General features: G+C 71.5%; 70 protein-coding genes and 1 pseudogene (1 of these 71 only partly in view). 53 read left to right on the top strand and 18 right to left on the bottom strand.

Annotated features, from left to right (window positions below; genetic code table 11):
• From ACFVZH_RS22555 to ACFVZH_RS22535, 5 genes are all read left to right on the top strand, one after another.
• Positions 1-291 carry the 3' portion of a hypothetical protein gene (locus ACFVZH_RS22555; RefSeq protein WP_384899574.1) on the top strand. Its footprint begins 273 nt before the window's first position, so only the last 291 of its 564 coding nucleotides appear in the window; its start codon lies off the left edge, out of view; it ends in the stop codon at positions 289-291.
• Between the two features lie 2 nt (positions 292-293).
• A complete protein-coding gene (locus tag ACFVZH_RS22550) occupies positions 294-773 on the top strand; it encodes a hypothetical protein (protein WP_384899572.1) in 480 nt (159 codons plus the stop codon).
• A 102-nt stretch (positions 774-875) separates the two neighbouring features.
• On the top strand, positions 876-1,781 hold the full coding sequence (locus ACFVZH_RS22545; protein ID WP_384899570.1) for a hypothetical protein: 906 nt from the start codon (positions 876-878) through the stop codon (positions 1,779-1,781).
• Between the two features lie 54 nt (positions 1,782-1,835).
• A complete protein-coding gene (locus ACFVZH_RS22540) occupies positions 1,836-2,708 on the top strand; it encodes a trypsin-like peptidase domain-containing protein (RefSeq protein ID WP_384899568.1) in 873 nt (290 codons plus the stop codon).
• Between the two features lie 337 nt (positions 2,709-3,045).
• Positions 3,046-3,357 carry a hypothetical protein gene (locus tag ACFVZH_RS22535; protein ID WP_384899567.1) on the top strand — a complete coding sequence of 104 codons (312 nt, stop codon included), beginning with the start codon at positions 3,046-3,048 and terminating at the stop codon, positions 3,355-3,357.
• A gap of 68 nt (positions 3,358-3,425) precedes the next feature.
• Here ACFVZH_RS22535 and ACFVZH_RS22530 read toward each other — a convergent pair whose 3' ends face one another.
• Positions 3,426-3,725, bottom strand: coding sequence for a hypothetical protein (locus tag ACFVZH_RS22530; protein ID WP_384899565.1), 300 nt, complete (start codon positions 3,723-3,725; stop codon positions 3,426-3,428).
• Between the two features lie 189 nt (positions 3,726-3,914).
• Between ACFVZH_RS22530 and ACFVZH_RS22525 the strand changes: the two genes are divergently transcribed.
• From ACFVZH_RS22525 to ACFVZH_RS22485, 9 genes are read left to right on the top strand one after another with little or no spacing between them, the layout of a single operon-like run.
• A complete protein-coding gene (locus tag ACFVZH_RS22525) occupies positions 3,915-4,301 on the top strand; it encodes a hypothetical protein (protein ID WP_384899564.1) in 387 nt (128 codons plus the stop codon).
• Positions 4,294-4,575, top strand: a complete 282-nt coding sequence (locus ACFVZH_RS22520; protein WP_384899562.1) for a hypothetical protein — start codon at positions 4,294-4,296, stop codon at positions 4,573-4,575. The genes ACFVZH_RS22525 and ACFVZH_RS22520 overlap by 8 nt, the downstream gene beginning before the upstream one ends.
• On the top strand, positions 4,575-4,742 hold the full coding sequence (locus ACFVZH_RS22515; RefSeq protein WP_384899560.1) for a hypothetical protein: 168 nt from the start codon (positions 4,575-4,577) through the stop codon (positions 4,740-4,742). The genes ACFVZH_RS22520 and ACFVZH_RS22515 overlap by 1 nt, the downstream gene beginning before the upstream one ends.
• On the top strand, positions 4,739-5,002 hold the full coding sequence (locus ACFVZH_RS22510; RefSeq protein WP_384899558.1) for a hypothetical protein: 264 nt from the start codon (positions 4,739-4,741) through the stop codon (positions 5,000-5,002). The genes ACFVZH_RS22515 and ACFVZH_RS22510 overlap by 4 nt, the downstream gene beginning before the upstream one ends.
• Positions 5,002-5,850 (top strand): protein transporter Sec31, encoded by an 849-nt coding sequence (locus tag ACFVZH_RS22505; RefSeq protein ID WP_384899556.1) that lies wholly within the window; start codon positions 5,002-5,004, stop codon positions 5,848-5,850. The genes ACFVZH_RS22510 and ACFVZH_RS22505 overlap by 1 nt, the downstream gene beginning before the upstream one ends.
• Entirely contained in the window at positions 5,847-6,335 is a 489-nt protein-coding gene (locus ACFVZH_RS22500) for a hypothetical protein (protein WP_384899554.1), read from the top strand. The genes ACFVZH_RS22505 and ACFVZH_RS22500 overlap by 4 nt, the downstream gene beginning before the upstream one ends.
• On the top strand, positions 6,332-6,775 hold the full coding sequence (locus ACFVZH_RS22495) for a hypothetical protein (protein WP_384899552.1): 444 nt from the start codon (positions 6,332-6,334) through the stop codon (positions 6,773-6,775). The genes ACFVZH_RS22500 and ACFVZH_RS22495 overlap by 4 nt, the downstream gene beginning before the upstream one ends.
• A gap of 1 nt (position 6,776) precedes the next feature.
• Positions 6,777-7,385, top strand: coding sequence for a hypothetical protein (locus tag ACFVZH_RS22490; protein ID WP_384899550.1), 609 nt, complete (start codon positions 6,777-6,779; stop codon positions 7,383-7,385).
• 10 nt (positions 7,386-7,395) lie between these two features.
• Entirely contained in the window at positions 7,396-7,587 is a 192-nt protein-coding gene (locus ACFVZH_RS22485) for a hypothetical protein (RefSeq protein ID WP_384899548.1), read from the top strand.
• Between the two features lie 427 nt (positions 7,588-8,014).
• Here ACFVZH_RS22485 and ACFVZH_RS22480 read toward each other — a convergent pair whose 3' ends face one another.
• Together ACFVZH_RS22480 and ACFVZH_RS22475 are read right to left on the bottom strand one after the other, a co-directional pair.
• Positions 8,015-8,320, bottom strand: coding sequence for a hypothetical protein (locus ACFVZH_RS22480; RefSeq protein WP_384899546.1), 306 nt, complete (start codon positions 8,318-8,320; stop codon positions 8,015-8,017).
• A gap of 27 nt (positions 8,321-8,347) precedes the next feature.
• A complete protein-coding gene (locus ACFVZH_RS22475; RefSeq protein WP_384899544.1) occupies positions 8,348-8,554 on the bottom strand; it encodes a hypothetical protein in 207 nt (68 codons plus the stop codon).
• 253 nt (positions 8,555-8,807) lie between these two features.
• On the opposite strand from ACFVZH_RS22475, the gene ACFVZH_RS22470 reads away from it, so the two are divergent.
• Positions 8,808-9,341 carry a DUF4352 domain-containing protein gene (locus ACFVZH_RS22470; protein WP_384899542.1) on the top strand — a complete coding sequence of 178 codons (534 nt, stop codon included), beginning with the start codon at positions 8,808-8,810 and terminating at the stop codon, positions 9,339-9,341.
• A gap of 176 nt (positions 9,342-9,517) precedes the next feature.
• On the opposite strand, the gene ACFVZH_RS22465 is transcribed toward ACFVZH_RS22470, so the two are convergent.
• On the bottom strand, positions 9,518-10,057 hold the full coding sequence (locus ACFVZH_RS22465) for a PH domain-containing protein (RefSeq protein ID WP_384899540.1): 540 nt from the start codon (positions 10,055-10,057) through the stop codon (positions 9,518-9,520).
• A 62-nt stretch (positions 10,058-10,119) separates the two neighbouring features.
• Here ACFVZH_RS22465 and ACFVZH_RS22460 point away from each other — a divergent pair, with 62 nt between their 5' ends.
• From ACFVZH_RS22460 to ACFVZH_RS22340, 25 genes are all read left to right on the top strand, one after another.
• A complete protein-coding gene (locus ACFVZH_RS22460) occupies positions 10,120-10,662 on the top strand; it encodes a hypothetical protein (RefSeq protein ID WP_384899539.1) in 543 nt (180 codons plus the stop codon).
• Positions 10,652-11,935 carry a PBSX family phage terminase large subunit gene (locus ACFVZH_RS22455; RefSeq protein ID WP_384899537.1) on the top strand — a complete coding sequence of 428 codons (1,284 nt, stop codon included), beginning with the start codon at positions 10,652-10,654 and terminating at the stop codon, positions 11,933-11,935. Before ACFVZH_RS22460 ends, ACFVZH_RS22455 begins: the two co-directional genes overlap by 11 nt.
• The gene (locus ACFVZH_RS22450) at positions 11,932-12,204 is read left to right on the top strand and encodes a hypothetical protein (protein WP_384899535.1); all 273 of its coding nucleotides are present in this window, start codon (positions 11,932-11,934) and stop codon (positions 12,202-12,204) included. Before ACFVZH_RS22455 ends, ACFVZH_RS22450 begins: the two co-directional genes overlap by 4 nt.
• Positions 12,191-13,708, top strand: a complete 1,518-nt coding sequence (locus ACFVZH_RS22445; RefSeq protein ID WP_384899533.1) for a capsid protein — start codon at positions 12,191-12,193, stop codon at positions 13,706-13,708. Before ACFVZH_RS22450 ends, ACFVZH_RS22445 begins: the two co-directional genes overlap by 14 nt.
• Before the next feature lie 31 nt (positions 13,709-13,739).
• Positions 13,740-14,870, top strand: coding sequence for a phage minor capsid protein (locus tag ACFVZH_RS22440; protein WP_384899531.1), 1,131 nt, complete (start codon positions 13,740-13,742; stop codon positions 14,868-14,870).
• Positions 14,871-15,261: 391 nt separating this feature from the next.
• Positions 15,262-16,056 (top strand): hypothetical protein, encoded by a 795-nt coding sequence (locus ACFVZH_RS22435; RefSeq protein ID WP_384899529.1) that lies wholly within the window; start codon positions 15,262-15,264, stop codon positions 16,054-16,056.
• A 15-nt stretch (positions 16,057-16,071) separates the two neighbouring features.
• Positions 16,072-17,136, top strand: coding sequence for a major capsid protein (locus ACFVZH_RS22430; RefSeq protein WP_384899527.1), 1,065 nt, complete (start codon positions 16,072-16,074; stop codon positions 17,134-17,136).
• A gap of 5 nt (positions 17,137-17,141) precedes the next feature.
• Positions 17,142-17,525 (top strand): hypothetical protein, encoded by a 384-nt coding sequence (locus ACFVZH_RS22425; protein WP_384899526.1) that lies wholly within the window; start codon positions 17,142-17,144, stop codon positions 17,523-17,525.
• Positions 17,522-18,085 carry a hypothetical protein gene (locus ACFVZH_RS22420; protein ID WP_384899525.1) on the top strand — a complete coding sequence of 188 codons (564 nt, stop codon included), beginning with the start codon at positions 17,522-17,524 and terminating at the stop codon, positions 18,083-18,085. The genes ACFVZH_RS22425 and ACFVZH_RS22420 overlap by 4 nt, the downstream gene beginning before the upstream one ends.
• Before the next feature lie 13 nt (positions 18,086-18,098).
• A complete protein-coding gene (locus ACFVZH_RS22415; protein WP_384899523.1) occupies positions 18,099-18,608 on the top strand; it encodes a hypothetical protein in 510 nt (169 codons plus the stop codon).
• 14 nt (positions 18,609-18,622) lie between these two features.
• On the top strand, positions 18,623-19,042 hold the full coding sequence (locus ACFVZH_RS22410; protein ID WP_384899521.1) for a hypothetical protein: 420 nt from the start codon (positions 18,623-18,625) through the stop codon (positions 19,040-19,042).
• Positions 19,039-19,353: a hypothetical protein gene (locus ACFVZH_RS22405; protein ID WP_384899519.1), complete on the top strand. Its 315-nt coding sequence runs from the start codon at positions 19,039-19,041 to the stop codon at positions 19,351-19,353. The genes ACFVZH_RS22410 and ACFVZH_RS22405 overlap by 4 nt, the downstream gene beginning before the upstream one ends.
• Before the next feature lie 16 nt (positions 19,354-19,369).
• A complete protein-coding gene (locus ACFVZH_RS22400; protein ID WP_384899518.1) occupies positions 19,370-19,720 on the top strand; it encodes a minor capsid protein in 351 nt (116 codons plus the stop codon).
• Positions 19,721-19,776: 56 nt separating this feature from the next.
• Entirely contained in the window at positions 19,777-20,214 is a 438-nt protein-coding gene (locus tag ACFVZH_RS22395) for a minor capsid protein (RefSeq protein ID WP_384899517.1), read from the top strand.
• Between the two features lie 11 nt (positions 20,215-20,225).
• The gene (locus ACFVZH_RS22390) at positions 20,226-20,696 is read left to right on the top strand and encodes a phage tail tube protein (RefSeq protein ID WP_384899515.1); all 471 of its coding nucleotides are present in this window, start codon (positions 20,226-20,228) and stop codon (positions 20,694-20,696) included.
• Positions 20,696-21,202 (top strand): hypothetical protein, encoded by a 507-nt coding sequence (locus ACFVZH_RS22385; RefSeq protein ID WP_384899513.1) that lies wholly within the window; start codon positions 20,696-20,698, stop codon positions 21,200-21,202. The genes ACFVZH_RS22390 and ACFVZH_RS22385 overlap by 1 nt, the downstream gene beginning before the upstream one ends.
• 209 nt (positions 21,203-21,411) lie before the next feature.
• Positions 21,412-24,537, top strand: coding sequence for a hypothetical protein (locus tag ACFVZH_RS22380; protein ID WP_384899511.1), 3,126 nt, complete (start codon positions 21,412-21,414; stop codon positions 24,535-24,537).
• A gap of 6 nt (positions 24,538-24,543) precedes the next feature.
• Positions 24,544-27,240 (top strand): hypothetical protein, encoded by a 2,697-nt coding sequence (locus ACFVZH_RS22375; RefSeq protein WP_384899509.1) that lies wholly within the window; start codon positions 24,544-24,546, stop codon positions 27,238-27,240.
• 9 nt (positions 27,241-27,249) lie between these two features.
• Positions 27,250-27,732 (top strand): hypothetical protein, encoded by a 483-nt coding sequence (locus ACFVZH_RS22370; protein ID WP_384899507.1) that lies wholly within the window; start codon positions 27,250-27,252, stop codon positions 27,730-27,732.
• Positions 27,733-27,744: 12 nt separating this feature from the next.
• Positions 27,745-27,984: a hypothetical protein gene (locus ACFVZH_RS22365; protein WP_384899506.1), complete on the top strand. Its 240-nt coding sequence runs from the start codon at positions 27,745-27,747 to the stop codon at positions 27,982-27,984.
• 65 nt (positions 27,985-28,049) lie between these two features.
• Positions 28,050-28,907: an N-acetylmuramoyl-L-alanine amidase gene (locus tag ACFVZH_RS22360; protein ID WP_384899504.1), complete on the top strand. Its 858-nt coding sequence runs from the start codon at positions 28,050-28,052 to the stop codon at positions 28,905-28,907.
• 2 nt (positions 28,908-28,909) lie between these two features.
• Positions 28,910-29,176, top strand: a complete 267-nt coding sequence (locus ACFVZH_RS22355; RefSeq protein WP_384899502.1) for a hypothetical protein — start codon at positions 28,910-28,912, stop codon at positions 29,174-29,176.
• Between the two features lie 462 nt (positions 29,177-29,638).
• Entirely contained in the window at positions 29,639-29,992 is a 354-nt protein-coding gene (locus ACFVZH_RS22350) for a hypothetical protein (protein WP_384899500.1), read from the top strand.
• A 121-nt stretch (positions 29,993-30,113) separates the two neighbouring features.
• Positions 30,114-30,341 (top strand): hypothetical protein, encoded by a 228-nt coding sequence (locus tag ACFVZH_RS22345; protein ID WP_384899498.1) that lies wholly within the window; start codon positions 30,114-30,116, stop codon positions 30,339-30,341.
• A 116-nt stretch (positions 30,342-30,457) separates the two neighbouring features.
• The gene (locus tag ACFVZH_RS22340) at positions 30,458-30,616 is read left to right on the top strand and encodes a hypothetical protein (RefSeq protein ID WP_384899497.1); all 159 of its coding nucleotides are present in this window, start codon (positions 30,458-30,460) and stop codon (positions 30,614-30,616) included.
• A gap of 54 nt (positions 30,617-30,670) precedes the next feature.
• On the opposite strand, the gene ACFVZH_RS22335 is transcribed toward ACFVZH_RS22340, so the two are convergent.
• Positions 30,671-31,522 (bottom strand): helix-turn-helix domain-containing protein, encoded by an 852-nt coding sequence (locus tag ACFVZH_RS22335; protein WP_384899495.1) that lies wholly within the window; start codon positions 31,520-31,522, stop codon positions 30,671-30,673.
• 11 nt (positions 31,523-31,533) lie between these two features.
• A complete protein-coding gene (locus ACFVZH_RS22330) occupies positions 31,534-32,283 on the bottom strand; it encodes a DUF6879 family protein (protein ID WP_384899493.1) in 750 nt (249 codons plus the stop codon).
• A gap of 368 nt (positions 32,284-32,651) precedes the next feature.
• On the opposite strand from ACFVZH_RS22330, the gene ACFVZH_RS22325 reads away from it, so the two are divergent.
• Positions 32,652-32,885, top strand: coding sequence for a hypothetical protein (locus tag ACFVZH_RS22325; protein WP_384899491.1), 234 nt, complete (start codon positions 32,652-32,654; stop codon positions 32,883-32,885).
• A 732-nt stretch (positions 32,886-33,617) separates the two neighbouring features.
• Here ACFVZH_RS22325 and ACFVZH_RS22320 read toward each other — a convergent pair.
• Positions 33,618-33,848 (bottom strand): helix-turn-helix domain-containing protein, encoded by a 231-nt coding sequence (locus ACFVZH_RS22320; RefSeq protein WP_384899489.1) that lies wholly within the window; start codon positions 33,846-33,848, stop codon positions 33,618-33,620.
• A gap of 108 nt (positions 33,849-33,956) precedes the next feature.
• On the opposite strand from ACFVZH_RS22320, the gene ACFVZH_RS22315 reads away from it, so the two are divergent.
• Positions 33,957-34,166, top strand: coding sequence for a hypothetical protein (locus ACFVZH_RS22315; protein WP_384899487.1), 210 nt, complete (start codon positions 33,957-33,959; stop codon positions 34,164-34,166).
• A 60-nt stretch (positions 34,167-34,226) separates the two neighbouring features.
• On the opposite strand, the gene ACFVZH_RS22310 is transcribed toward ACFVZH_RS22315, so the two are convergent.
• Complete coding sequence (locus tag ACFVZH_RS22310) at positions 34,227-34,598, bottom strand: DUF6114 domain-containing protein (RefSeq protein ID WP_384899485.1); 372 nt, start codon at positions 34,596-34,598, stop codon at positions 34,227-34,229.
• Between the two features lie 101 nt (positions 34,599-34,699).
• Positions 34,700-35,380: a DUF6230 family protein gene (locus tag ACFVZH_RS22305; RefSeq protein WP_384899484.1), complete on the bottom strand. Its 681-nt coding sequence runs from the start codon at positions 35,378-35,380 to the stop codon at positions 34,700-34,702.
• Positions 35,381-35,566: 186 nt separating this feature from the next.
• Between ACFVZH_RS22305 and ACFVZH_RS22300 the strand changes: the two genes are divergently transcribed.
• Positions 35,567-36,166, top strand: a complete 600-nt coding sequence (locus tag ACFVZH_RS22300) for a TetR family transcriptional regulator (protein WP_384899483.1) — start codon at positions 35,567-35,569, stop codon at positions 36,164-36,166.
• 59 nt (positions 36,167-36,225) lie between these two features.
• Here the strand turns inward: ACFVZH_RS22300 and lepB are convergent, their stop codons facing one another.
• Both lepB and ACFVZH_RS22290 read right to left on the bottom strand, forming a co-directional pair.
• Positions 36,226-36,834 (bottom strand): signal peptidase I, encoded by a 609-nt coding sequence (lepB, locus tag ACFVZH_RS22295; protein ID WP_384899481.1) that lies wholly within the window; start codon positions 36,832-36,834, stop codon positions 36,226-36,228.
• A gap of 103 nt (positions 36,835-36,937) precedes the next feature.
• Complete coding sequence (locus tag ACFVZH_RS22290; RefSeq protein WP_384899479.1) at positions 36,938-38,080, bottom strand: AraC family transcriptional regulator; 1,143 nt, start codon at positions 38,078-38,080, stop codon at positions 36,938-36,940.
• 197 nt (positions 38,081-38,277) lie between these two features.
• On the opposite strand from ACFVZH_RS22290, the gene ACFVZH_RS22285 reads away from it, so the two are divergent.
• Positions 38,278-38,682: a Rieske (2Fe-2S) protein gene (locus tag ACFVZH_RS22285; protein WP_384899477.1), complete on the top strand. Its 405-nt coding sequence runs from the start codon at positions 38,278-38,280 to the stop codon at positions 38,680-38,682.
• Here the strand turns inward: ACFVZH_RS22285 and ACFVZH_RS22280 are convergent.
• Complete coding sequence (locus ACFVZH_RS22280) at positions 38,669-39,349, bottom strand: cysteine hydrolase (protein ID WP_384899475.1); 681 nt, start codon at positions 39,347-39,349, stop codon at positions 38,669-38,671. The genes ACFVZH_RS22285 and ACFVZH_RS22280 overlap by 14 nt on opposite strands.
• Positions 39,350-39,425: 76 nt before the next feature.
• On the opposite strand from ACFVZH_RS22280, the gene ACFVZH_RS22275 reads away from it, so the two are divergent.
• A complete protein-coding gene (locus tag ACFVZH_RS22275) occupies positions 39,426-39,884 on the top strand; it encodes a pyridoxamine 5'-phosphate oxidase family protein (RefSeq protein ID WP_384899473.1) in 459 nt (152 codons plus the stop codon).
• Between the two features lie 127 nt (positions 39,885-40,011).
• Here ACFVZH_RS22275 and ACFVZH_RS22270 read toward each other — a convergent pair whose 3' ends face one another.
• Positions 40,012-40,914, bottom strand: coding sequence for a LysR family transcriptional regulator (locus ACFVZH_RS22270; RefSeq protein ID WP_384899471.1), 903 nt, complete (start codon positions 40,912-40,914; stop codon positions 40,012-40,014).
• A 73-nt stretch (positions 40,915-40,987) separates the two neighbouring features.
• Between ACFVZH_RS22270 and ACFVZH_RS22265 the strand changes: the two genes are divergently transcribed.
• A complete protein-coding gene (locus tag ACFVZH_RS22265) occupies positions 40,988-42,073 on the top strand; it encodes a DMT family transporter (RefSeq protein WP_384899469.1) in 1,086 nt (361 codons plus the stop codon).
• 695 nt (positions 42,074-42,768) lie between these two features.
• Here ACFVZH_RS22265 and ACFVZH_RS22260 read toward each other — a convergent pair.
• Positions 42,769-44,103 (bottom strand): aminotransferase class I/II-fold pyridoxal phosphate-dependent enzyme, encoded by a 1,335-nt coding sequence (locus tag ACFVZH_RS22260; RefSeq protein WP_384899468.1) that lies wholly within the window; start codon positions 44,101-44,103, stop codon positions 42,769-42,771.
• 35 nt (positions 44,104-44,138) lie between these two features.
• Here ACFVZH_RS22260 and ACFVZH_RS22255 point away from each other — a divergent pair, with 35 nt between their 5' ends.
• Together ACFVZH_RS22255 and ACFVZH_RS22250 are read left to right on the top strand one after the other, a co-directional pair.
• Positions 44,139-44,810, top strand: a complete 672-nt coding sequence (locus ACFVZH_RS22255; RefSeq protein WP_384899466.1) for a pyridoxamine 5'-phosphate oxidase family protein — start codon at positions 44,139-44,141, stop codon at positions 44,808-44,810.
• Positions 44,811-44,827: 17 nt separating this feature from the next.
• Positions 44,828-45,472, top strand: coding sequence for an FMN-binding negative transcriptional regulator (locus tag ACFVZH_RS22250; protein WP_384899464.1), 645 nt, complete (start codon positions 44,828-44,830; stop codon positions 45,470-45,472).
• A 161-nt stretch (positions 45,473-45,633) separates the two neighbouring features.
• On the opposite strand, the gene ACFVZH_RS22245 is transcribed toward ACFVZH_RS22250, so the two are convergent.
• The 3 genes and pseudogenes from ACFVZH_RS22245 to ACFVZH_RS22235 form a co-directional block, all read right to left on the bottom strand.
• Positions 45,634-46,602, bottom strand: a complete 969-nt coding sequence (locus tag ACFVZH_RS22245) for a DMT family transporter (RefSeq protein ID WP_384899462.1) — start codon at positions 46,600-46,602, stop codon at positions 45,634-45,636.
• 178 nt (positions 46,603-46,780) lie between these two features.
• On the bottom strand, positions 46,781-47,884 hold the full coding sequence (locus tag ACFVZH_RS22240; protein WP_384899460.1) for a DMT family transporter: 1,104 nt from the start codon (positions 47,882-47,884) through the stop codon (positions 46,781-46,783).
• Positions 47,885-48,288: 404 nt separating this feature from the next.
• A pseudogene (locus ACFVZH_RS22235) lies at positions 48,289-48,828 on the bottom strand (Clp protease N-terminal domain-containing protein); the annotation flags it as partial.
• Between the two features lie 219 nt (positions 48,829-49,047).
• On the opposite strand from ACFVZH_RS22235, the gene ACFVZH_RS22230 reads away from it, so the two are divergent.
• Together ACFVZH_RS22230 and ACFVZH_RS22225 are read left to right on the top strand one after the other, a co-directional pair.
• A complete protein-coding gene (locus tag ACFVZH_RS22230; RefSeq protein WP_017241517.1) occupies positions 49,048-49,272 on the top strand; it encodes a hypothetical protein in 225 nt (74 codons plus the stop codon).
• A 69-nt stretch (positions 49,273-49,341) separates the two neighbouring features.
• Positions 49,342-49,770 (top strand): SRPBCC family protein, encoded by a 429-nt coding sequence (locus tag ACFVZH_RS22225; RefSeq protein WP_384899458.1) that lies wholly within the window; start codon positions 49,342-49,344, stop codon positions 49,768-49,770.
• 125 nt (positions 49,771-49,895) lie between these two features.
• Here ACFVZH_RS22225 and ACFVZH_RS22220 read toward each other — a convergent pair whose 3' ends face one another.
• Entirely contained in the window at positions 49,896-50,516 is a 621-nt protein-coding gene (locus tag ACFVZH_RS22220) for a PadR family transcriptional regulator (RefSeq protein ID WP_384899456.1), read from the bottom strand.
• A 402-nt stretch (positions 50,517-50,918) separates the two neighbouring features.
• Between ACFVZH_RS22220 and ACFVZH_RS22215 the strand changes: the two genes are divergently transcribed.
• The 3 genes from ACFVZH_RS22215 to ACFVZH_RS22205 all read left to right on the top strand — a co-directional run.
• A complete protein-coding gene (locus ACFVZH_RS22215; protein WP_384899454.1) occupies positions 50,919-51,434 on the top strand; it encodes a hypothetical protein in 516 nt (171 codons plus the stop codon).
• Between the two features lie 86 nt (positions 51,435-51,520).
• On the top strand, positions 51,521-52,366 hold the full coding sequence (locus ACFVZH_RS22210) for a DUF4097 domain-containing protein (RefSeq protein WP_384899452.1): 846 nt from the start codon (positions 51,521-51,523) through the stop codon (positions 52,364-52,366).
• 81 nt (positions 52,367-52,447) lie between these two features.
• Positions 52,448-52,782: ATP-binding cassette domain-containing protein (locus tag ACFVZH_RS22205; protein ID WP_384899450.1), on the top strand; the 335-nt coding region annotated here is incomplete at its 3' end.

Below are 52,782 nucleotides of genomic sequence, written 5' to 3'. Positions count from 1 at the left end.
GAAGCTGCCTGCATCGTCATCCTCGCGCGCGTCGTGCGGGACCACTGGCGCAGCGCAACAGTCGGCAGCCTGCGCCCGAGTGAGCGGGCCGCTCAGATCCTTGCCGATCTGGACGCCTTCCTCGGCAGCTCACGCCCGACCTACGCCGACGGCACCCCCTACCGCTACGCGGACATCGTCCTAGAGGGCTGGTCCCACTGCGACGGCTGCCGGCAGTGGGGGCGCTGGACGCCCGAGCAGCCCCATGAATGCCCGATGCCGACCAACTGCGCCACCACAAAGGAGCACTGATCATGGGCCAGTCCACCAACGCCATGCTCATGTACGGCTACCACCTCGGTAGTGGAGACGGCGGCTGGGACCTCCACGGCCTCAGCGAATTCGACGGCTTGCCCGCCCTCGACTGGTACGACCCGGAGGACGAGGACAGCGAAGGTTTCCAGGAAGCAGCCGAGACGAAGCTCTTGGCCGAGCTCGGCGGCTTCACCGAGGAGTGGACGAGCGGCGTCGAGGGCTACTGGGACCGCAAGCGCGCCGCCCAGACCCGCGTCGGCGTCGAGTTCGACACCCATTGCTCCGGCGACTACCCGATGTACGTGATCGCCGCCAAGGTCATCACCGTCCACCGCGGCGACGTCGAGGAGATCGACCCCGCCCAGGACCTCGCCGTGCAGCTGGACTGGGACACCCGGCTCCGCGCCGCCTTGGACGTCCTCGGCCTCAGCCCCACACAGGAGTCCGCCCGCTGGCTCCTCTGCTCTTACTGGGGCTGACCCGTTCAGCGCGAAGGGCGTGCCCACAGACCTCCCCAGGCCAGGCACGCCCCACACAGTGCGACCACCGTACCGCCCCCACCCGCACCACGGAGCGCACTCATGAACCGCACCGCCACGCAGGACCTCCAGCACGTCATCAACAACTGGGACCACCTCCGCGAACTCCTCGACACCCACGGCCCCGCCACCTGGCCCCCCGCCCGCCCCGGCATCGAGTACCTCCGCGCCCTCGACGAGCAGGACGCCGCCGCCACCGCCGGCTACCGCACCCTCGCCGAAGCGATCGCCCACACGCTGCACCACCCGCAGGAGCTCCGGACCACCCGCCACCCCTCCGGCCAGCTGTACTACGCCTGCGCCCACTGCGAGCACGTCGGCGAAGGCCACACCCACCCCATCCGCGAGGACCGCGACCCCGCCCAGCTCGGCGACCGCCCCGTCCCCGTCCGCCTCCACGTCGCCGACGCCTGCCGCGCCATCGAGATCGCGCTCGTCACACTCGCCACCAACCTCGCCAACCTCGACGCCGTCGACCCCTCCGACTGGTACGGCCAGGACCCCACCCGCAAGACCGTCCCGACCGCGGCCCGCTGGCTCCTCGGCCGGCTCACCCCCGACACCCCGGCGACGGAGACGGCCCGGATCGCCAGCTACGCCCGCGAGGCCGCGGCGCGCCTCGACCGGGTCCTCGGGACCGGGCGGGCGTCGGCGCCGCTGCCGGGAAAGCCGTGCCCGTGGTGCGGGGGCGTGCTGATGGTGCACACGGAGGCCGCAACGCTGGTGAGCATCACGTGCTCGACCGGCCTCGTCGACTGTGACGCGCCGGTCCCGTTCGTGGTCGACGAGCGGGCGCGGGTGTGGTCGACGCCGGTACAGCTGGCCGCCCTTCAGCGGGCGCTCGACGTGGCGGCGAAGGCGCGGGCGGAGGCGGAGTGGCGGGCGTACCGGGCAGCGGCGCGCCGGGCGCAGCGGGCGGCGGCGCGGGGGCGCGCGTCAGCGGCCTGATCTCGTTTGCCGAATGCGTCTGTTCGCGTTGTTTCGCGGTGGCATGCTGCGACCGTGAACATCGACACCATCGCGAAGATGCTGTTCTTCGCCACCGTCCGAATAGATCACTATGGCGCGCAGGGTAACGGCTTCGGCACCGGCTTCATCATGACCGCCACCCTGGAGGATGGCTCCCAGTGCCCCATGCTGGTGACCAACAAGCACGTGGTGGACGGAGCCCAGCGGCTCGTCGGGCACTTCATCCCCAGGAAGCCTGGTGAGGAGGTACCCAACCTCGGCCATGGCGTGGCTGTAGACCTACCCGCAGGTCCGGGTGCCTACGTCGGGCACCCGGACCCCGCCGTCGATATCGCGGTCATGCCTCTCGCAACCACGTTCATGCCGATCGCGGACCAACTGTTCATCCAGGCGATTCCGTTGTCGCTCCTCGCCACCGAAACGCCGTCGCTGTTCGTCGACGCAATCGAAGAAGTCACGTTCGTCGGCTATCCGAACGGCTACCGTGACGACCGTCATTTCACGCCCATCGCGCGTCGCGGGATCACTGCGACACCCATTGAGCTCGACTACAGCGGCCGGCCGGTCTTCTTGATCGACGGTTCAGTCTTCGGAGGCAGTAGCGGCAGCCCTGTCTTCTTGTTCAACCAGGGGACCTACCAGTCCGGCCCGAATGCACTCAACATCGGCAGCAGGATCGTGCTGGTCGGAATCGTCGCCGAGACCATGATGCGCTTCGCGGAGCTACCCGTCACTGAGACGGCCGCCGCAACGCACGTCAAGGTCGCCCAGGAACTCAACCTCGGCGTCGCCTTCAACGCTCAAGCCATCAAGGAAGCCATCGAGCACCTGGTCGCTACTGCCGGCCGAAGTCTTGCCGCGGCAACCCCGGCGCCCCCGGCTCCAGACGCCTCGACTGTGGGCTAGCCCTTAGCCCTCTGCGGAAGCCCAAACCTCAGGCCCTCCGCCGCGCCACTCGATCGGCGGCCACGACTCCGGGCCCGGCGGGTTGACGACTACGTGCGGCTGCTCCTCTTCCATGGACCAACCCTGGATCCGGACGGTCCGGACCGCATCCGGACGGGTCCGGGCAGCGGAATGACCGTCGAGCGTCCGCCTCTCCATCCCCCGACAGGCGGGCGCTCACCTGCGTCCGGACAGGCGACAGCACGGATCCGGACGGGGGACGGCACGTCAGACAAAGGGCATCCTGTGTCGTACGCTCGATGCAAGGCGCGGGGCCGTATATCTCCTTGGAGGAGTAGTGCCCCATCGCGCCCCTTCGGCAGCGCCATTCATCAGCCGCAAACTCGAAGAGCCGTACGAGACGCTCCTCGGCGGCGAGACAGCTCACCACTGTCTCGCCAGCAGCTACGCCGACGCCTTGCACCCGCTGGAGACCCGGCTCTCCCGGGATGACCTGTACAGGGCGCTCGACATGCTGCCGCTAACACTCAAAGCCGAGAACATCCTGATGTTGATCGAGCACGTCACGGGGCCGGCACCGTGTACGGCCGAGGCCGAGCAACTGGCCAAGCGGATTACCAACCTGGCAGGACAGTTCGGCCTGCGCTGATCGAGCCCGCTGCCCCAAGACGAAGGCCCCCGCCGGACGGATCCGGGCGGGGGCCATGGGGGCGTCCGCTACTCCTCCGCCTCAGCCTTCGTCGGCCGCTTCGTACCGCGCTTCCCCGCCGCGATCTGCTGCGCCCGCGTCGCGTGCACGCCGCCGAGCGCCTGATCGGCGATCTGCTGCCACGTCAACCCGTTCTCCTTCAGGGCCTGGACGCGCCGCTGCCGCAGCTCCCGGATCTTCGCGTGGTAGTCCGGCCACGCCTCCAGCACCGCCGTCGCGGCACGCGCCGCCTCGGCGTCGTCCTCGATGGCCTCCAGTGCCTGGATCGCTTCCACGAACCGCTGCACCTCCTCCGGTTGGTCCGCCACCCGCCGTCCCTTCCTCTGTGGGAGTGCGGCTGCGCACCACGATAGACCCTAGGGTCTTGCATGAGCTAGACCCTAGGGTCTAGCTTGGTGGTGCGAGGCCGCTCCCGGTCTCGTACGCAGAACGGCCCCGGTCGGTGTGTGAGAGCCCGGCCGGGGCCAGCCCACCCCTGCTAACGACAGGAGAAGGCCGTGCCCGAGCGTATCCGCGCCGCCAGCGTGCCCACCAGCCACCCGACCGCCCGCATCCTCCTCACCACCCGCGTCCGCCGCGCCCTCGGCCTCCGCGGCACCCTCACCCTCCAGCACGACGAGACCCCCACCCGCGTCACCATCTGGGACATCCACACCCTCCAGGACGTCTACGCCCGCGTCGGCGGCACCCTCACCCTCGCCCAGGCAACCCGCACCGTCTCCGACGGCACCACCTACACCGTCATCGAGACCACCCTCACCACCCAGCTCCCCGGCCTCGCCACCGCCCAGATCACCACCGACTGGGACCCCGCCACCGAGGTCGACGGCTTCGCCCTCCCGGTGATCGCCGACTACACCACCCGGGGAGCGCGCCGTGGCTGACCACACCCCCGCGCCCTCCATGCGCGAGCTGCGTACCCGCGCCGGCCTCACCTGGATCGCCGACCGCCTCACCACCGAGCAGCCCGACGAGCCCATGACGGGCGAGGCCGCCAAGATGGCCGCGCGTCTGTACGCCCTGGAGCACGCCGACAGCGCCGTCGCCAACGGGGTGATGTGGGACCTGCGCCGCGCCCTCCCCGAGGTCCGCCGCACCGACACCCGCGACACCTACGCCGCCCGGCTGCGCCTCCTCGTCGAGGGGGTCACGGCCTGATGGACACGCCCACGTACGAGCCCGAGCCCGAGCCGGACCGGCAGGCCCGACACACGACGATCGTCGACGCCCCCATCACCGCAGACGAGTGCCTTGCCCAGTACGCCACGCGCAAGGCCAGCAGCATTCGGTTCACCGCCGACAAGCAGCAGAGGAGGGGTCGATGAACATGCGACTGCCCTGGCCTCGCCGCCGCGCGGCCGCGGTCTTTCCGCCCCCCGCGCCCGTCCCGCTCCACACCCCGGGCACTGAAGTCCCGCCGGGCGCCATCCCGCTGGAGGTCGCTCTCCACATCGCCCGCCGCGCCCTCACCCGGCACCAGGACGCGAACATCCACAGCCGGACCGCCATGTTCCACGCCGCCGTCGACCTGGAACACGCGCTCCGCACCCTCGTCACCGCCCTCGACCACCCGCAGGACACCTGATGCGCACCCGCACCGACCGCCGCCACCGCCTCGTCCCCCACACCATCGACGGCAAGACCGTCCTCGTGAAGGACCCGTACGACATTCACGTCCCCCTGCCTCCCCGGGACTGGGACCAGATCGTGCGCAGCGGCGTTACCGCCGTCGCCGGAGGCATCGCCGCCGCCTCGATCGTCTGGACGACGTCCAGCATCGGCGCCCTCTTCGACCGGGCCACCAACTCGGCCGCCGCCTACGCCGCTGCCGCGGTCTTCGACCTCGCCTGGATCGCCTGCATGGCCCTGGAGTGGCTCGCCCGCTTCGACCCCGACCGTGCCACCCTGCCTCGCCGAGCGGGGTGGGGCGCGCTCCTGATCGCCATGGTCGCTGTCGTCGTCGAGGGCGACGCCACCGGCCAGCTCATGGCCGGCCTTGTCGGCGCCACGGTGTCCGGGCTGGCGAAGCTGCTGTGGACGCTGGTCCTGCGGCACTACGCCACTCCGCTCGACTCCCGTACCCAGCAGTGGGTGGACGCGCAGCGCGCCGAGGCTGGCGTCCGGCGCGCCATGGTGCCGATCCGCCGCGAGCTGGCCCGCGCGGAAGGCGCCGTCGCCGCCGAAGAGGCCGCGCTCCGGACCACTCCGGAGCCGACTCCGGAACCTCCGGAGAGCCAGGAGGAACCCCCGGAGACCACTCCGGCACTCCCCCCCTCTGGGCCTATGACCATGACGGCAGCCATCCGGACCGCCCTCTCCTGCGGGATCGACAATCCGGAGGCCGTCATCCGCTACGTCCGCAAGGTCGCTGACGCCAACGCCAAGGAGGAGTCCATCCGGAGGACCCTCCGCGAGCTCCGGAGGACGGCGTGACCGGCCGAGACTGGTGGGACGACCTGTACGGCCCCGACGAGCAGCACCCCGCCGACGACCAGCCGGCGGGGGAGCAGCGGCGGTGGCTGACCGTCCGCCGCACCCCCGCCCCCGAGCCTGAGGTCGAGCAGCACCCGGGCGTCCACGTCACCATCCGCCCCACCACCCCGGCCCAGCAGCCCAGCCCCCGCAAAGCCCGCATCCGCTGGTGGGTCCTCCGCCGCGGCACCGCCGGCCTCGCCGGCTACTACCTCACCGGCCTCGGACCCCTCACCCAATCCCTCCTCACCGACGCCGGCCCCGGAGCGATCGGCTGCGGCCTGTTCCTCTGGGCCGGAGCCTGGCGCATCGGCACACTCGCCCTCCGGCTCGTCCCCCGAGACGCCAGCCCCGAAGTCCACGACGGCGCCGACTGGGCCGCCCACATTCCCTCCGCCACCATCCTCATCGCGCTCGCCTTCCACACCCCCGGAGCCATCCAGTGACCACCCTCGCCGCCAGCGGAGCCCTCGGCCACCTCGGCACCGGCGGCATCGCGCTTGCCGTCGTCGTTGCTCTCGTCCTCGGTGTCCGCGGCAACGGTCGCGTGAAGTTGGCCGGTAGCCCGGCCGCGTACACCGCGTTCGTCGCCGCCACCGCGGCCTCCGCCGCCGGCAGCACCTGGGCCCGGCCCGAGCAGGTCGTGGGCCAGGGCCTGACCGGCCTCGGTGTCGGCCAGGGCACGGGCGGGCCGTTCGGGGATGTCGGCCTCGGCGCCGTCGCCCTGCTGCTCCTCGTCATCTTCCTGTTCGCGTCCGTGACCCCCGTGTTCGGTGCCGCCCTCGGCGCGATCGCCGGGTTCGTGTTCCCGGCCACAGGGTCCGGCACGATCTGGTCCCTGCCCAGCGATGTCCTCGCCTCCTTCCTCGCCTCGTGGGCAGGCTGAGATGCGCGTGTGGATCGCCGTATGGACCGGCTCCAGCGCCCTGGCCGGCCGCGTGGGGGAGTGGCTGCGCCGCGGCATCGCCCTTCGGTTGCTCGGCGTGCTGCTCGCGGCTGGCTTCGTGAAGGGCCTGCCCTGGACGACGCAGATCGCCGGTCTCGCAGCGGGCGGGTGGCTCGTCGCCGCGATCGTCCTCGGCCTGCGGCTGCCGATGCCCGGCGCAGCCCCGGCCGAGGAGCCGGCGGAGCCCTCTGGCGAGCCGCTCCCCGACGCCGCCGCCCTGGCCGCCGCGCTTCACGAGGTGGGCGCCCCTCACGCTCATCTCGCCGTCCTCGCCGACCACATGGGCCGCTCCCCCGGACACGTACGGGAGGCCCTCACGGCGGCAGGGATCCCGATCGGCCCGTGCCGGATGAAGGGTCGCGGCTCCTCGACCGGGGTGAAGGCCGAGGACTTTCCGCCGCTCCCCTCCCCCACTTCCGACGCCCCTGAGGGTGTTGTTGCCGCAGGTCAGAGCGACAACAACAACGCGCGGGTGCGCCGGTGGCCGTGGGGCCACACCGTCACGAATCCGGCCGAGCGCCTCCACCACGCAGTCACCAAGACCCCCTAAGGAGAAACCTGTGAGCGAGTACGACGACATGACCAATGCTGACGTCCTCGGCGCCGATGAGCTGTACGAGATGGATCGCGCAGACGAGTACCGGCTCGACGCCCAGGACGAAGCCCGCTGGGCCGCCGAAGAGCAGGCCGCCACCGTTCAGCCGGCCGACGAGGAGCCGTGGGATGGCCTCGCAGACGGCGAGGAGCGCTGAACCACCCACGCGGCCGATCACCGACCCCAGCCCTGTCTCGTTGCTCGAAGCATGATCTTCAAGGACGAGAAAGGCCAAGTCGTCGCTCGATGTGGCTACGTAGACGACGGCAAACCGTGCCCCCACCGGGCAGTTGACGCCCTCGCAGACGTTCGCCTCTGTCACTACCACCTCTTCCAGGCCCGTTGCGAGGTCGAAGTCCGACTCGGCCAAGGGATCGACGTGTCTTGGAAGAGCATGCGACCGCAGCCCATGCCGTCTGGCTGCATGGCCGAGCCCGGAGGAGTAGCGACAGCGCTGCCACCGGCATTGCGATGATCCTTGGCCGGCGGCCGGCCGGAGAGGCGTAAAGCTTCAGCCGTGGACTTCAAGCCCCGCCCCCGGAACAGCGACCGGGTAAGCGGGGCCTTCCGCATGCCGACCTACATCACGATGAGTTCTCCGGCGCCTCCTCCAGCACTCCCGTCGTGCTGAGCCGCCAACGCACCCCAGCCTCATCCCGGAACACCACAACCTCATCCTCGGCAGTCGGGCCCCACTCCGTCCCCGCACGGAAAGCGAAACGACGACCCGGTCCGATGGCAGCGACCTGGCCCCCGTAGTCGCCAGTGAACTCGACGATGTCGCCGATCCCGGCCTCCACCATCTCGTACGCCTCTGTCGCGGGCTCATCACCGAGAAGAGCCGTGACATCCCTCAAAACCGCATCGCTTCTGTTCTCCACCACGAACACGCCGCGGAGCCTGCCCGACCAGACCGCTCATGCCTGGGCTATTCGCCGGTCCTCCGCTTGGGCCCGCAGCTCAGCGCGTTCCAGCGCGAGGTTCGCCGACTGCTCCTCAATGAACTGCCGCTGCTCGTCGATCTGCTGCCTCTGACTCTTCAGCATGCCGCGCGTGTAGTAGGCGGCTGCTGCCGCGAAGGCGCCGGCCACCCATGTCGGGGCGTCCCCCCAGTTGATGTTCATGGCTGGGAACATAGCGGTCACTTCTGACAGGCTGCCTCGGGGATGCAGGTCACCAGTTCCCCTCGCCCGGGCGCAACCGTCACGGTAGGTTCACCTGATCACCGCATCAGGACCACACCGGAGCCCGCCCATGCCCCAGCCGCCGAATTACGGCCACCCGCAGCCCCCGCAGCCCGGTTGGGGCCCGCCGCCCGGCCAGCCCGGCCCCTACGGCCACCCCGGCCCGTACGGACCCCCGCCGCCGAAGAAGGGCATGGGCGCCGGCGCCATCGTCGCCATCGTCCTCGGCAGCATCTTCGGCCTCTTCCTACTCCTCGTCGTTATCGTCGCCGTCACAGGGGACGACACGAAGGGGAACGCCGGCAGCGACTCGAAGCGCCCTGCCACGGCCGCGCCGACGCCGAAGGGGAGCGCCGCGGCCCCGACGAGCGAGGCTCCGCAGGAAGAACCGGCCGCCGACGCCCCGGTGAAGGTCACGGCGAAGCCTGTTGCCTTCAAGCCGTCCGTCCTGCACGACGGCGGCAAGTACACCAGCGTTGAGGTGACCATCACGAACACTGGCACCGAGACGATCAGCACGAACCCTCTGTGGTTCAGCATCACGGACACCAGCGGTACAAAGCACGCAGCGGAACTGGGCGAGGACGACAACCAGATAGACCTGTTGAAGTTGGAGCCCGGCGAGAAGGCCACCGGGGTCATCACTGGGAAGGGTGCGTTCATCCCGAAGTACGTCACGTACCGAGTCGGCTTCAGCGGTGAGAGTGTGCGCGGCAACGTGTCCTGACTCGGATTGTGCACCTAGTTGCACAATCGGCTACCTGTGTCGCATCATGGGCGGCAGTCCGGCATGCCCAGAATCTGGAACCGGACCCGCAAACGAACTCCCGCTGCGCCCGCCCCAACGGCCGCGCACGCGAAAGGGCCCCGGCCAACTCACCCGGCCGGGGCCCTCACGCATCCTCAGATCGAATTCAGGATCGCCTCACGCCGCGAGCGGTACTCCTCGTCCGTGATCGCGCCCGCGACACGGAGCTGGTCCAGAGTCGACAGGCGGGCAGCCACATCCGCCGCCCCCGTCAAAACCGGACCGGCCGCCGCAGGAGCCGGAGTGCTCGGTGCCGACAGCCGCATCCGCAACTGACCCGACAGCGCCGCACCCTGCGCCTTCGCCACGCTCTTGATGTCCGCCCGGTTCCCCGATGCGTACACCGTGAGCGTGCCCATCAGCATGCCGCCGCTCCACTCGACCGACGAGATGCGACTGAAGGGAAAATCCTCCAACTTCTGCGACATCATCCCGTGCTTGAAGAAGATCAGCCGCCGGTCGGTGAGCACCACCAGGCCGTTGCCGCCGCCGTAGAGGCCCGTGGCGAGCATGTCGACCGTCTCGCCCTCCCACAGCACCGACGGCAGGTGCTCGATCTCGCGCTTCGACCCGAGTGCCGGCCCCGCGTTCTCGGCCGCGGCGTCGATGTCCGGCCTGACGTTGTACTTGCCCATCCGCACCCCTTCTGTCGTGGACCGGATGCTATCCGTCCACCCCGCGCGCCCGGAGGTGAATCGTGGGGATCAAGAAGAGCGTTCGACCGGTCACCGAGGAAGACGAACAGCAGGTACGTGACCTGCATGCGCAGGGACTCGGCCGGAACGCGATCGCCCGCCAGTTGGTCCGTAGCGGCCGCACCATCAGCATCATCGCCGACCGACTCGGCCTCGAATTCACCACCGAGGGCACCGAGAAGGCCACCCGCCACCGCATGGCACAGCTCGCCGAGAAGCGCGCGATCCTCGCCGAGGCTCTGACCGACGACGCCCTGCGCCTCACCGAACAGATGTGGGAACCAGCAGTCGTCTTCAACATCGGCGGGAAGGACAACGAGTACACCGAAGAACCCGTGCCCGAGCCCCCGCCCGCCGACAAGCGGGCCCTGATGGCCGCCGCGACCGCCGCCGCAGCCCAGTCCCTGCGCCTCGTCCCGCCCCGCGACGACCAAGGCGTGGCCGAGGCCGTGTCGCTGCTCGGGAACCTTGCCGCTGGGCTCACCACTGTCCACCAGGCGCTTACCGAACAGCCCGACGACGAGGGGGATGGTGATGCTCAGTGACCTCGCTCTCCCTCTGTCCCGCAAGCAGGTGGCCAGCATCGTCGAGTCACAGGGCGCGCCGCTGGCCCTGTGGTCCGGCGCCGTGTCCTCCGGGAAGACGATCGCGTCTCTGATCGCGTTCCTCATCCGGCTCACGGTCGCCCCCGACTCCGGCCTGGTCGTCATCGTGGGCCGCACCCTCCAGACGATCGAGCGCAACCTCATCGACCCGCTCCAGTCCACGGCACTGTTCGGGCCGATCGCCGCGCACGTCCATCACACCCCCGGCTCCAGCACCGCCGTGATCCTGGGCCGCACCGTCCACCTCGTCGGCGCCTCCGACGCGCGAGCGGAAGGCCGGATCCGGGGCGCCACGATCGCGCTCGCGTACGTCGACGAGGCGACCCTCGTCCCGCACTCGTTCTGGATGATGCTGCTGTCCCGGCTCCGCGTCGGCGACCAGTCCCGCCTGCTCGCCACGACCAACCCCGACGGCCCATTCCACTGGCTGCACCGGGACTTCATCCAGCGTGGCACCGAGGTCGGTCTGACGAACTGGCACTTCACCATCGACGACAACCCGTCCATGGCGCCGTCCGTCGTCGCCCTCCTCAAGGCCCAGTACACCGGCCTGTGGTACCGGCGATTCATCCTCGGCGAATGGTGCCTCGCTTCCGGCGCCGTGTACGACTCCTTCGACGCAAAGCGCCACGTCGTCGACCTCATGCCGCGGATGCGCCGCTGGACCGCCGTCGGCATCGACTACGGCACCGTCAACGCGTTCTCCGCCGTCCTCATCGGCCACGGCGACGACGACCACCTGTACGTCGCGAGCGAGTACCGGCACGACTCCCGGACCGCCGGCCGCCAGCTCACGGACGCCCAGTACTCCACAGCCGTCCGTGACTGGCTCGCCAACGTCCGTCCGCCGGGCGAGGCCGGCCAGGGTGTGCAGCCGCAGTGGGTGTTCGTCGACCCGTCCGCGGCCAGCTTCATGACCCAGCTGTGGACCGACCAAGTCGCAGGTGTCACCCCCGCTGTAAACGACGTCCTCGACGGCATCCGCTCGGTGTCCGTGGCGCTGTCCTCTGGGCTACTGCGGATCCACCGCTCGTGCGCCGGCGTGCTGGGCGAGCTGCCGTCGTACGCCTGGGACGAGCGAGCAGCGGAGCGCGGCGAGGACAAGCCGGTAAAGATCAATGATCACTCCGCCGACGCCCTGCGATACGCGCTGCACTCCACTGCCCACGAGTGGCGCCCCCTGACCCGCCGGAACCTGGAGGTGGCCGCGTGATCCGCAACGCCCGCATCGAGCTGAACGCCATCGGCGACGGCCAGATCCAGGTCGACGGCGTACCACTCCGCGGGGTCCGCGCCCTCTCGCTGGACGCCAGCCTCGGCGAACGACCAGTGCTGCGGCTGGAGCTGGCCGTCCACGACATCAGCACGCTGGCCGAGACTGCGATCCACATCCCCGACGACACGGCCGCCACGCTGGTCGCGCTCGGCTGGACCCCACCGCCCGGACAGCCCGTAGAGGAGGTGCCCGATGTCCCTGCCTGAGAAGGGCGCCGCCTGGCCGCCGATCAGCCCCGTCATCGCCTCCGACCTCGACGACTGGTCCGCCTGGTACGCCGCCAGCCCCGACCGGCTCACCTACCGCTACCGCAACCGGCGCCGCACCGGCCGCCAGTACGGCCAGCCGGAGAACAGGCCGAGCCAGTACCGCGGCGGCATCGTCGGCACCCTTGCCCGCTGGTTCTGGGGCGAGCCGACCGCCGTCGGCGAGAAGCGCGCGAACCTCCACATGCCGCTTGCCCGCGACCTCGCACGCACCAGCGCCGACCTGCTGTTCTCCGAGCCACCGACCCTGGTCACCGAGGACACCGGGACCATGGAGCGCCTCGAAGAGCTCATGAACGGCGGGCTGCTCCGCACGCTGATCGCCCAGGCCGAGATGACCGCGGCCCTCGGTGGCGGATACCTCCGTGTCATGTGGGACCTGACGCTGAGCCCGCGCCCGTGGGCCACCGTCGTCCGCGCCGACGGCGCCGCGCCCAGCTTCTTCGGCGACCGCCTGAAGGCCGTGACGTTCTGGAAGGTCATCGCGGTCGACGGACAGAAGGTCGTCCGGCATCTAGAGCGCCACGAGCCGAACGTGATCCTGCACGGCGTCTACGAAGGCACGGAGGACACCCTCGGCAGCCCCGTCGACCTCGCAGCCTTCCCCGAGACCCAGGGACTCCAGGCCGTCATCGAACTGCCGCAGCTGAAGGGCCGCCTCGCCTGCGTCTACATCCCGAACAGCATGACCGCCCCGGACTGGCACGACGTCCCGGGCGCAGCCGGCCTCGGCGTCTCCGACTACCAGGGCGCGGAGACCTTCCTCAGCGCCATCGACGAGACGTACACCTCGTGGATGCGGGACGTCCGCCTTGCGAAGAGCCGCATCATCGTCCCCGCCGGCTACCTCCAGTCCAACGGGGTCGGCGAAGGCGTGTCGTGGCAGGACCGCGAGGTGTACGCCCCGATGAACATTCCGCCGACCCAGAATGCCGAGATCACGCTGAACCAGTTCGAGATCCGGCACGCCGAGCACCGGGCCACGATCGACGACCTCGTGGGCCGCGTCATCCGAAACGCGGGCTACTCGGGCGGCACCTTCGGCGACGACACCGGCGGGTCGATGATGACCGCGACCGAGGTCAAGGCACGCACCGCCCGCAGCATGGCCACCCGCGCCCGGAAATCGGAGCTGGAGGCCGTCGGCATCGCGGACCTCGCCGAGATCATCCTCATCCTGGAGAACTCGCCTCTCTTCCCCAGCCTTCCGGCCGTCGAGATCGAGCGGCCGAAGGTCAAGTTCGCCGACTCCATCCAGGAAGACCCCAAGGTCCTCGCCGAGACAGCCGAACTGCTGCGCCGCGGCGAGGCGGCATCCCTCGAAGCCCGCGTTGCGCTCGTCAACCCTGGAGCGTCCGTGGACCACCTGAAGGCCGAAGTCGCACGACTCCGTCGCGAGACCGGCCAAGACACAGCAGACCCCGTACTCACCGGCGCCGAATGAGGGGAGCGGCCGCATGCCCGTCTCCCCCGCCATGGCCGAAGACCTCGCCGCCGCGATCGCCAAGCTGTACGCGGACGCCGAGCTCGCCCTGCTGGAAAAGCTCCGCACGGCCCTGATGGACGGCATCGACAGCCCTCTGTGGGCGGAGATCAAGCTCCGCAGCATCGGCGACCTCCGCCAGGCCGTCGAGGAGGTCACCGTCGCCCTTCAGCAGGACGCGGATGGCGCTGTCGGCCAGGCCCTCGCGGATGCGTACGGGCGGGGCCGGCAGGCTGCTGTCGCGGAGCTGGGCGCGCTCGACACTGGGCGGGAGGCCCAGGCTCGCCGCGTCCTGCCCGGCGCGGCGGCCGTGGACCGGCTTGCGGCGTCGTACGCGCGTGACACGCGCCCGCTGTACGTACGGATCACCCGCGCGATCCTGGATGTCTACCGGTCGGTGACCAGCCGCGCCTCGGCGTCCGTTCTCCTCGGCGGCCTTACACGGCGCCAGGCCACGCAGCACGCGCTCGACCAGTTTGCGCAGCGCGGCGTCACCGGCTTCACCGACTCTGCGGGCCGGTCGTGGGAGCTCGCGGCCTACGCCGAGATGGCCGTCCGCTCAGTCTCCGCGCGCGCCGCGATCGAAGGGCACGTGGATGCCCTCGAAGAGCTCGGTGTGGGCTTGGTGATCGTGTCGGATGCACCGCTGGAGTGCGAGATGTGCGCGCCGTGGGAGGGCGAAGTCCTCTCCCTGGGGCCGGGTTCCGGGCCGCGGACCGTGCGGGTCGCGGCTGCGATCCAGCCGACCGGGCTGCGCGCCGCGTTCCGGCCGCCGGAGACGGTGGCCGTGCACGTGGCTGGCAGCCTCGTCGAGGCGAGGGCTGCGGGCCTGTTCCATCCGAACTGCCGGCACGCGTTGTCCGCCTACCTGCCCGGCGTGACCACCCGGCCACCGCACCACCCGACGCCCGGGACGACGTACAAGGACACCCAACGGCAGCGGGAGATCGAGCGGAATATTCGATCGTGGAAGCGACGGCAGGTCGCGGCGACGACCGAGGCTGACCGGCGTCGCGCTGGGGTGTACGTACGGAAGTGGCAGGCGAAGGCGCGCGAGAACGTGGCTGCGCACCCTCACCTCCGCAGGAAGCCCGCTCGGGAACAGATCGGGCAGGCCCACTAGCTGGGCTCTTCGGCTTCCTCCGGGTCGAGAACTCGATCAAGCGTTTCAGCGATGGCCTTGAGTGCGGCGCCCCGAACCATCGCAGAGAGCTCCTGGACCCAAGCGTCCTCGCCCTCCCCCCCTGAACTCGTTGATCGCGAACTCGGACTGCTCGCGTGCCCACTCCCGAGCCCGCCGAATGCGGTCTTCCAGGTCCCCCATGCTCGTCTCGGTCATGACGCGACCGTAGGGCGAAGCAACTCTCAGCGCGCGATGAGCGCGTCCGTTCGACTTCCCTCCGCCTGGTGCGGACGGGAGCACCACGGCCCGCCCGGCGCGGGCCACCCGCACCACCTCCCCTTCAGGTCGGCCAGGCGCCGGCCACCCCTACGCGCCCCAGGAGGGCACGACCATGCCGAAGCGCACCCTCGCCCGCCACCGGCTTCGCCTCGACGGCGGCGGCTGGGCCCACCCCTACGCCACCGGCCCTTTCGACCCGTTCCTCTACGCGGACGGCGCGGAAGGCGACGGATCCGGTTCCGGATCCGACGCGGACCAGTCCGGCGGACAGGCCGCTGACCAGGGCGGACAGCAGTCCGGACAGACTGACGGAGCCGGGTCCGACGACGGACAGCGCTCCGGACAGCAGTCCGGGGCGACGGGCGGCGAGGACCACACGACGGCCGTCAAGCGGCTGGAGAAGGAACTCGCCGACGCCCGCAAGGAAGCCGCGAAGAACCGGACCACCGCCAAGGCGCAGGCCGCTGAGGAGGCGCGCACCGCGCTCGCGCAGGAGATCGGCAAGGCGCTCGGCCTCGTGAAGGCCGACGAGGCGCCGGACCCGGAGAAGCTCGCCGCTGCGATCGCGGAGAAGGACTCCGCGCTGACCGCACGCGAGGCGGAGATCCGCTCCAAGGACGTCGAACTCGCTGTGTGGGCGCGGGCCGAGAAGGCCGGCGCTAAGGCCGGGGCGCTCCTCGACTCCCGGGGCTTCGTGAAGGCCCTCGCCGAGCTCGACCCGGCCGCGAAGGGCTTCACGCAGTCCCTCGACGAAGCCATCAAGGCTGCGGTGAAGAGCAACCCGGCCTTCGCCGCGCAGCAAGCGACCCGCTCCGGCGGCGACCTGTCCGGGGGCACCGGCGAGAGCCGTGCGAAGCAGCGCAACGGCTCGCTGGCCGGTGCCATCCAGAACCACTACCAGACCTGATCCAGGAGGATCGCCATGCCCGTGACGCTCGCTCAGGCGCAGCTCAACACCCAGGCCGACATCGACTTCGCCGTCATCGACAACCTCCGGCGTAACAGCTGGCTGTTCAACAACATGGTGTGGGACGACACCGTCACCCCGGGCACGGGCGGCGGGTCCCTCACCTACGGCTACACCCGGCTCCTCGCCGCTTCCTCGGCCAGCTTCCGCCGGTTCAACGAGGAGTACACGCCGAACCAGGCCACGCGCGAGCGCAAGACCGTCGAACTCCACCCGCTCGGTGGTGCTTTCAACGTCGACCGCAAGCTGGCCCGCCTCGGCCCGGCCGCCTCGAACGAGATCAGCTTCCAACTCGCGCAGAAGCTGACCTCGATGCGGACCCGCTTCCAGCAGGAGCTGATCCTCGGCGACACCGCCGTGGACGACGCCGGATTCGACGGCCTCGACAAGGCCCTCACCGGTCAGTCCACGGAGTACCTCCCGATCAACGAGGGGTACGCGACCGGCTACCTCGACTGGTCGCCCGCCACGGTGACCACCGAAGACATCGCGATGTCCGCCTTCGACCCGTTCGACGACTGGCTGTCTCGGATCATGGGTTCGCAGGTCGGCTCCGGTGACACCGGCGCCGACGGATCCGTGCCGGCTGGCGTGCAGGCGCTGCTCGGCAACACCAAGAGCATCGCCCGGATCCAGTCCCTCGCGCGGCGTGCGAACCAGTACACGTCCGAGAAGGACTCCTTCGGCAACCTGATCATGCGGTACGGCAAGTGGGTCCTCGTTGACCTGGGCGACCGGTCCGACGGCTCCGCCCCGATCATCCCGATCCGCTCCGCCGACGTCGACGGTGGAGGTGCTGGCGGCGTCATCACCGGCCTCACCGACGTCTACGCCGTCTCCCTCGGCCTGGACGCCTTCCACGGCGCCGCGATGGCCGGCGCACCGCTCGTCGAGACCTACATGCCCGACTTCAACGCGCCCGGCGCTGTGAAGACGGGCGAGGTCGAGATGGGACCGGTCGCCGCGGTCCTGCGCAACACGAAGTCCTGCGGCGTCCTGCGCAACGTGAAGGTGCGGTGAACAGCATGAACGCGTACACCGTCGAGTCCCCCCGCGGCGACTTCACCGGCGAGTCCGTCGGCGTCCACTTCCACAAGGGCGCCGGCCGGGTCGACGACTCCACCAAGGAGGGGCGCGCCGCCATCGAGTACTTCCGCCGCCAGGGCTACATCCTGACGGCGGAGACCGACGAGGCCGACGAGCCCGTCCTTGAGGAAGAGCCGGAGACCGAAATCTTCGACCCCGCCGACCACGACGTGGCCGACGTCCTCGCCTACCTCGACGGACTCGGGAGCAACGACTCCGACGCAGTCGCGGAGGCGGAGCGCGTCCTCGCCGCCGAGCGCGACGGCAAGGCCCGCAAGACGATCCTCGCCCGCGGCGAGCAGAAGCAGGAGGAGCAGCAGTGAGCCTGGGAACCTTCCGCGGGATCCCCCGCAACGACCTCGCCCACCTCAACACGTCCGGCCGCCCGGACCCGGACGCCGTCTTCCACCGGGCGAACCTGCCCCGGACCGGCCTCGACGAGGTCCCGGCCGCCGCCACCGGCGTGATGTGCTCCGTCGCGCTCTACCTCCACGAGGGCGACCTCATCAGCAACCTGACCTTCGTCTCGGCGGGCACGGCCGGCGCGTCGCTCACGAACCAGTTCGCCGCGCTCTACAGCCCCACGGGCGCACTCATGGCGCAGTCCGCGGACAAGACCAGCGAGGCGTGGGCAGCGGACACCGCGAAGACCTTCGCTCTGGCCACGGCACAGCGGATCACGAAGTCTGGCGTCTACTGGGCCGCCCTGGCCGTCGCCGCGTCCACCGTCCCGACGCTCGTCGGTACGGTCGGGGCGAAGCCGGTGCTGACTGGTGAGGGCAACCTCTCCCAGACGTCCGGCTCTTCGCTGACCGCGACGGCCCCGGCGACGATCGCGACGCCCGCGTTCAAGCGCGCGGTGCCGCTCGTCCTGGCCACCTGAGGAGGGCAGCACCGTGGGACTCACCTCGTCTCTCTCCGTTGCCGTCAACGGGAACCTGACCAGCGCCCTGGACCTGACCACGGCGGCCGCGCCCGTCGCGGTCCGGGCCGCCACCACGTGGCAGTCCGGCACCGGAGCCGGGAAGGCCGACAGGCTGTTCTCCGACCGGCGCAGCCTGAACGCGTCCGCCACCGAGGATCTCGACCTCGCCGGCGTCCTGTTGGACGTCTTCGGGGCCGCGATCACCTGGGCCCGGATCAAGGGCCTGTACATCAGGGCCGCCGACACCAACGTGAACAACGTGGTCGTCGGGGCGGCGTCCTCGAACGCCTGGGCAACGCTCCTGGGCGCCACGAGCACGCTCACCCTGCGCCCCGGCGCCTCGATCGGCCTCACGACCGGGGCCGCGGACACCACGGCGTACGCGGTCACGGCCGGCACCGGTGACCTGCTGAAGGTCGCCAACTCCGGTGCCGGGTCGGCGGTCTCGTACGACATCGTCATCATCGGCGCCAGCGCCTGAGGGAGGTGGTCGTCGTGGCCCGTGTCTACGCGACCGCCTCCCAGTACGAGGCGTACACCGGGCGGACCCCGCCCGAGGACATCGAGATCCTTCTCGCGGACGCATCCCGGATGCTCGACCGGCGGGTCTTCCGCTACTGCCGCTACACCGTGGACAGCGTCACCAAGCTGCCCGCCAACACCCTCGTCGCCGAGGCATTCGCCGAGGCCGTCTGCGCTCAGGCCGAGTGGGGCGACGAGATCGGCGACACCACCGGCGCAGCCGGCGCCGGATGGGGCAGCGTCGAACTCGGCTCGGCCAAACTCAGCCGCTCCGTCACCGCGGTGTCCAGCTCCGACGCTCCGGGCCGGCAGATCGCCGACAAGGTCTGGGACTCGCTCCAGAGCCCGGACCTGACGCCGGACATCTTCGTCCTGGGGGTGGTGACGTCGTGAAGCTGCCCGGGATCTGGCTGCGCCACAAGGTGACGATAGAGCCCTACCTGGGGGTCGGCCCGTCCGGCCCCCAGTACGGGCCCGCCACCACGTTCAGGGCGTTTGTCGAGGAGAAGACCCGGATGGTCCGCTCCCCGGCCGGCGATGAGGTGGTGTCCTCCGCGACGTTCTACGCCCGGCTGGACGTCACCTGTCCGGCGAAGAGCAGGGCCCGGCTCCCCTCTGGCCGCCGGACCACGGTCATCGCGGAACTCCGGCATGACGGCGGGGGCCTGCCCACCCCCGATCACGTCGAGGTGCAGCTCGTGTAGAGGAGGTACGGCACCCATGGCTCAGTACGCGCGCATGGACTGGACCGGGTCCCGCCTGTGGACCAACCGCGGGCGGCGCCTGGCCTCGCAAGGGCTGGAGAGGGCGCTGGAACACACCCTCGGGGTGTCCCAGCAGCAGGTCCCCCTCGACGAGGGCCCCCTGATGAACTCCGGGAAGGTCACCGTCGTCGACCTGACCGGCGCGATCACCTACGACACCCCCTACGCGAAGCGCCAGCACGAAGAGCTGACGTGGAAGCACCTGCCGGGCCGGAAAGCAAAATACCTCGAAGACCCCATGAACTCGGAGCACGAGACGATGCTCCGCCTCATGGCCGTCCCGCTGCGGGCCTGGCTCCGCGGCTGACCCCCACCCCTGAAGCCCGCCTTCGTGCGGGCCCTCACGCATGCCCGGAGGCGCCCGTGACCTACACCCGCGACCTCCTCGACGGCCTCGCCAGCCTGCTCGCCGACGCCGGCCTCGGGGCCTACCGCCCCGGCGGCGTCTACGGCCCCGACGAGGACATCACCGCCATCGGATACGGCACCCGGCCCGAGGCCCCGGACCGCATCCTCTGGCTCACCCCCTACTCGGTCGAGGACACCGACCTGACCAGCGTCGTCACCGGCATGCAGGTCTGGTGCCGCGCGGGCCCCGATCCGCTGGTCGTCGCGGACCTCGCCGACGGCCTGTTCGCAGCCCTGCACAACCGAGGGCGCCTGCTGCTCGGCGAGACGCGGGTTGCCCTGATCTGGCGCCAGTCGCAGGCCCTCCTCGGCCAGGACGAGCACGGCCGCCAGGAGCTCACCGCCAACTACTACGTGCGCGCCACCCGGCCCGCCCCTTACCTGAACACCTGAGGAGGAGCGTCATGTCGACGCCGACCGAAGACCAGCTCGCCCGGGACTGGCGCATGGACGTCAACATGGGCACCGACGTCAGCCCGGACTACCAGCTCTGCCCGGCCATCACCGAGTTCCAGCCCACGTGGCCGCCGAACTTCGAGGACTCCACGACGTACGACTCCGACGGCTGGGAGGAGTCGGTGAAGACGGCCCAGGCGTGGCAGGTCGAGGCCACCTTCAACCGCAAGGCGTCCGCGGACTCCACCGTCTTCTCGGCCGTGCACGAGGCGCTCCGCCTGGCTTCCTTCGGCTACGGCAGCGCCAGCAAGATCGGCATCCGCTTCTACGACCGCAACGGCCTGCCGGAGGCGTACAAGGGCACCGTGCTCGTCGAGTGGGAGCCGCAGGGCGGCGACTACAAGGCCCTCGGCCAGGTCAAGGTCACCCTGAAGGGCAACGGCGCCCTGACCCCGATCACGAACCCGGTGACGCCCTGATGGCCGGCGGCTTCAAGGTCCTGGAGGAGTTCCTCGGCGACTCCCTCGACCTGCCCGTGCGCTGCCTCGACGGCGAGGTGCGGACCTTCCACATCCCAGGCCCGTCCGCCGAGGACGGCCTGAAGGTCGAGAAGCTGATGGAGACCGGCCTCCGCCTGGCCTCCGACCCCGAAGCGACACCGGACGAGGCCGCCCTCGACGACCTCGCCGAGCTCAACCTGTACGAGGCCGCGCTCGGCGACACGTATGCCGAGCTCCGCGAGCACCTCGACTGGCCCCGCTTCCGGCACGTCGCCCTGACTGCCGTCGTCTGGATCAGCCAGGGGCTCGACGCCGCCGAATCCTTCTGGAACTCGGATGGCGCCCCTTCTCCGCAGGGCCCGGCGAACCGAGAGCAGCGCCGGGCCTCATCCCGTGCGGCGAAATCGACCCCGTCACCGGCCTCGCGGAGTGGTACGAGCACCCCGCGGGCTACAAGCCGCGCCCGCAAGGCCACCCAGACCTGACCTGGAGCGACCTGCTGGAGCAGTGGGCGCTCATCGAGGCCGACCTCCACGAGATCTACGGCCTCGACCTGTCCACACCCGGGCTGCTCCAGCAGCGCTCCTGGCGGTGGCTCCGCGTCCGCATCCTCGGCCTTCTGTCCGCCGAGTGCCGACTCCAGCGCCACTTCGCACCGCCGGAACCCAAGACACCGAAGGGGGTGCGATAGCCCATGGCGCTCACCGTTGGCGAGCTGGTCGGCATCCTGCGCGCCGATGACTCCGGCTGGCGTGCCGGCCTCGCGGCCGCCCGGCTGCGGCTGCGCGGTCTGACCGTCGATGCGGACGGACAGCTCCGCGACCTTCACGGGCGTTTCGTCACCGAAGGGGAGGCCGCCGGCCGCGGCCTGGCAGACGGAATCCGGCACTACTCCGGGGTGGCGGTCGCGGCCCTAAGGAAGATCGGTCCGGCCGCCGCGTCGGTCGGCGTCGGACTGCCCGCCGTGGCCGCGCTCACCACGGCGGTCGCGGGGCTCGCGGCGGGCGCCACCGCCGCCGGGCTCGCCGTGGCCGGCTTCCAGCTGGCGGTGAAGCCCCAGTTGGGGCTGATGGAGGAGTCGGCAGCAGCGGCCGACAAGCTGGCTCAGGCGCAGGAGAACGAGGCGCGAAAGGGCCAGCTCGCGGCCAAGTTGAAGGCCCAGGGCTCCGACCTGGCGACGAAGGCTGCGAAGGCATACACGACGGCCCGCCTGGCGACGAAGGACGCGGAGCTGGCCTACCAGCGGCAGACGGCCGGGGTCCCGAAGGCGACGCGGGAAGCGGCGCTGGCCCAGGCGAAGCTGAAGGCGGCGCACGAGGAGTGGTCGGCGTCTCTGTCCTCGACGACGATGCCGGTCTTCACCCGCGGCCTGAACTTGCTCCGCTCCCTGCTGCCGACCCTCACGCCGTTCGTGAAGGCGGCGGCGAAGGCGCTGGGCGACATGCTCGACCGGGTCGCCGTCGGCGTGAAGTCAGCCAAGTTCAAGGCGTGGGCGGCCGACATGGCTGCCGCGTCCGGGCCTGCCCTGACCAACTTCCTCAAGTCGATCGCGAACCTGGGGAAGGGTTTCGCCGGCCTGATGCAGGCGTTCCTGCCCTCCTCCGTGTCCGTCACGGGCGGCCTCGCGTCGATGACTGCGTCGTTCGCGGCCTGGGGCACGGGCCTGAAGGACTCAGCAGGTTTCGCGGAGTTCCTGGGCCTGGCGAAGCAGGGCGGCGGCGTCATCGCCAACTTGGCGAAGGCTCTCGGCACCCTGCTGGTGGCGGCGGCCCCGATCATGGGCGCGCTCACCCAGATCGCGAACGTGATGGCGACCGTCATCAACAACACACCGACCCCGGTCCTCACGCGGATCGCTGCCGTGCTCCTCGCGGTGAAGGTCGCGATGATCGGGTACGCGGGTGGCGCGCGGGTGGTGGCCGTGGCCAACGCCCTGATGGCGACGTCCGCGTGGCGGGTGATCGCTGGCTGGACTCGGCTGATGGCCGTCGGTGTGATGGCGTACGTCCGGATCGCCGCGGCGGCAGTGGCGTCTGCGGCGCGCACGGCGGCGGCGTGGGCGGGTGCCGCGCTGCGGTCGCTGGCTACGTTCGTCGTGCAGGCGGTCCGTACGGCGGTGACGGCTACAGCGCAGTTCACGCTCATGGCTGCCCGTGCGGTCGCGGCTGCGGCGACTACTGCCGCGGCGTGGATGGGCTCGGCGCTGTCCTCGATGGCCGTTTTCGCAGCGCAGATCATCCGCACGGCCGCGATCGCAGTGAGCCAGTTCGCGCTCATGGCAGCCCGCGCGATCGTGTGGGCGGCGACGATGGCTGCGCAGTGGCTGATCGCGATGGGCCCGATCGGCTGGATCATCGCTGCGGTGGTCGGCCTGGCCATCTTGATCATCGCGAACTGGGACAAGATCAAAGCCTTCACTGCGAAGATCTGGGACTGGATCTGGAACAAGATCCAGTCCCAGGTTCAGATGATCATCAACGGGGTCAAGGCCCTCGGGCGGCTGCCCGGAATGATCAGCGACTTCTTCGGCCGCGCCAAGGACGCAGCCGTTCGCCGGATGGCCGAGATGGTCATCTGGCTGCGCGGCCTCCCGGGCCGGATCGGTGCGGCCGTCGGCAGCCTCAAGACGCTCCTGATCGACAAGGGAAGGGATGTGGTGCGCGGCCTGGCCGCCGGCATCGAGTCGATGGGCGGCTGGATCAAGGACAAGGTGATGTCCTTCGCCCGGTCCGTGATCCCTGGCCCGATCGCGAAGGCCCTCGGGATCTCCAGCCCGTCGAAGGTGACCAAGGCGCAGGGGCAGTGGATTGCGCGCGGTCTCGTCGTGGGTCTCACCGGCAGTGCGAAGCAGGTCCAGGCTGCGGCGCTTCGGCTGGCCGACATCGTCCGGGACAGCATGAAGCCGGGCAAGCGCCGCTCGGCCGCGCTCACCCGCATCAGCCAGGACACCGCGCAGCTCATGCGCTTCGCCACTCTTGAGGTGGCCGTGGCCGCCAAGCTGAAGGCGGCCAACAAACGGCTCCAGGACCAGATCAAGGCCCGCAACGAGCTGGCCTCGTCGGTCCGCCAAGGTGTCCTCGACGCCGCGAACATCACGCAGTCGCAGGACGCGGGCGGGACGACGGCGACGTCAATCTGGGCGAACCTGAACGTCCAGTTGCAGAAGGCCCAGCGGTTCGCGGCGCAGCTCGCGACCCTCCGGAAGAAGGGAGTGCGTGCTGACCTGATCGCGCAGATCGCGCAGGCCGGCGTCGAGCAGGGCGCAGCTGCGGCGGCAGCCCTCGCCGCGGCGTCGAAGGGCGAGATCAGCCAGATCAACACGACGCAGGCCAAACTCGTCGCTGCCGCCACACAGGCCGGGAACACGGCCGGCGATGCGATGTACGGCGCGGGCATCCAGGCGGCGAAGGGGCTCGTCAAGGGCCTCCAGGCGCAGCAGTCCGCGATCGAGCGGCAGATGCTCGTCATCGCCAAGGGCATGCAGACCGCGATCAAGCGGGCCCTCGGCATCCGGTCGCCGTCGCGGGTGATGGCGGCGCTGGGCCAGTTCATTCCGGCCGGCCTGGTCCGGGGCATCAACGCGGGCCGCTCGGCGGTCGATGCGTCGATGGCGTCGCTGGTCACGCCCCCGTCGACCGCAGCTCAGTCGGGCGCGGCTGCGATGGCGGGCCCGGTCCCGTACGGGCGTATGGGCGCGCCGATCGTCATCGAGTTCAAGAGCAGCGGGACGCCTCGGGGCGACTACCTCGTGCAGGAACTCCGGCAGGCAGTGAAGCGCGGCGGCGGCGACGTGCAAGTCGTCCTCGGACAAAGGAGGTAGCAGGCGATGACGTTCCCGGACACACCCCTCGGCACACGAGTCGATCTCCAGGTGGGAGGGGTGTGGACGAACGTCACCTCCGACGCTTACCTCCGCGACCCGATCACCATCACCCGCGGGCAGCCGGACGGGGCCTGGGTCGCCGACCCGTCCCGCTGCTCGGTCACCCTCAACAACCGCGACGGCAAGTACACGCCGCGCAACCCTCTGTCCCCCTACTACGGACAGATCGGCCGCAACTCGCCGCTGCGGGTGTCCGTCCCCGGCGGCGAGTCGTACCTCAGCCTCATCGGCGTCACCGCCTCCGGCGCCGAGACTCCCGACCACGCGTCCCTCGACATCACCGGCGACCTCGACATCCGCGTCGAGGCGGAAGCCGACAACTGGAACGGCGCCCTCTACACCCTCTTCGGGAAGTGGGGGGTGGCCGGCCAGCAGTCCTACCGCATCCAGGTCGACCAGGGCCGGATCTGGTTCCTGTGGTCGGCCGACGGCACCACGGCCCTGACGGAGAGCGTCGCGGCGTCCCTGCCCCGGCGTACGGCGGTGCGCGCGACGCTGGATGTGAACAACGGTAGCGGCGGGTACACCGTCGAGTTCTTCTCCGCGCCGTCGCTCGCGGGGCCGTGGACCAGCCTGGGCACGGTGGTCGGCGCATCGCCGACGAGCATCTTCAACTCCACGACCTCGCTGAAGACCGGCGGCTTCACCAACGGCTTCACGGGCCGCGTCTACCGGGGCGAACTGCGGTCCGGCATCGGCGGCACCGTCGTCGCATCCCCCGACTTCCGCGCGCTGGCCCCGGGCACGACCGGCTTCACGGACACCGCAGGCCGGCCCTGGAGCCTCATCGGCACCTCCGAAGTCACCGACCGGGCGTACCGCTTCGTCGGCGAGGTGTCGGCCTGGCCGCCGCGCTGGGCCCCCTCCGGCAAGGACGTGTGGACGCCGATCGAAGGCTCCGGCACGCTCCGGCGCCTCGGCCAGGGCAAGAAGGCCCTCGATTCCACCCTGCGGCGCCGCCTGCCGTCCCGCGCACCGCTGGCGTACTGGCCGTGCGAGGACAGCCAGGGCGCGACCCAGGCGTACTCCCCGCTCCCCGGCGTCCAGCCGCTCACGGTCACCAGCTGGGACTTCGGCCAGGACGACACCCTTGGCGGCTCCTCAGCGCTGCCTGCGATCGAGCCGGGCGGCACGATGCGCGGACGCGTGCCCGCCTCCGCATCGGGGGTGTGGGAAGTCTGCATGCCCTACCGGGTCGACGGCGCTGCGCCCGTGGCCGAGCAAGAGATGCTCTCGTGGACCTCCACCGGCACCATCCGGCGGTGGCGGATCACCATGGGCGCGACCGGCACCCACATCCTCGGGTACGACGCTGCCGATGCGCTGCTCCTGAACAGCGCCATCGTCACCAGCGCGGACCTCTTCGAGGGGTGGATCCGGCTGGAATTTCGGGCGGAGCAGTCGGGCGGGAACATCGCGTACCGGCTCGGCTGGGCGAAGGTCAACGGGCTCACGTCGGGCACCACCGGCAGCATCGCGGGGACGGTCGGCTCGATCTCCCAGATCGACACGGTCTTCGGGCCCGGTCTCCCCGACATCAGGGTCGGCCACATCACCGTCTTCCCCGCCCAGTCCACGACCCTGGCGTACGCGGACGCCGACCGCGGATTCATCGGCGAGACGGCGGCCGACCGTCTGCGTCGGCTGTCCACGGAGGAGTCCGGCACCGTCAACGTCCGCTTCCCCGACGGCTACCCGTCCGGGACCGCCCCGATGGGCACCCAGCGGCCGGACACGCTCCTCAGCCTGCTCCAGCAGTGCGCCGCCAGCGACCTCGGCATCCTCGCCGAGGACCGCCAGTCGTCCGCCCTCGTCTACCGGGCCCGGACGACGCGGTACAACCGGACGCCGGCACTGGTGCTGGACTACTCCACCGGGCAGGTCGCACCGCCGATGGAACCGGTCGACGACGACCAGGCCGCCCGCAACGACATCTCGGTCAACCGCATTTCCGGCTCCTCGGGCAGGGCGGTGCAGGAAACCGGCCCGATGTCGGTGCTGGCGCCGCCGGCCGGGATCGGCCTGTATGACGACTCGGTCGACTTGTCCCTCGCCTCCGATACCCAGCCGCAGCCGATCGCCGAGTGGCTGCTGCACGTCGGCACGTGGGACGAGTCCCGCGTCCCGACCGTGCAGATCCTGCTCCACAAGCGGCCGGAGCTCATCCCGGCCTTCCTGGCACTGGAGCTCGGCGACCGCGTCCAGATCATCAACACCCCGCCGTGGCTGCCGCCGGGCCCGATCGACGTGACCGTCCAAGGCATCACCGAGACCCTTGGCATCCGCACGTGGGTCGCGAGCCTCACGTGTGTCCCAGCGGGCCCGTGGACGGTCGGCGTCCTCGACGATGCGGTCCTGGGCCGTGCGGACACGGACGGCTCGCAGCTCGCCGCCGGGATCTCCTCGACGGCGACGTCTCTGTCCGTCGCGGTGACCGCAGGTCCCCTGTGGCCCACAGCTGGGGGTGAGTTCCCCTTCAACGCTGTAGTCGGCGGCGAGGTGATGACCGTGTCAGCGATCAGCGGCGCCTCCAGCCCACAGACCTGGACGATCTCCGCCCGGTCCGTCAACGGCGTCATCAAATCTCACGCGGCCGGCGCCGACATCCGTCTCGCCCAACCCGCCATCACCGCCCTGTAAGGAGGCCCAGTGCCCTTTGCCACCTGGCTTGCCGGCGGCCGAATTCTCGCCAGCAAGCTCAACGACATCTCCGGCATCTGGACGGCGTATACGCCGGTGTGGTCGGTGTCGTCCGGCGCTGCCCCTAGCGTCGGAAACGGGTCCCTCGTCGCCGAGCGCAGCCTGAACGGCGGCACCTGCCACGTCCGTTGCTCACTCGTCTTCGGCTCCAGCACGACCCCCGGCGGAGGCATCTGGCAATTCAGCCTGCCCTTCACGGCCGCCACACTGGCCTCCGCCCAGATGGGCTGGATGGGCTCCTCGCTCGCGTCCGACCCGGGCGCCGCGCTCTACCCGGGCGTGGTCCAGGTCGCGTCCGGGGCGTCCATCGTCACCTGCATCAGCCCCGCGACGGCCAGCGGCGGCGTCACCGCCGGATGGAACTCGGTCAGGCCCTTCACCTGGGCCACCGGCGACTATCTGTCCTTCTCGCTCACCTACCAGTACGCCTAGGAGGCGTTCGGCATGCCCACCTTCCCCACCCCCGACCTCAGCGGCTCCGCGTACCAGCTCCACGTCGGGACCCCCAACGGGCCGGCGGCCATCATCGTGAGCCTGCCGGGGGACCCCGACATCTCCAGGGAACCGGGCGTGGAGGACGCCATCCGTGACTTCGGTGAGGCTCTCGCCGCGCTGGTCGGCGGCCCGCTGTTCTCCATCTCGTGCTCGCGGACGTCGCGAACGGACCTCTCCGTCGCCCCGTAGGCACCCGCACCACCTCGCATGCCCCGCGCCGCTGGCCGGGGCTTTCTTCGTCTCTGGAGGCCCCAATGGCCCGGACCGGCCCGCAGCGAATCCCGGGCGCCGTCCTCGACCTCTTCTTCGGCACCGGCAGGTACAGCGGCTCCGACATGGAGGTCAACTGCGGCGTCATCCACACCACCGAGGGCCCGACCCTCTACGACTACCAGGGCGGCGCCAGTGCCCCCACCGTCACCTCGGTGCCCGACTTCAAGGCCAAGCGGCTTGTCCACCACCAGCACTTCGACGTCGACGAGTCCGCCCGCGCCCTCGTCAACGAGCCTGGCGGCGTCCAAACGAACACGGCGAACGTGTTCCAGTGGGAACTGGTCGGCACCTGCGACCCGGCCACCCACGCGAAGTGGACGCGCCAGGGCATCGAGCACATCTACTGGCCCGACCCGCCCGACTGGGCGATCCGCGACGTGGCCGCCCTCATGCGCTGGCTGAACGAGCAGCACGGCATCCCGCTCACCGGCCGGTCCGAGTGGCTGGCGTACCCGGGCAGCTACGGAGACAGCCGCGTCCGGATGAGCAACTGGGAGTGGACCGCCTTCAAGGGCTGGTGCGGCCACCAGCACGTCCCGGAGAACGACCACGGCGACCCCGGCGCCCTGCCGTTCGCCCGCATCCTCGCCGCCGCGAAGGGCGGCACGACGCCTCCCAAGGAGGACCCCGCCATGGCCCTGTCCGACTCCGACGTCGACCGCATCGCACTGCGCCTCCTCACGTACCGCAACGCCATCGCTGACGCGGAGAGCAAGAAGGCCGGGATGCGCATCCCCGACTTCTACGGCTACGTCGTCCAGACCCTCGCCGGGGTCCGGGCGCTCACCGCGAAGGTCGACCAGATCCTCACCCTGCTGAACGCCCAGAAGGAGAAGTGACCATGTCCGCACCTCACTCGCTCGACCTGCCCTCCGCCGAGACCGTCCTCAAGACCGGCAAGACCTACCTCCGGGACCTCGCCGAGCGCGTCGTGTCCACGGGCCTCCAGGCCGGCCTCGGCGCCGTCGTCGTGACTAAGCCCTTCGACCTGAGCATGTGGGAGGCCGCCGGCCTGGCGGGCGCCGCCGCGAGCCTCTCACTCGTGAAGGGCCTCGTTGCCCGCTGGCGGTCCGTCACCAACAGCGCATCGCTCGCCAAGGGCGTGTGATGACCGGCCTGGCGCGGCAGGCCGGCCGCCGACTCGGGTACCGCGGAGCCGCGCTGCTGATCTGCGGCATCGCATGGATCAACTACGGGTCCGGCCTGCTGGCCGACCCGCGGTTCGGGACGGCGAGGGGAGCATCGGCGCTCGTGTCGATCGCTCCCCTCTCCGTATGGGGATGGGTTTGGATCGTGACCGGCGTGGCGTCCTGCGGCGCGTCGGTGCTGCGGTCCGCGAAGGACTGGTGGGGATGGGTATGTGCCGCGGCGATGCCAGCAATCTGGGCGGTGGCTTACACAGGTGCGAGGCTCCTTGGCGAGTTCCCGCAGGGCTGGTACAGCGGTGTGACCTGGGCCGCGGTCCCGGGGCTGCTCGCGGTTCTGGCGGCAGCGACACGGAGGCTGGTTCTGCTGCATCGGGAGGTGGCCAAGCTGAGGTCCGTCGCCCCCTGCACGAGAGGGGCGAAGCATGCAGAGTGAGGCTGTGACGGGGGCCCTGTCGATCCTGGTCGGCGGGGTATCAGCAGTGGCGGTGGCCTGGATTGGGCGGCCCCGCACTCGGCAGCCGGGCGAGGAGGTCGAGGCCGAGCCTCGCCCGGATCTGACGACGATTGCGGGCATTGCTGCGGTCGTGGCCCAGCAAGGGGAGAAGGTACGCGACCAGGAGGCCCGGATTTCCGACCTGGAGGCCGGGCGTGAGCGTGACGGGCGGGTGATCGCCGCGCTGCGCCGGTACGTTCTCGCGCTGAAGACCGCGATGAGGGATGCGGGTGTGGAGCCCCCCGAGCCTGCACCGGAGGACGCCCCACTGATCGGCCGATGACCAACGCCCCTTCTTGCGCTTCGTACGCGGGAGGGGGCGGTTTTGTCGTGCGGGCGGAATCTGCGCAGCCGATGTACCCTCGCCCGCGCTCCGCCACAGTGGCGGGGATGAAGGAGGCCCCATGTCATCCACGTTCGAAGAGCTCGAATCCGCTTACCTGTCCACGCTGAAGCGGCTGACTGCGGCGTACGACACCCTGCACCGCGTCATGGGTCCTGTTGCGCCGCTTACGGCGGGCGCTGTTCCCGTGCTGACACGGGAGCAGATCGACGCCCATAAGGAGGCCATGGCCGCGCAGGAGGAGTACGACGCGGCCCGAGACGCGTACTGGGCTGCACGCACGGTCTGAGCCCAATGCCGCCCCCTCTGCCTTCGGGCGGAGGGGGCGGTTTCGCCGTTTTCGGGACTGTTGTCAGACCCACCTGTCACACTCTCCTCCAACTTGCCCGAGAGGAGGTGATTTTGATGTCGAAGAAGCAGAAGGCGTGGGCCATCTTCGCTGGCGCCGTGGTCGTGCAGGTGATCGCCAGCCGCTTCGCGAAGGAGCAGGCGCGCACGCTCGGCCTGTCGGCCAAGGCGGTCGCCGCCGCCACAGTCCTCGCTGCGGCCGTGCTCAGCTCCTGACGCGCAGGGCCCCTCTCCGCAGCAGCCAGAGAGGGGCCCCTGTCCCGCTCGGTCTCAGCGGGCCGACAGCAGCCGTTGCGCCCGGCTGATCACAGCCTGGGCCTCCGCGCCGGCCACCGCCGCCTGACGCAACGCCCGCCACACCTTCAGGTACATCGACACCGTATCGCCGTCGTCGAGCCAGGACTCCGAGTGCCAGTCCTCCGTGATCACCAGGCGCTCGTCGAGGATCCAAAACCCGCTCGCCGGAGGGATCTTCAGCGGCGCACCGAGCGGAATCACCGCCAGCTCGACCGTGTCCATGCCGACCGCCCCCGCAAGCCGGTCCAGCTGGCCCGCAAGAACCAGAGGGGGACAGACCTGGGTGTGCAGCGCAGCCTCCCACACCAGCGCGTGCAGCCGATGGCCACCTCGGTATAGCCAGTCCTGGCGCCGTATCCGGGACCGCACGGCCTCCTCGGTGTCCGGCCTGGTGCCCTGAAGCTCGGCATACCGAAGGAAGACGTGCCTCGCGTAGTCCGCCGTCTGGAGCATGCCGGGAATCACCGACTCCTCCCACACGTGGATCGTCCGGGCCTGCTCAACGGCCGCGTTCCACGTGTCCTGGACGGGACGATGACCGGAGGCGAGCTGGCGGCGCCAGGACCGGATGTGCGACTCGAACCCCCGCAGGCGGGTCTGGAGTTCCTCGGCAACCTCAGGGTGCCCCACAGCGGCAGCCCAAGCCGTCAGGTCCTCGGCGCGCGCGGTCTGTCTGCCGCCCTCCAGCTTGTAGACCTTCGAGTGCGGCCAGCCCAGGAGTGTTGCAAGCTGCGGTCCGGTGAGACGGCCACCAGCAGCCGTGAGGCGCAGCTCCCGAAGACGAATGCCGAGGGCCTCGCGCGACTGCTGGTAGTCCGTACTCACCGGCGGCTGGCCTACTCTGCGCCGAGCTGCGCCGCGAACACGTCGTGGGGCGCGGAGGCCGCGACGGCTGCGTCCCGCACTTGGACGTACCGGAGCACTGCGGCAGGCTCGGTGATGACCTCGACGTCGTGCCATTCGTCCTGCTCGTCGAAGCGGAGTACCGCGACGAGGCGGCTGTCGAAGATCCAGAAGTCCTCGGCGGGCAAGTGGGCGCGGTCGGCGTCGTCCCGCCACATGTTCCGTGCGTCCTCGCCGGTAGCCGCGTTGGAGCGGGCGTAGCTCAGGAGGAAACGCTGGCCGTCGGTCGGCGGGGTGTCGACGACGCGGACCCGGCCGACGTACTTGCCGGCGGCGGTCTGCGCCGCAATGTTGCGACACCAGTCGCTGTCGAGGTCCATGGGTGCCTCGCCGGTTCGCAGGAAGACGGCGTAGTCCTCGTCCTGCTCGTCGGAGGCGTAGCGGCGGCGGGTCTCCAGGTGCCAGGCGGAGTGCTTGAAGTTGTGGAACAGCTGCCCGAACTCTTCCGGGCTGATCAGCTTCGGCACGTGCTCCATCTCCTTCGGGGCGTGATTGACGAGCAACTCGCGCGGCACGACGACCGCCGCGTCATCGGGCCCGAAGTGCTGGAGCCTGGCGAGGTCTGCCGGGTCCGTGAGCGGCCTTCCCTGGACGATGACTTCGCCGCTTTCGAGGTCCTCGTGCAGGGCGGGGCAGCCGCCGTTCTTGCTGTCAGTGCCGATGAAGCGCAGGTGTCGGGTCATGTGCTCGTCCTCCCCTTGGTCGAACTGTCGCCCCCAGCATGGTCACCGGCAGGCCCGCGCGTCAGGACCTTCGCTCACCTTCGGGAGACCAGTCGAGAACATCGAAGCGCAGCCCGAGAACATTCGAGAACACGGCATCGCTGCCGTCAACTGCCCCCGCCTACTTTCCGGGACATGGCGACACACCCCGCCCGGTCCCGGGCATGCACCTACTGCCCCAAGCCTGGGGCCGACACCTGCGTCCGCTCGCACCGAACGGAGAGCGGCGAGACGGTCCACGTCTTCGCTCACAGCGGCTGCGCCTGGAGGCACCAGGACATCCCTCTGTACGTGTTCACCGAGGGTTCCGCCGCGACGGGAGAGCCCAGGTGACGAGGACCCTGCGCCACATGCTGTGGCGCGTCAAGCCCGACCCGGAGCGCCAGGGCCCGATGCGGTACGTCCAGTGCCTCGACTGCGACGACCGGTCCCCTGTCGAGGCGTCACAGTCCGAGTGCGACCTCTGGGCGATGGACCACAGCGGCAGGAAGGACCACCGGAGGTACAGGGAGTTCGCAGCAAGCGACCTCGTCACCGAGCGCGTCCGGGGGCCACGCACGTGACCACACCAGCCTCTACGACCGCGGCCTGTCCGGCCGGGACGCGCCCGGTGCCACGGGTCGTGCTCCGCGCCGACCAACGAATCGCCCGTGGCCCTCTTCAGATGACGCCGGACGGCATCCGGTACGCCGATCCACGCCCCTCCGACTGGGACGCCGAGGGCATCCTCTGGCCGCGCGTCACCGGGCCCGAGACCGGCGCCCCGCTGTATGCCGACATCCACCCCCTGCGGCAGCGCGCCGCGATGGAGGACCCACGACGACTGCTGTGCCAGGTAGGCATGGGGCCGGCCACAATGACCGCGCACGGGGTCCTGTGGATCATCCCGCAGCCGACAGGCACGGAGACCGATCCACAGCTCCCCTCGTGGCCTGAAGGCCCGACGACAGAAGCACCCGTCTGCCTTGCTCACGCGCCCCTCGCTGCGCGGTGGTGCCCGAGGCTACGCGGGCAGCGCTACGCCGCCGGTTTCGTCCGTGAGGCGCCGCTGATCGCCGTCGAGGGCACCTTGCACGTCCCTGGCCGGAGCTGGGTCGGCCGTCGTACGGTTCCGCGCGCGGTCTTCCACTTCGACGAGCCGGCCGCCGGAGCTCGCTCACAGTGGGTGGACTCCCGGCTCCTGCTCGCCGAGCACCTCGTCCGCGAGCTGAGCGGCATCACGCCGGTCGACCTCCAAGACACCACACTGTTCCGCGACGCGGTGCCGTGCGATGCGGGCCGTGGCTCGGCCGCTGTTACCGCACCAGTTCGGCCAGCGGAACACCCACAGCATGGGCGATCTGGATGAGCAGCCCGAGACCGGGGTCCGACTGCCCGTACTCGATGCGGTGGACGGTCTTGTGGTCGACGCCGCAACGGTCCGCGAGAGCGAGCTGGGAGAGGTTCGCGTGCTCGCGGGCGGCCCGGATGCGGGCACCGATCGCCTGGCGGCGCGTGAGGACCCAGGCTGGCTGTTCTGTGGGCATCAGACCAACGTCTGATGATCAACACGGCATCGTCTTTACCCTTCCTGGTAAAAAGTTCGATCATGAACGGCGCAGGGTAGACACCTGGCCACCAACGCGCGGAGCACGATGACCGACACCCGATGCCGCACCTGCGGCGCCACTGCCTCCGCTGACGGCGCCCCGACGACACTCGTCGCACTCGACCTTGACACCGACTGGGGGGTGTACGCCTGCGCCGACCACGCGGCCACCCTCGCCGCCCCGCCGGGCGACCTGGCCGTCGCCCTGGCCCAGCTCATGGACGCGTATCGGCACCTCTACGGCGACTTCCGCTGACACTGCCCCCCCCGGAATGACGAAGCCCCGGCCGGAACCCGGGGCTTCGTCGCGTCCGTCTCAGAGTTTCCTACCCCCTTCCGAGTAAAAACCGCCGAGGTTGGACAGGGGGAAGGAGGCGACCCCGGCGATGACCGCGATGACGCCGGCGGTGTGGCGCTGGCCGGGCATCAGCAGGATGAGCAGGGCCATCGCCATCAGGACGACGCCTCCGGCCATGCCGGCGATCCCGCCGACGCCGACCTGGAGGATCTTGCCGAGCGGGGCCATCGGCAGGAAGAAGATGACGAAGCCGCCGGTCCCGGTCCACAGCGCCGCCCAGAAGGGCCGGTTGCGGCGCCAGCGGCGGAACGCGCTGCGCGCGCGGTGCGGTCGGCCCCGGGCGGGCCCCTCGGTCGGCTCGGGCGGCTCGGGCGGCGGATCGGTGGTCATGGATGCCTCACAGCGATGGGTCGGGGGGGGAGAGCCGGGGCCCCGCGCGGGTACGGGTTGCGCGGGGGCCCGGCCCGTGAGGGCGGTGGAGCGGGTGCGGGTCAGCAGCCCTTGTCGCCGTGGGCGATGCCGATGGCGAGGTCGGGCAGGGTGATCGCGCCGGAGATCGTGGCGCCGTTGGCGTCGGCGTCGAGGTTCTTGATGTCCGTGCGGCCGCCGGTGGCGTCCAGGCCGAACTGGCCCGGGGTGCCGTCGTTGATGCCGGTGCCCTTGATCCCGGAGCCGTCGGCGGCGGCGCCGATGACGTTCGGGGTGGTGTCGCTCGCGTTGAGCGTGGCCGTGGCCGCCTTCAGCGACTGGGCGTCCAGGACGAGCTTGTTGGCCTGGAGTCCGGCACCGGCGACGAGCTGGTCGCTGGTGAGCGGGGTCGCCGCGGCGGGTGAGGAGATGTTGAGCGACCAGGTGCCGAGGCTGCCGATGACCGGGAGGTTGACGGACTGGACGGCGTGGACGCAGATGCCGTCGAGCCCCGCCTTGGCGATGCCGACCTCGGCGGCGCCCTTGGCCCCGCCGGCGTCGATGGTGTGCATGACCGCGCCGATGCCCTGGGGCGCGGCGACGGTCTTCGAGCTGAGGGTGAAGGGGACGCTCGTCAGCGAGAGGTTCGCGGCGAGCGCGCCCTGGACCATCGCCGTGGCCATCGCGGCGACGGCCACGGTCGCGGGCAGGGCCAGGAACGTCGATCTGCGCCAGCGGGTGACGCCTCTGGTCTCGTTCTGCATGTGATCTCCAACCGTCGTCCCGCACCAGGCGCGGTGGGGAGGTGAGCGCAGCCGTGCGTCCCGCGGCCGGATGGTCGGAGACGAATGACACTCTGCGGCTGCCTGTTCGAGAATTGGACACTCTTAGAAGGAGTGTCAACACTTCGGACAATCCTGGGAAGAATTCCGCTGGACTAGGCTTGGCCGATGCCACGGTTCAGGGAGACGGTCCGGACACTGCTGCGCGAGCGGCTGCTGGACGCCGCGTACGAGGCGGTCGCGGACCGCGGCTTCGACAAGCTGCGCATGGCGCACCTGGCCGGCGCGGTCGGCGTCAGCCGTCAGACGCTGTACTCCGAGTTCCCGTCCAAGGAGGCGGTCGGCGAGGCCCTCTTCCGGCGCGAGCTGGAGCGCTGCCTGGTCGGCATCCAGGAGGGTCTGGACGCGCACCGGGACGACCTGCGCGCGGCCGTCGAGGCGGCCGTCGGCTTCACGCTCACGCTGGCCGGCCGCAATCCGCTGATCAAGGCGATGCTGACCAGCACCGGCGAGGACGGGCTCCTCTCCTACCTGACGACGCGCTCGGCGGCGGCGTTCGCCACGGCGACGGCGATGGCCGACGCCTACGTCACCGAGGCATGGCCGACCGTCGACCCGGTGGCACGCGAACTGGCCGTGGACGCGGCGGTCCGGCTGACCGCCAGTCACATCGTCCAGGCCGGCCCCTCCCCGGAGGAGTCGGCCCGCCGCATCGCGGACACCGTGGTCCGGGTCGCCCTGAGCACCGGCCGCGAGAAGATCCCCTAGGTACTGTCCCGTCGATCACGCCGCAAGCCCGGCCTGACCGGCGAGACGCCCCCTCACCCCTACGGGCTCGGCCCCCGGTACTCCTCCAGGACCGGCCGATTGCCGATCTCCCGCGCCGAGCCGACGGGGAAGGCGCGCAGCCCGACCCTGCCCTCGACACGGCCGAGGTCGCCCCAGCCGTAGGCCCGCGAGTCGTCCGACAGGTCGGGGTTGTCACCCAGGTAGAAGAACGCGCCGTCGGGCACGGTCCGCAGCCCGGGCCGCGTCGACCGGGTGCCGTCCGGCGCGCAGCAGGCGCCGGTCCGGCGGGCCTGCGCGGTCCACTGCGGCGCCACCACCCGGTACACCGGACCCCGTCCGCCCTCCTGGAGGAGGACCTGGAAGGGCTCCTCGGGCGTGGAGACGACGGCGACACGGTCGCCGGGCAGGCCGATCACCCGTTTGACCAGCAGGGCGTCCTTCCCGGTGGCCCGCAGCAGCACCACGTCGAACCGGTGGGCCTCGCCCGCCGATCCGGGAGCGACGAGGATCCGGTCACCCTGGTGGAGCGTGGGGGACATGCTGGTGCCCTCGACCCGGACGCCGAGGGCCGTCACGGCCACGCCGGCGACAAGGCAGAGCAGGACCGCGGTCCCGAGGACGGCGCCGGCCGCCCGGCGCGGGTTCACCGGAGGCGGAGGGGATCCGGGGCCCGCACGGCGCCGGACCGGTCGATTTCGGTCATGGCGGGACGGTAGGCCCGGTAGCGGGCGGCGGCTGTGACCGTACCGCTCAGGGTTGTTGACCCCGCGACCGGGCCGCGTCGGCCTGCGGGCCGTGGGCATCGCCGGCCTGTCGACCGTACGTACCGTCGACCTGCCGGCCGTGACCGTCGACGTCCGCCGCCGCCCGGGGCCGGACCCGGTACGCACGGGGCGTCTCGCCCGTCCAGCGCCGGAACGCCCGGTGGAACGCGCTGGGTTCGGAGAACCCGAGCTGCCGCGAGAGCCGCTCGATGGAGACCCGGCCGCCGGCCAGTTCGGCGATGGCGTGGTCCCGCCGCACCTGGTCGCGGAGCCGCTGGTACGTCGTCCCCTCGGCGGCCAGCTGACGGCGCAGGGTCTGCGGGCTGACGGCCAGCCGTTCGGCGAGCTGTTCGGGCGTCGGCACCGGCCCGGCGGGCAGGGCCCGTCCGATCAGATGCCGCACCCTGCCCGTCGCCGTACTGCCGTGGTCGGCGCGGACGAGCACGTCGACCGGGGCGCGGCGCAGGAACGTCTCGAGCGCCGCGGCGTCGCGCAGGACGGGTTCGTCGAGGTCCGCCCGGTCGAAGACGACGGCGGTGCGGCCGGCGCCGAAGACGCACGGCGCGCCGAACAGGAGGGCGTACTCGCGGGCATGGCGGGGCGCGGGGTGGACGAACTCGACCCGCCGCAGACCGATCCGCCGCCGGATGAGCCAGCCTGCGAACCGGTCCGCGACGAGCACGGTGGACTCCGCGCCGAAGTGGAGCGGGTCGTCGTACGCGGAGACGTCGAACTCCATGCGGGCCTCGTCGGGTTCGCCGACGCCGCCCGCTCCGGGCTCCGTCAGCCGGAAGCGCGGCCCGGCGGGGAAGAGGGAGTAGAACGTCTGGCAGCGCCGCAGCGCCTCGCGCAGGTCCCGGCTGCCGTGCACCGCGACGTGGGCCATCATCGCGAACGTGCCGACCTTGCTGGGCGCCCCGCCGAAGCCGATCAACTCGTCGTCCAGGGTGGCCCACAGCATCCTGAGGAGCCGGCCGAACTGTTCGGCCGACACGCGCGCGCGGGGTTCGTCGACGAGCGCGGGCGGGAGTCCGGCCCGTGCGAGCAGGGACCGCACGGCCACCCCGCGCCGCTCCGCGCCCAGGAGCACGGCCCGTACGTGATGGGCGCTGACCGAGTGCGTCGGCATGCGCGGGCCCCCGTTCCGGCGATGTCGGGCAGCCCCGGACCCACCGGAGCTGGACACTTTCATCGAAGGATGTCCAAGTTCCGACACTCTACTGCGAACTGTAAGGCGGCCGAAGACGCCATCCTGTGAACGGGACACAGCTCACAGCCGTACCGTCGGGTGCCGACAGCAATGCACCGAGGGAAGAGGGGCAGTACATGAGCGGAGTGGCACGCCGGACGGTGGTCGCGGCGGCGGGCAGCGCGGGCCTGGCGGCGGCGCTCGCCGCCTGCGGGGGCGGCGCGGACGACAAGGCGGCGGACGCGGCACCGAAGGACGTCACCCTCGCCCGGACCGGGGACATCCCGGTGGGCGGCGGGAAGATCCTCGCCGACCAGGGGCTGGTGATCACCCAGCCGAAGGCCGGCGAGTTCAAGGCGTTCTCCTCGAAGTGCACGCACGCGGGGTGCGCCGTGAGCAGCATCAAGGACGGCGCCATCGTCTGCCCGTGCCACCAGAGCCACTTCGACGTGTCGGACGGCAGCGTGAAGTCGGGTCCCGCGACCGCTCCCCTGCCGCCGACGCCGATCCAGGTGGTGGGCGACGAGATCAGCTTCGGCTGACGGCACCTCCGGGCCGCCCGGCGCTCCCGGGGGCCTTCCAGCACTCCAGTACCTCGTCGGTCGTGGTGATCGTGGCGACCAGCGCGAGGGTGTGACGGATCATCGCGGGGGTGTAGTCGGCCGGCACCCCCGCGATGGCGTCCCCGGGCACGACCACCGTGTAGCCCTTGTTCACCGCGTCGAAGACCGCGTTGGGCACGGCCACGTTGGCGGAGACACCGGTCACGATCAGCGTCCGGCAGCCGAGGTTGCGCAGCAGCGCGTCGACGTCCGTACCGCCGAGCGGCGAGAGCCCGTGCAGGCGCCGGACCACCAGGTCCTCCTCGGCGACCTCGATCGGCTCGGCGATCCGTACCGCCGTACTGCCGCTGTGCTGCTGCACGGGCAGCCGGCCGGCGGCCCGGAACAACCGGGCGTTGGTGTTGGCCCCCCGCCCGTCCGGGCGCCGCTCCGCGACGGCGTGCATCACCTGGACATCGGCCCGGTGCGCGGCGGCCACCAGCCGGGCGACGTTCCGCAGGGCACCCGACCCACGGGCCGCGGCGGCCAGTTCGGGCAGTGCGCTCTCCGGACCGACCACTCCCTGCTGGCACTCGACGGTGAGCAGCACGACGCCGCCGTCCGGACGGATCCGCTCCCCGAGCCGTTCTGTCGAACTCTGACCCATGGTCTCCCCTTGCACGCGCACGGATGGCCCTCCATGCTTTCTGACGTCTCATCAGAAATCCAGAAGGGTGCGGACGATGACCGTCGCACAGCGCCGTGGACGCCGGATCATGATGACCCCGGCCGAGCTCGACTCCTTCCTCGCCGAACAGCGCACCTGCCGCGTCGCCACCGTCTCCGCCGACGGCCGCCCGCACGTCAGCGCGCTCTGGTTCGCCTGGGACGGCTCCTCACTCTGGCTGTACTCCGTGACCCGCAGCCGCCGCTGGGCGGAACTGCGCGCCGACCCCAGGATCGCCGTCGTGATCGACGACGGCGAGGAATACGGCGACCTCCGCGGCGTCGAACTGTCCGGTACGGCCGTCTTCGTCGGCGAAGCGCCCCGCACCGGCGAACTCTGCCCCGAACTCGACGCCCCCGAGCGCCTCTTCGCCGCCAAGAACTTCAACCTCCCCGACATGCCCCACGACGGCCGCCACGCCTGGCTCCGCCTGACGCCGGACGCCATCGCCTCGTGGGACTTCCGCAAGCTGTAGGGCGCGCGACGGCCGGGCCCAGGCGTCCCCCGTCAGCGCACTCACCGTGACGACCGAGCCGTCGAGCTCCCGAAGCCGGCACGGTGAGGGGCCCACCACTCACCGGGGCCCGCCCCGCCGAAGACCCTCAGCTCCCCAGCGGCTCGGCCGCCGCCCGCAGGGCTCCCACCACCGCCCGGACGGAGGGGCGGCGGCCCGCGTCGGCACGCCAGGTGGCGTAGATGTGGCGGCGCACCGGCTGCCGGACGGGAACGAAGACGACTCCGTCCGGCACCGGACGTCCGAGCCGGGGCGTGACACAGACGCCGAGCCCCGCGGCGACGAGCGCCAGCTGGGTGTGGTGCTCCCCCGCCAGGTGCCCGATGCGCGGCTCGATGCCCTGCGAGCGCAGCGTGAACATCAGCCAGTCGTGGCAGAACTCGCCCTCGGGCCAGGACACCCACTCCTCGTCGGCGAAGTCGACCAGGTCCACGGCGTCCCGCCCGGCCAGCGGGTGCCCGGCGGGCAGGGCCACGTCGGCGGTGTCGTCGAGGAGATGGGCGCGCTGGAGACCGCCCGGAACAGGCGCCCGCTTGTTGCTCCAGTCCAGGACCAGCGCCAGGTCGGCGTCTCCGCGCAGCACCGCGCGCACCCCCTGCTCGGGCTCCAGTTCCGTCGTACGGACGCGGAGCTCGGGATGGCCCTCGCGCAGGGCGGCCAGCGCGGCGGGGAAGAGCCCGCGCGCGGCCGTCGGGAACGCCGCGACCCGCACCTCGCCCACGACCTGGCCGCGCTGGGCCTCGATGTCGGCCTGGGCCAACTGCACCTGGGAGAGGATCCGGGCGGCGTGCTCGGCGAGCAGCAGCCCGGCGTCGGTGAGGCGCACGCCCCGGCCGTTCTTCGCCAGCAGCTGCTGACCGACCTCGCGCTCCAGCTTGGACAGCTGCTGGGACACGGCCGAGGTCGTGACGTGCAGCCCGTCGGCCGCGCCACTGACCGAACCGTGCCGGGCGACGGCGTCGAGGGTGCGCAGGCGCTCCAGGTTCAACATGTAAGGAATGCTAAGGGAAGGGGTCGAGAAAATCTCGCTTGTCCTAAGAGATGAGCCCCGTCACCCTGAGTGCATGAGCCCCGCAGCCCCGCCCTCCCCGCCGTCCGCCCCGCCCGTCACCTCACGTCTGCTCGACTGGCGCGTCCGCTTCGGCGCACTGGCACTGATCTGGGGCTTCAGCTTCCTCTTCATCAAGGTCGGCACGGAGGGCTTCGCGCCCTTCCAGGTCACCTTCGGACGGCTCCTGTTCGGTACGGTCGTGCTCGCTGTCGCCCTCGTCGTGAAGCGCGACCGCCTCCCGCGCGGCGCCCGCGTCTGGGGCCACCTCACCGTCGCGGCCTTCCTCCTCAACGCACTGCCGTTCTCCCTCTTCGCGTACGCGGAACTGACGATCCCCTCGACCCTGGCGGGCATCTGCAACGCGACGACCCCGCTCTGGGGCATGCTGCTCTCGCTCGTCGCCCTCTCCGAGGACCGCCCGACCCGCGTCCGCGCCGCCGGCCTGGGCATCGGCTTCATGGGCGTACTCACCGTCCTGGGCGCCTGGCAGGGCTTCTCCGGCCTCGACGTCACCGGCACCGTGCTCGCCCTCCTCGCCTCCTTCAGCTACGCGGTCGGCTGGATCTACGTCCGCCGCACACTCGCCGACACCGGCGTCTCCCACCTCTCCCTGGCCGGCTCCCAGGTGGGCCTCGCCACGCTCCAACTCGCCGTGGTCACCCCCCTGTTCACCTCGGTCCCGACGTCGGTCGAGATCCTCCCGCTCCTCGCCGTCATCGCACTCGGCGCGCTCGGCACGGGGTACGCGATGCTGCTCCAGTACGGCGTCGTCGCCGAGGTCGGCCCCACCACCGCCTCCATGGTCACGTACTTCATCCCCGTCATCGCCACCACCGCGGGCGTCGCCCTCCTCGACGAACACCTCACCTGGAACACCCCCGTCGGCGCCCTCGTCGTCCTCGCCGGCGCCGCCCTCACCCAAACCCGCACCTCCCACCGCACCCCCACCCCCACCACCCCCATCACCTCCCACCCCACCCCCGCAGCAACCCACCCCACCGCAAACACCGCTCCGGACCCCACCCCCGCCCCAACCACCAGCACCCCCACGCCAGGGGCCACCACCCCCCACCCCCTCGCAACCAACCGCCCCACCTGAGCGAGCCCCCCGCCCGCGCCGCCCAGGCCGCAGCCCCGCCGCGCCCGGCCGAGCCGCCGAGCCGCCGAGCCGCCGAGCCGCCGAGCCGCCGAGCCGCCGAGCCGCCGAGCCGCCGCAGAGTCCACCCCACGAACCCGTCGCGCCCACGCCGTCGCCTGCGCAGCGCCCACACCCCACCGACCCCCTCACACCCACCCGCCCCGCCGAGCCGGCGCCCCGACCCCGCTGCGCCCCCTGCCCAGCCCACCTCGTTGTGCCCTCTGCCCGCCGGGCCCGTGCAGCCCACCTCGTTGCCCCCTGCCCGGCCGGCGCAGCCCACTCCGTTAAAGCCCCCGCTCGCCGGGCCACTCCGCCCTGCCGGACCGGGCCGGTGTGGCCGCCACCCGGCCCACCCCCGTTGTGGGCAATCGTTCCGCTGGGGCGGAACGGGTGGGCACAACGGAACGGCGCCCCTTGCCGGGCCTAGGCTTCCGCGCCCGAACCCGCACCGACAGCACGGCACCGTACGGGTGCGAGCCCAGGAACAAGGGGCGGAGGCGCTGCCAAGGGCGCCGTCCCGTGGGCGCGGGCTCCGCACGCGGGGGTTCCGCACGCGGGGGCCCTGCAAGCACGGACCCAGCAAGCGCGGACCCACGCAAAGGCACCGAAAGCGGACGCCCCGCCGACAAGCCCTCCGCACCCGCACCCCGCACCGCTCACCCAAAGCTCCGCGCCGGCACCGCCCGAGCCGCTCGGGCAACGGCTTCGGCCAGGGGTTCGATGTCGGGGGTGGCGAGGCCGGAGACGGTGAGCCGGACGGCCGGCCCCGCGTGCATGCGGAAGCGCGCGCCGGGCGCGACGGCCCATCCGTCGGCGATGAGCCGGGCCACGGCGCTGGTTTCGTCGGCGACCGGCACCCAGATGTTCATGCCGCTGCGCCCGTGGGCGGGGACGCCGCGGCGGGCGAGGGCGCGGACGAGGCCGTCTCGGCGGTTCCCGTAGGAGCGGGCGACGGTGGCGGGGTCGACGGCTTGGGTGGCCCAGAGGTGGGCGACGGTCCGTTGGAGGAGGTGGCTGACCCAGCCGGGTCCGAGTTGTTGCCGCCCGAGGACGCGGTCGACGGTCTCGGCGTCGCCGGTGAAGGCGGCGATGCGCAGGTCGGGGCCGTATGCCTTGGCGACGGAGCGGACGAGTACCCAGTGGTCGGTGACGCCGGCGAGGGGGTGGAGGGGTTGGGCGACGATGCCGTGCCCGTGGTCGTCTTCGACGAGGAGGACGTCGGGGTGGCGGGCGAGGACGCGGCGGAGGTCCCGTGCCCGGTCCGCGGTGACGCATGCCCCGGTCGGGTTCTGTGCCCGGTCGGTGACGATGACGGCGCGGGCCCCGTCGTGGCGGACGGCGCGCTCGACTTCTTCGGGGAGCGGGCCCTCGTCGTCGACGGCGATCGGGACGGGGCGCAGGCCGAGGGCGGGCACGAGGTCGAGGAGGCTGCCCCAGCCCGGGTCTTCGACGGCGACGGCGTCGCCGGGTCGGAGACGGGCGGCGAGGACTCGTTCGACGGCGTCGAGGGAGCCGGAGGCGACGCCGACGGGGCCGTCGGGCACGCCGTCGGCGTCGAAGGCGGCGCGCGCCAGTTGTGCGAACTCCTCGTCGACCGGGGCTTCTCCGTACAGTCCCGGCTGTTCGGCGTACCGGCGTGCGACCTCGGCGAGGGCTTCGCCGAGCGGCGGCAGCAGGGCGGGGTCGGGGCTTCCGTTGCTGACGTCCCGCACGCCGATGGGGGCTTCGACCCGGATCGAGCCGCGCGCGGTCGTGGCGGGTCGCGGCCGCACGCGGCTGCCGCGCCGCCCGTCCGTCTCGATGACCCCGCGTTCGCGGAGGGTGCGGTAGGCGGCGGCGACGGTGTTCGGGTTGACCCCGAGGGTCAGCGCCAGTTCTCGCATGGGTGGGAGGAGTTGGCCGGGCTCCAGGGCGCCGGTGCCGACTCCGCGCTCGACGCTGGCGGCGATGTCCGATGCGCGACGACCTTCGATCCGATACTCTCCTAGCACAAAAGAGATTATGCACTAGTGCAATGGAGTACGCAATGACCGCCGCCGCCGAGACCTACGCGCCCACCGACCGGACCGTGCCCACCCGCTCCCGGGAGCGGGCCTCGTACGACAAGGCCCTGGTCCACTCGATACTCGACGAGGCGTACGTCTGCCACCTCGGCTTCGTCCGCGACGGAGCACCGGTCGTCCTCCCCACGCTCTACGGCCGGGTCGGCGACCGGCTCTACGTCCACGGCTCGACCGGCTCGCGCCCGCTGCGCGCCACGGGCGACGGCGTGACCGCCCCGGGGCTGCCCGTCTGCCTCACCGTGACTCATGTCGACGGCCTCGTCCTGGCCCGTTCCGCGTTCCACCACTCGCTCAACTACCGATCGGTCGTCGTCCACGGCACCGCTCACCAGGTGACCGACCCGGAGGAGCTGCGCACCGCCCTCGACGCCCTCGTCGACCACGTCGTCCCGGGCCGCTCCGCCGACTCGCGCCCCGCGAACGCCAAGGAGCTCGCCGCCACCGCCGTGATCCGGATCGACCTGGACGAGGTCTCGGCGAAGGTCCGCACCGGCGGCCCGAACGACGACGCCGAGGACCTCGGCCTCCCCTACTGGTCGGGCGTGGTCCCCGTCCGCGTCGGCTACGGCGCACCGGTCCCGTCCGACGACCTGGACCCGGCCGTCGCCCTGCCCGACTACCTCGCCGCGCTCTGAGGACGGACGGACCGACGATGCTGATCCATCCCTGGGACGCCGCTCACGACGACGGCGAGTGGCGCGAGTGGCTCTCCCGCCACGACTTCGGCCAGCTGGCCGTCAACGGACTGCCCGGCGAGCCGCCGTGGGTCCAGCCGATGCACTTCCGGTACGACGCCGAGCCCGGCCCGTACGGCCGGGCGCTGGCCCACCTCGCCCGCCCCAACCCGCTGTGGCGCGCCCTGGAGGCCGACCCGGTGGTGCTGCTGAGCGTGGTCGACGACTACGTCTTCGTGCCGGGCCCGTGGACGGCCCCCGCGGGCACCCCGGCCGAGCACGGCACCCCCACCTCGTACTACGCGGCGGTCCAACTGCGCTGCACGGCCCGCGTGGTCGACGACCCGGCGGAGAAGGCCGAGCTCCTCAACCTCCAGGTCGCCCATTTCCAGCCGGACGGCGGCACCGCGCCCGCCACCCCCGGCGAGGCGCCGTTCGGCCGCATGCTCCCGGGCATCCGGGTGCTGAGCCTGGAGGTGACCGAGGTCCGGGCCAAGTTCAAGTACGCGGGCAACAAGCCGCAGGACGTCCAGGACCGCGTGTCGGGCCGTCTCGCCGAGCGCGCCGGCCCGGGCGACCCGGCCGCCCGCGCCCACCAGCTCCGCCGCCGCACCACCGGCTGACGCCGCCGGGGGGCCCGCCGCACCTCGGCCGGCCCCCGGCGGCGGCGACCGGGGCCGGGCACGTACACGACAGGAACGGGGGGCGGGCCCCGAAAAGGCCGCGCCCCTTGCCGTATCCGTACGACCGCCATATCCGTACGGGCACGACCGCCGTACCCGTACTAGACGGCCACGGGCTCCTCCCTCCGACGCTCCTCCACCGCCGTCCTGGCCTCCGCGAACGCGAGGCCGGTGACGGCGGCGAGCAGCAGCAGGGTCCCGAGGACGATCGCGGCGGTGAGCTGCTCGCCGAGCAGCGAGACCGCGATCAGGGCCGCGCTCACCGGCTCCAGGAGCATGATCACGGACACGGTGGCGGCCCGGACGACGGCCGCCCCGGCGAAGTAGAGCGCGTACGCCAGCGCGGTGGGCACCGCGGCCACGTAGACCAGCAGGAGCACCACGCTCACGGGTGCGGCGGTGTGCGGTACGAGCCCCTCGGCGAGCGCGGCCGGCAGCAGTCCGACGGCTCCGATGGCGAAGGCCCAGGTGGTCGTCGCCAGGGCGTCCGTACCGCCGCCGTCGCGGCCGAACCGGCGGGTGAGCAGCGTGATCGCCGCGTATCCGGCCGCCGAGACGACCGCGAGGACCACGCCCAGCGGCCGGACCTCCGCCGCCCCGCCGCCCAGGACCAGCACGGCGAGCCCGGCCAGCGCCCCGGTGACGGCGGCGATCCCGCCCCGGCCGAGGCGCTCCCCCATGGTGAGACGGGCGCCGACCGCGATGAGGACGGGGCCGGCGCCGAGGGTGACGACGGTGCCGACCGCGAGTCCCGTGGCCTGGACGGCAGCGAAGTAGGCGCTCTGGAAGATCGTGAGCCCGATCCCCGTGGCGAGGATGCGCACTGTCTTGCGGCGGCGCGGTTCCGACGCCGTACGAGCGGCGGCGCGCCGCGGCCGCAGCGCCAGTGCGCCGAGCAGCAGGACGAGGCCGCCGACGCAGCGCCAGAACGAGAGGGCCAGTGGGCCCATGTCACTGGTCCGGAAGATCAGTGAGGCGGCGGCACCGGCCGTGCCCCAGGCGATCCCGGCGACGATGAGGTAGAGCAGGCTCCGCCCGACGGACAGGGCGGATCCCGAGGAGTTCGACACGTGACTTCTCCGTGGAAGACAGGAGGGAAAGGTGGTCGCTGGGCTCCGCGCGCGGGCAGCGACGAACCGCTCGGGGGCGAGAGGCCGCCCGGCCGAGCCCGGTCTTCGTCGAGGAGAAGGTCTCCGCGCGCGTCAGGCGGCGGGAGGCGGAAGCACGGTCGAATGCATGATCGGCACCCTACGGGGCGGTCCGGCCGGCGGACAACTCGCTGTCCCGCCCGGCCACGACCTCACCGGCCGCGGCACCGGCGCCCGTCTCGGAACCGGCCTCCGTCGAACCGGCGGGCGGCACCGAACCGGCTGCCTCCGCGGAAGCCACCGGCACCGCACCGGCCGCCGCCGGGCCGGAGCCCGCCACCGGACCGGCCGCGGGCGCCTTCGGCGTGGACGACTGCGCGATGAAGGCGCCGACGAGCACCACGGCACCGCCGATGATCTGCGGCGCGTCGAGGTGTTCGCCGAGCAGGACCCAGGCCAGGACGGTCGCGATGACCGCTTCCAGACAGGCCACGACGCCCGCCACCTGCGGGGAGAGCTTGCGCACCGAGATCACGCCGGTGACGTACGCGAGGACGGTGGCGATCAGCACGATCCAGCCGAGCAGCAGCCACGCGGGCACGCTGCTGCCGTCCATGTCGGCGTGACCGCCGAGGAGCGCCCAGTCCATGTTCCACGGGCGGGCCACGACCGTGAGGACGAGCGCGCCGATGAGCAGTCCGTACGCGATGACACCGAGGGGGTCGGCCTGCTCGGCCTCGTCGGAGCCCTGGTCGGAGAGGACGAAGTAGCCGACCTGGCAGCAGGCGGCCGCGAGCGCCAGGAGCAGACCGAGCAGGTCGAAGCTCAGCCCGGACCAGATCTGGACGACGCACGCGAGGCCGCCGGCGGCGAGGATCACGCCGAGGGCGGCGGCGCGGGTCACGGGCCGGCGCTGGACGAAGCGGACCCAGCCCAGGACGAGAGCGGGCGCGAGGTACTCGATGAGCAGGGCGACGCCGACGGGGATCCGGGAGATCGAGGCGAAGTAGAAGGCTTGGACACCGGCGACGGCGAGCAGGCCGAAGCCGACGAGGAGAGCGGGTTTGCGGCGCAGGAGGTCCCGGTGGCGCCAGGCCACCGGCAGCATGACGAGCGCGGCGCCGGCGACCCGGAGCCACACCACATGGAGCGGGTCGAGTCCCGCCTCGATGAGCGGCTTCGCCGCCACACCTGAACCACCGAATGCGAAGGCCGAGGCCAGGGCTAGTCCCAGGCCGGCGCTTCTCCCCTGAGACGCGTGCATCGGGCCATCATGACAGGACGCCGTCAGGTGTGTAACCCCCGTTACACCTGTTGAGACGTCTCCTCACCGCGGGTGTCGGCGCGGGCGTCGAAACGGATGTCGGCGTCGGCGCGACCGTGGCCGTCGAGCACCCCGGAACCGGCACCACCACCGGCCCCACCGGCCCCGCTGGCCGGCACACCCTTACGCCCGTCGACCCCAGCGGCCCGTACCACCACGGACCCGTCGACCCCAGGGACCTCGACACGAGCGGCCTGCACCTCCGCGGCCTCGTCGATCCCGAGGCCCCACACACCCGCACGTCCGTCGATCCCGGCGGCGTGCGCCTCCGCCCGTCCGTCACTCCCGGCGGCCTGCCCTTCCACGCTCCCGTCGATCCCGGCAGTCGCGCGCCCGTCGATCCCGGCAGTCCGATCATCCGCGCGCCCGTCGATCCCGGCGGCCAGCGCCACCGGGTCGACTCCCGCACGTCGCAGCACCTCGGCGGCCCGGCTCTCCGGGTCGGCGGCGATGACGGCGAGGAGGTCGAGACCGCGCGCCCGTTCGTCGCCGCGCTCCGCGGCCCGCCGGAAGGCGCCCTCCAGGGCGACGGCCGCGGCGGGTGACCAGCCGGAGGCGCGGGCACCCTGGGGTGCGGCCTCGCGCACGGCGGGGAGGAGGCGCCGGGTGCCGGAGTCCTCGACCGAGCGCTGCCAGCGGAGGCCGTAGCCGATGGACCGCTGGACCAGGTAGCCGAGGACGCGGGCGAGCTGCGGACCGCCGTCGAACGCGGCGCCGGCCTCGGGGTCGGACTCGACGAGCGCGTGCAGCAGGTGCGCGGTGTCGATCTGGCGGTCACCGTCCCGGAGGGCTCTTCGGCGCGCGCCCGTCACGACCGTGGCGAGCGAGGGTGTCAGGAAGGACGTGAGCTCGGCGCGCAGGGCGACGGGCTGCCGGAGCGGCATGGGAAGCGGGACGGGACGGTGCACCCTCCCACCTCATCAGGCGGGGGCGGCTCGGGCATCACCGGGGAGAAGCATGTCCGCATCCCACCGGAGTTGGGCACGGGTGCACGGTTCCTCCTCCTTACGGATGAGATTGCGCCCGTCAGTCCCAGGGGCGCGCGCCGCCTTGCTTCGCGCCCCTCTTGCAACCACAGGCCCCGCGCCACACGTCTTCCGGTCGTGTTCTGGATGGTGGCTCTGCTTGCGCTCGACGGGCGGCAGTACGTGTACCGGGTGTACGCACCCAGGGAAGCGCTGCCGGCCGATCTGTTCTGGGCCGCGTTCCACTGCCACGAGGAGGACGGGGCTCCGCGCGCCTCCGACAGCTTCGACGCGTCCGAGATCTGGTGGATCGGCGACGGGGCGGGGCCGGCCGCCGCAGAACTGACGGTTCATCAGTATTGAATGTTCACGGCCACCCCGCTACGTTCCGCGACACCGGAACCCAGTTGGCACGCGTGAAGGGGTGGTCTCATGGCCGAAGTCAGCGCGGAGGCACGGATCGAGGCACCGGCCGGAAAGGTCTGGGCCCAGCTCACGGACTTCCCCTCGTACGGCGAGTGGAACGCCACCCACACCAACTTCCCGAACGGCGGACCGGCGGCCCTGGAGGCGGGCGCGACCTTCACCGAGAACATGAAGCTGATGGGCTTCCCGGCCGAGGTGCTCTGGACGGTCGAGGAACTGGAGTCCGAGCGGGCCTTCGCCATCAAGGGCAAGGGCCCGATGGGGGTCGTCGTCACCACCCGCTACTCACTGGAGGCGGACGGAGACGCGACGACCGTGCGGATCGACGGGGAGTTCACCGGTGCGGCGGTCTCCCTCATGGCGGGCAAGCTCAAGGATTCGGCGACGGCGGCGCTCACCGAGTCCCTGCGCAAGCTCTCGGGGCTCGTCGCCTGATCCGCACGCACGCAAGGGCCCCGCAGCGGTGTGCTGCGGGGCCCTCGCGACGCCGGAGCGCGGCCCGGCGCTCGCGCACTCTCGTACGCGCGCCGGGCCACGCCCGTCAGCGTCCCCGACGGCCGTCAGCCCTCGTCGGCCAGGATCAGATACAGCTTCTTGCGGGCTTCGTTGATGACGCCGACCGCCTTCTGGCGCTGCTCGGGGGTACCGGTCTTCCAGACCTGGCCGAACGCCTCCATCAGACCGAACCCGGCCTGCCGGATCTCGTTCACGGCCTCCCAGTCGACCCCGCGACCGGCCTCCTCCCACGGAGCCTCCGGACCTTCCTCGGCCTCGGCGCGCCCCGTGTCGGTGAGCGTGAACAGCTTCTTGCCGCCCTCGCTCGCGCTGGTGATCAGCCCCTCGTCCTCCAGCATCTGAAGGGTCGGGTAGACCGAACCGGGGCTGGGCTTCCAGGCCCCGTCACTACGCTCGCCGATCTCACGGATCATCTCGTAGCCGTGCATCGGCCGGTCCTTCAGCAGCGCCAGGATCGACGCGCGCACATCACCGCGCCGCGCCCTCCCCCGGCCGCCGCCGCGCCCGCGCCCTCCGAAGCCACCCCCGAAGGGACCACCCCCGAAGCCGGGCCCGAACGGACCGAACGCCGCCCTCCGCCCTTCGAAGTCCCCGCGCGGGCCGGGGCCGCAGCCTCCACGACCGGCTCCGTGTCCGTTTCCGCACTCGTGTCCATGTGAACGCATCGCAACGCTCCTTCCATCGGGATCCATCGTCGAACTGTCGCGATGCTTCAACGATATATCGGAACCGATCGCCGAGCAACAACCGAACGAACGACACCTCGCGACCTGGAGCGCTCGGAGCGCGGAAAGCCGCGAGGCCGGGCAAGCGGATCCGAGCCGGTCGGCCGACCTCCTCGCGAGGGGTCGCAATCGCCGCACGCCACCCCGGCGCCACGTAGCGCCACCTGGCGCCATTCGGTGCCACCAGGCGCCACCCGGCGTCACGGTCGACACAGTGGCACCACACCCGATCGAACCAACCTGCAAGCATTTTCGCAGGCCAGAGCCGTCCGCGCGGGCGATCCGCCAACAAACCGCCGCGCCCGCTTGCGCATGGCGCCACGATGGTGCCATCATGGCGTCATGGACCTCACCCCGTATGTCGACACCCTCCGCCGCGAACTCGCGGTGGCCGCCGAAGCCGGCGGCGAGGAAGCCCGTGAGCTGGCCGACAGGCTGACCGCGCCGCTGGAGTCGGCGGCGCGGCTGACGATGCTCAACGTGCTTTCGGCGGCGACGGACGAGATCACCCGCGAACTGGCCCCCGGCTCCGTCGACGTACGGCTGCGCGGACTGGACCCCGACTTCGTGGTGACGCTGCCGCCGACCGGCGGCGCCCCCGCGGAGCCCGCCGCGCCCGCCGAACCCCTCCCGGCTCCGGCTCTCGCGGAGGGAGACGAGGGCGGCACCGCCCGCGTGAACCTGCGCCTGCCGGCCCACCTCAAGGCCCGCGCCGAGGAGGCGGCGAACCGCGAGGGACTGTCGGTCAACGCCTGGCTGGTGCGCGCCGTCTCGGCCGCGGTCGACGGCGGCGCCAGGCCGCGTACGACGGAGAAGGCCCGGTCCGTCGGACAGAACTTCACGGGCTGGGTGCGCTAGAGCACGCTCCACCCGCCCGCACCACTTCACCCACACCACGTCCCACCAGCGGGGACGCCCTGAAGACCCACGAGGACGGGACAGCCATGCCTTCTTTCGACACTCCCGAACCGATCTCGGCCACGGCGCGCGTGGATGCCGGCTCCATCCAGTTCACCGCCGGCGACCGCCTCGACACCGTCGTCGAGGTCCGGCCCCGCGACCCGAAGAAGGACCAGGACGTCCGCGCGGCGGACCAGACCGAGGTGTCCTGCGCGGGCGGCGTCCTGACCATCAGGACGCCGAAGCAGCGGTACCTCGTCGGGCGTACCGGCACCGTCGACGTGACGGTCGAGCTCCCCACGGGTTCGCACGTCGACCTGACCGGCGCCTGGGCGCAGGTGCTCGGCGAGGGCCGGCTCGGCGAGGTCCGGGTGAAGACGTCGGCCGGTGACGTGCGGCTCGACACCACCGGCCCGCTGCACCTGACCGCCTCGCACGGTTCGATCACCGTGGAACGGGTCGAGGGCAAGGCCGAGATCACCACCAGCTCCGGCAGCCTGCGCGTCGGCTCCGTCGACGGCCCGGCCGTCCTGAAGAACTCGCACGGCACCACGACGATCGGCACCGCCACCGGCGACCTGCGGGTGAGCGGCGCCAACGGCGACATCGACATCGCACGCGCCGGCGGCTCCGTCGTCGCCACCACCGCCCACGGCACCCTGCGCCTCGGTGAGGTCGCCCGCGGCACGGTCCAGCTGGAGACCTCGTACGGCGCCATCGAGATCGGCATCCGGGAGGGCACCGCCGCCTGGCTCGACGTCAGCTCCGGCTCCGGCCAGGTGCGCAACACGCTCTCCGCCTCCGAGAGCCCGGCGGAGACGGAGGACACCGTCGAGGTCCGCGCCCGCACCCGCCACGGCAACATCGACATCCGCCGCGCCCGAGGCTGACGTCCGCGCCCGAGGCCGAACTCCGCCCCGCCGAATCGCCCACCCACCCCGCCCACTTCACCCCTCGAACGGGAGGGCTCCATGCCTTCGTCTGTCATGCCCACGCCCAGGCACAGCGACGGTCCGCAGTCGCCCGCCGCCGTCTCCGCCGTCGGTCTGCGCAAGTCCTACGGCGACAAGACCGTCCTGGACGGCATCGATCTGCGGATCCCGGCCGGATCGGTCTTCGCCCTGCTCGGGCCGAACGGCGCCGGCAAGACCACCGCCGTGAAGATCCTCTCCACCCTGATCACCGCCGACGGCGGCGAGGCCCAGGTCGCCGGTCACGACCTCGCCGCCGAGCCGCAGAAGGTCCGCGCCGCGATCGGCGTCACCGGCCAGTTCTCCGCCGTCGACGGCCTGATCACCGGCGAGGA

The sequence above is a fragment of the Streptomyces sp. NPDC059534 genome, assembly GCF_042743475.1.
Lineage (GTDB): Bacteria > Actinomycetota > Actinomycetes > Streptomycetales > Streptomycetaceae > Streptomyces.
The sequence above is the reverse complement of the archived record's forward strand: the minus strand, read 5'-3'. Positions and strand labels throughout refer to the sequence as shown.

What these genes read in the sequence shown, in the direction of transcription:
- ACFVZH_RS22550 (WP_384899572.1), top strand. Translation starts at nt 294, where the DNA reads ATGGGCCAGTCCACCAACGCCATGCTCATGTACGGCTACCACCTCGGT.
- ACFVZH_RS22545 (WP_384899570.1), top strand. Translation starts at nt 876, where the DNA reads ATGAACCGCACCGCCACGCAGGACCTCCAGCACGTCATCAACAACTGG.
- ACFVZH_RS22515 (WP_384899560.1), top strand. Translation starts at nt 4,575, where the DNA reads ATGGACACGCCCACGTACGAGCCCGAGCCCGAGCCGGACCGGCAGGCC.
- ACFVZH_RS22510 (WP_384899558.1), top strand. Translation starts at nt 4,739, where the DNA reads ATGAACATGCGACTGCCCTGGCCTCGCCGCCGCGCGGCCGCGGTCTTT.
- ACFVZH_RS22505 (WP_384899556.1), top strand. Translation starts at nt 5,002, where the DNA reads ATGCGCACCCGCACCGACCGCCGCCACCGCCTCGTCCCCCACACCATC.
- ACFVZH_RS22490 (WP_384899550.1), top strand. Translation starts at nt 6,777, where the DNA reads ATGCGCGTGTGGATCGCCGTATGGACCGGCTCCAGCGCCCTGGCCGGC.
- ACFVZH_RS22475 (WP_384899544.1), bottom strand. Translation starts at nt 8,554, where the DNA reads ATGAACATCAACTGGGGGGACGCCCCGACATGGGTGGCCGGCGCCTTC.
- ACFVZH_RS22470 (WP_384899542.1), top strand. Translation starts at nt 8,808, where the DNA reads ATGGGCGCCGGCGCCATCGTCGCCATCGTCCTCGGCAGCATCTTCGGC.
- ACFVZH_RS22465 (WP_384899540.1), bottom strand. Translation starts at nt 10,057, where the DNA reads ATGGGCAAGTACAACGTCAGGCCGGACATCGACGCCGCGGCCGAGAAC.
- ACFVZH_RS22455 (WP_384899537.1), top strand. Translation starts at nt 10,652, where the DNA reads ATGCTCAGTGACCTCGCTCTCCCTCTGTCCCGCAAGCAGGTGGCCAGC.
- ACFVZH_RS22445 (WP_384899533.1), top strand. Translation starts at nt 12,191, where the DNA reads ATGTCCCTGCCTGAGAAGGGCGCCGCCTGGCCGCCGATCAGCCCCGTC.
- ACFVZH_RS22440 (WP_384899531.1), top strand. Translation starts at nt 13,740, where the DNA reads ATGGCCGAAGACCTCGCCGCCGCGATCGCCAAGCTGTACGCGGACGCC.
- ACFVZH_RS22435 (WP_384899529.1), top strand. Translation starts at nt 15,262, where the DNA reads ATGCCGAAGCGCACCCTCGCCCGCCACCGGCTTCGCCTCGACGGCGGC.
- ACFVZH_RS22430 (WP_384899527.1), top strand. Translation starts at nt 16,072, where the DNA reads ATGCCCGTGACGCTCGCTCAGGCGCAGCTCAACACCCAGGCCGACATC.
- ACFVZH_RS22425 (WP_384899526.1), top strand. Translation starts at nt 17,142, where the DNA reads ATGAACGCGTACACCGTCGAGTCCCCCCGCGGCGACTTCACCGGCGAG.
- ACFVZH_RS22400 (WP_384899518.1), top strand. Translation starts at nt 19,370, where the DNA reads ATGGCTCAGTACGCGCGCATGGACTGGACCGGGTCCCGCCTGTGGACC.
- ACFVZH_RS22390 (WP_384899515.1), top strand. Translation starts at nt 20,226, where the DNA reads ATGTCGACGCCGACCGAAGACCAGCTCGCCCGGGACTGGCGCATGGAC.
- ACFVZH_RS22385 (WP_384899513.1), top strand. Translation starts at nt 20,696, where the DNA reads ATGGCCGGCGGCTTCAAGGTCCTGGAGGAGTTCCTCGGCGACTCCCTC.
- ACFVZH_RS22380 (WP_384899511.1), top strand. Translation starts at nt 21,412, where the DNA reads ATGGCGCTCACCGTTGGCGAGCTGGTCGGCATCCTGCGCGCCGATGAC.
- ACFVZH_RS22375 (WP_384899509.1), top strand. Translation starts at nt 24,544, where the DNA reads ATGACGTTCCCGGACACACCCCTCGGCACACGAGTCGATCTCCAGGTG.
- ACFVZH_RS22365 (WP_384899506.1), top strand. Translation starts at nt 27,745, where the DNA reads ATGCCCACCTTCCCCACCCCCGACCTCAGCGGCTCCGCGTACCAGCTC.
- ACFVZH_RS22360 (WP_384899504.1), top strand. Translation starts at nt 28,050, where the DNA reads ATGGCCCGGACCGGCCCGCAGCGAATCCCGGGCGCCGTCCTCGACCTC.
- ACFVZH_RS22355 (WP_384899502.1), top strand. Translation starts at nt 28,910, where the DNA reads ATGTCCGCACCTCACTCGCTCGACCTGCCCTCCGCCGAGACCGTCCTC.
- ACFVZH_RS22350 (WP_384899500.1), top strand. Translation starts at nt 29,639, where the DNA reads ATGCAGAGTGAGGCTGTGACGGGGGCCCTGTCGATCCTGGTCGGCGGG.
- ACFVZH_RS22345 (WP_384899498.1), top strand. Translation starts at nt 30,114, where the DNA reads ATGTCATCCACGTTCGAAGAGCTCGAATCCGCTTACCTGTCCACGCTG.
- ACFVZH_RS22340 (WP_384899497.1), top strand. Translation starts at nt 30,458, where the DNA reads ATGTCGAAGAAGCAGAAGGCGTGGGCCATCTTCGCTGGCGCCGTGGTC.
- ACFVZH_RS22330 (WP_384899493.1), bottom strand. Translation starts at nt 32,283, where the DNA reads ATGACCCGACACCTGCGCTTCATCGGCACTGACAGCAAGAACGGCGGC.
- ACFVZH_RS22320 (WP_384899489.1), bottom strand. Translation starts at nt 33,848, where the DNA reads ATGCCCACAGAACAGCCAGCCTGGGTCCTCACGCGCCGCCAGGCGATC.
- ACFVZH_RS22315 (WP_384899487.1), top strand. Translation starts at nt 33,957, where the DNA reads ATGACCGACACCCGATGCCGCACCTGCGGCGCCACTGCCTCCGCTGAC.
- ACFVZH_RS22310 (WP_384899485.1), bottom strand. Translation starts at nt 34,598, where the DNA reads ATGACCACCGATCCGCCGCCCGAGCCGCCCGAGCCGACCGAGGGGCCC.
- ACFVZH_RS22305 (WP_384899484.1), bottom strand. Translation starts at nt 35,380, where the DNA reads ATGCAGAACGAGACCAGAGGCGTCACCCGCTGGCGCAGATCGACGTTC.
- ACFVZH_RS22300 (WP_384899483.1), top strand. Translation starts at nt 35,567, where the DNA reads ATGCCACGGTTCAGGGAGACGGTCCGGACACTGCTGCGCGAGCGGCTG.
- ACFVZH_RS22290 (WP_384899479.1), bottom strand. Translation starts at nt 38,080, where the DNA reads ATGCCGACGCACTCGGTCAGCGCCCATCACGTACGGGCCGTGCTCCTG.
- ACFVZH_RS22285 (WP_384899477.1), top strand. Translation starts at nt 38,278, where the DNA reads ATGAGCGGAGTGGCACGCCGGACGGTGGTCGCGGCGGCGGGCAGCGCG.
- ACFVZH_RS22280 (WP_384899475.1), bottom strand. Translation starts at nt 39,349, where the DNA reads ATGGGTCAGAGTTCGACAGAACGGCTCGGGGAGCGGATCCGTCCGGAC.
- ACFVZH_RS22275 (WP_384899473.1), top strand. Translation starts at nt 39,426, where the DNA reads ATGACCGTCGCACAGCGCCGTGGACGCCGGATCATGATGACCCCGGCC.
- ACFVZH_RS22270 (WP_384899471.1), bottom strand. Translation starts at nt 40,914, where the DNA reads ATGTTGAACCTGGAGCGCCTGCGCACCCTCGACGCCGTCGCCCGGCAC.
- ACFVZH_RS22265 (WP_384899469.1), top strand. Translation starts at nt 40,988, where the DNA reads ATGAGCCCCGCAGCCCCGCCCTCCCCGCCGTCCGCCCCGCCCGTCACC.
- ACFVZH_RS22255 (WP_384899466.1), top strand. Translation starts at nt 44,139, where the DNA reads ATGACCGCCGCCGCCGAGACCTACGCGCCCACCGACCGGACCGTGCCC.
- ACFVZH_RS22250 (WP_384899464.1), top strand. Translation starts at nt 44,828, where the DNA reads ATGCTGATCCATCCCTGGGACGCCGCTCACGACGACGGCGAGTGGCGC.
- ACFVZH_RS22240 (WP_384899460.1), bottom strand. Translation starts at nt 47,884, where the DNA reads ATGCACGCGTCTCAGGGGAGAAGCGCCGGCCTGGGACTAGCCCTGGCC.
- ACFVZH_RS22225 (WP_384899458.1), top strand. Translation starts at nt 49,342, where the DNA reads ATGGCCGAAGTCAGCGCGGAGGCACGGATCGAGGCACCGGCCGGAAAG.
- ACFVZH_RS22220 (WP_384899456.1), bottom strand. Translation starts at nt 50,516, where the DNA reads ATGCGTTCACATGGACACGAGTGCGGAAACGGACACGGAGCCGGTCGT.
- ACFVZH_RS22215 (WP_384899454.1), top strand. Translation starts at nt 50,919, where the DNA reads ATGGACCTCACCCCGTATGTCGACACCCTCCGCCGCGAACTCGCGGTG.
- ACFVZH_RS22210 (WP_384899452.1), top strand. Translation starts at nt 51,521, where the DNA reads ATGCCTTCTTTCGACACTCCCGAACCGATCTCGGCCACGGCGCGCGTG.